Source organism: Bacillus sp. FSL W8-0519, from assembly GCF_038005585.1.
GTDB lineage: Bacteria > Bacillota > Bacilli > Bacillales > Bacillaceae_G > Bacillus_A > Bacillus_A paranthracis.
In genome coordinates this window covers 32,501-82,500 of sequence record NZ_JBBOTL010000001.1, presented here as the reverse complement: position 1 = coordinate 82,500, position 50,000 = coordinate 32,501, and the positions used below count along the sequence as shown (strand labels likewise).

At 36.7% G+C, this 50,000-nt stretch carries 50 protein-coding genes, 2 tRNA genes and 3 rRNA genes (2 of these 55 running past the window's edge); 1 reads left to right on the top strand and 54 read right to left on the bottom strand.

Features of this window, described 5'->3' with window-relative positions:
* From NST14_RS00435 to metG, 43 genes are all read right to left on the bottom strand, one after another.
* Positions 1–444, bottom strand: a 16S ribosomal RNA gene (locus NST14_RS00435) (it extends 1,107 nt beyond the left edge of the window).
* 404 nt (positions 445–848) lie between these two features.
* The gene (gene lysS, locus NST14_RS00430; RefSeq protein WP_000369678.1) at positions 849–2,348 is read right to left on the bottom strand and encodes a lysine--tRNA ligase; all 1,500 of its coding nucleotides are present in this window, start codon (positions 2,346–2,348) and stop codon (positions 849–851) included.
* A 159-nt stretch (positions 2,349–2,507) separates the two neighbouring features.
* Positions 2,508–3,506: a tRNA dihydrouridine synthase DusB gene (gene dusB / locus NST14_RS00425; RefSeq protein WP_000912268.1), complete on the bottom strand. Its 999-nt coding sequence runs from the start codon at positions 3,504–3,506 to the stop codon at positions 2,508–2,510.
* Between the two features lie 23 nt (positions 3,507–3,529).
* Positions 3,530–3,733: a helix-turn-helix domain-containing protein gene (locus tag NST14_RS00420; RefSeq protein ID WP_000387027.1), complete on the bottom strand. Its 204-nt coding sequence runs from the start codon at positions 3,731–3,733 to the stop codon at positions 3,530–3,532.
* Complete coding sequence (folK, locus tag NST14_RS00415; protein ID WP_001059445.1) at positions 3,685–4,200, bottom strand: 2-amino-4-hydroxy-6-hydroxymethyldihydropteridine diphosphokinase; 516 nt, start codon at positions 4,198–4,200, stop codon at positions 3,685–3,687. Before folK ends, NST14_RS00420 begins: the two co-directional genes overlap by 49 nt.
* Positions 4,197–4,559, bottom strand: a complete 363-nt coding sequence (gene folB / locus NST14_RS00410; protein ID WP_000358059.1) for a dihydroneopterin aldolase — start codon at positions 4,557–4,559, stop codon at positions 4,197–4,199. The genes folK and folB overlap by 4 nt, the downstream gene beginning before the upstream one ends.
* The gene (folP, locus tag NST14_RS00405) at positions 4,560–5,420 is read right to left on the bottom strand and encodes a dihydropteroate synthase (RefSeq protein ID WP_025991707.1); all 861 of its coding nucleotides are present in this window, start codon (positions 5,418–5,420) and stop codon (positions 4,560–4,562) included. It abuts the gene before it with no gap.
* Positions 5,395–6,267, bottom strand: a complete 873-nt coding sequence (gene pabC, locus NST14_RS00400; RefSeq protein WP_000909890.1) for an aminodeoxychorismate lyase — start codon at positions 6,265–6,267, stop codon at positions 5,395–5,397. The genes folP and pabC overlap by 26 nt, the downstream gene beginning before the upstream one ends.
* Positions 6,261–6,848, bottom strand: a complete 588-nt coding sequence (gene pabA, locus NST14_RS00395; RefSeq protein WP_000602276.1) for an aminodeoxychorismate/anthranilate synthase component II — start codon at positions 6,846–6,848, stop codon at positions 6,261–6,263. The genes pabC and pabA overlap by 7 nt, the downstream gene beginning before the upstream one ends.
* Positions 6,849–6,853: 5 nt before the next feature.
* Positions 6,854–8,251 (bottom strand): aminodeoxychorismate synthase component I, encoded by a 1,398-nt coding sequence (gene pabB, locus NST14_RS00390; RefSeq protein WP_171484847.1) that lies wholly within the window; start codon positions 8,249–8,251, stop codon positions 6,854–6,856.
* Between the two features lie 220 nt (positions 8,252–8,471).
* Positions 8,472–9,395, bottom strand: coding sequence for a cysteine synthase A (gene cysK, locus NST14_RS00385; protein ID WP_001261709.1), 924 nt, complete (start codon positions 9,393–9,395; stop codon positions 8,472–8,474).
* Between the two features lie 104 nt (positions 9,396–9,499).
* A complete protein-coding gene (gene hslO, locus NST14_RS00380; protein ID WP_000656366.1) occupies positions 9,500–10,375 on the bottom strand; it encodes a redox-regulated molecular chaperone HslO in 876 nt (291 codons plus the stop codon).
* A gap of 6 nt (positions 10,376–10,381) precedes the next feature.
* On the bottom strand, positions 10,382–11,170 hold the full coding sequence (locus NST14_RS00375) for a type III pantothenate kinase (protein ID WP_000578367.1): 789 nt from the start codon (positions 11,168–11,170) through the stop codon (positions 10,382–10,384).
* Positions 11,171–11,397: 227 nt separating this feature from the next.
* On the bottom strand, positions 11,398–13,299 hold the full coding sequence (gene ftsH, locus NST14_RS00370; protein WP_001079660.1) for an ATP-dependent zinc metalloprotease FtsH: 1,902 nt from the start codon (positions 13,297–13,299) through the stop codon (positions 11,398–11,400).
* Positions 13,300–13,384: 85 nt separating this feature from the next.
* Positions 13,385–13,927, bottom strand: coding sequence for a hypoxanthine phosphoribosyltransferase (gene hpt / locus NST14_RS00365; RefSeq protein WP_000981838.1), 543 nt, complete (start codon positions 13,925–13,927; stop codon positions 13,385–13,387).
* Complete coding sequence (gene tilS / locus NST14_RS00360; protein WP_229143705.1) at positions 13,924–15,354, bottom strand: tRNA lysidine(34) synthetase TilS; 1,431 nt, start codon at positions 15,352–15,354, stop codon at positions 13,924–13,926. The genes hpt and tilS overlap by 4 nt, the downstream gene beginning before the upstream one ends.
* 225 nt (positions 15,355–15,579) lie before the next feature.
* Entirely contained in the window at positions 15,580–18,051 is a 2,472-nt protein-coding gene (gene spoIIE / locus NST14_RS00355; RefSeq protein WP_001123528.1) for a stage II sporulation protein E, read from the bottom strand.
* A gap of 259 nt (positions 18,052–18,310) precedes the next feature.
* Positions 18,311–18,382: transfer RNA gene (locus tag NST14_RS00350), tRNA-Glu, on the bottom strand.
* A gap of 13 nt (positions 18,383–18,395) precedes the next feature.
* Positions 18,396–18,469: transfer RNA gene (locus NST14_RS00345), tRNA-Met, on the bottom strand.
* Between the two features lie 160 nt (positions 18,470–18,629).
* Positions 18,630–19,112: a S1 domain-containing RNA-binding protein gene (locus NST14_RS00340; RefSeq protein ID WP_000021452.1), complete on the bottom strand. Its 483-nt coding sequence runs from the start codon at positions 19,110–19,112 to the stop codon at positions 18,630–18,632.
* Between the two features lie 87 nt (positions 19,113–19,199).
* A complete protein-coding gene (gene divIC, locus NST14_RS00335) occupies positions 19,200–19,559 on the bottom strand; it encodes a cell division protein DivIC (protein WP_001208736.1) in 360 nt (119 codons plus the stop codon).
* Positions 19,556–20,209 carry a spore cortex biosynthesis protein YabQ gene (gene yabQ, locus NST14_RS00330; protein WP_000059762.1) on the bottom strand — a complete coding sequence of 218 codons (654 nt, stop codon included), beginning with the start codon at positions 20,207–20,209 and terminating at the stop codon, positions 19,556–19,558. Before yabQ ends, divIC begins: the two co-directional genes overlap by 4 nt.
* Positions 20,206–20,514 (bottom strand): sporulation protein YabP, encoded by a 309-nt coding sequence (gene yabP / locus NST14_RS00325; RefSeq protein WP_001059101.1) that lies wholly within the window; start codon positions 20,512–20,514, stop codon positions 20,206–20,208. The genes yabQ and yabP overlap by 4 nt, the downstream gene beginning before the upstream one ends.
* 58 nt (positions 20,515–20,572) lie before the next feature.
* Complete coding sequence (locus tag NST14_RS00320) at positions 20,573–20,848, bottom strand: RNA-binding S4 domain-containing protein (RefSeq protein WP_001234876.1); 276 nt, start codon at positions 20,846–20,848, stop codon at positions 20,573–20,575.
* A gap of 14 nt (positions 20,849–20,862) precedes the next feature.
* The gene (gene mazG / locus NST14_RS00315) at positions 20,863–22,323 is read right to left on the bottom strand and encodes a nucleoside triphosphate pyrophosphohydrolase (RefSeq protein WP_000014266.1); all 1,461 of its coding nucleotides are present in this window, start codon (positions 22,321–22,323) and stop codon (positions 20,863–20,865) included.
* Positions 22,324–22,335: 12 nt separating this feature from the next.
* A complete protein-coding gene (locus NST14_RS00310) occupies positions 22,336–23,937 on the bottom strand; it encodes a putative polysaccharide biosynthesis protein (RefSeq protein ID WP_000444157.1) in 1,602 nt (533 codons plus the stop codon).
* A 230-nt stretch (positions 23,938–24,167) separates the two neighbouring features.
* Complete coding sequence (gene spoVT, locus NST14_RS00305) at positions 24,168–24,704, bottom strand: stage V sporulation protein T (RefSeq protein WP_000648302.1); 537 nt, start codon at positions 24,702–24,704, stop codon at positions 24,168–24,170.
* A gap of 136 nt (positions 24,705–24,840) precedes the next feature.
* Positions 24,841–28,371, bottom strand: a complete 3,531-nt coding sequence (mfd, locus tag NST14_RS00300; RefSeq protein ID WP_229143713.1) for a transcription-repair coupling factor — start codon at positions 28,369–28,371, stop codon at positions 24,841–24,843.
* A gap of 105 nt (positions 28,372–28,476) precedes the next feature.
* Entirely contained in the window at positions 28,477–28,701 is a 225-nt protein-coding gene (locus NST14_RS00295; RefSeq protein ID WP_000399440.1) for an anti-sigma-F factor Fin, read from the bottom strand.
* 70 nt (positions 28,702–28,771) lie between these two features.
* Positions 28,772–29,332 carry an aminoacyl-tRNA hydrolase gene (gene pth, locus NST14_RS00290; RefSeq protein WP_001979768.1) on the bottom strand — a complete coding sequence of 187 codons (561 nt, stop codon included), beginning with the start codon at positions 29,330–29,332 and terminating at the stop codon, positions 28,772–28,774.
* A gap of 72 nt (positions 29,333–29,404) precedes the next feature.
* A complete protein-coding gene (locus tag NST14_RS00285; RefSeq protein ID WP_000107420.1) occupies positions 29,405–30,358 on the bottom strand; it encodes a ribose-phosphate diphosphokinase in 954 nt (317 codons plus the stop codon).
* A gap of 18 nt (positions 30,359–30,376) precedes the next feature.
* A complete protein-coding gene (gene glmU / locus NST14_RS00280) occupies positions 30,377–31,756 on the bottom strand; it encodes a bifunctional UDP-N-acetylglucosamine diphosphorylase/glucosamine-1-phosphate N-acetyltransferase GlmU (protein WP_000071036.1) in 1,380 nt (459 codons plus the stop codon).
* 322 nt (positions 31,757–32,078) lie between these two features.
* A complete protein-coding gene (spoVG, locus tag NST14_RS00275; RefSeq protein ID WP_000454041.1) occupies positions 32,079–32,372 on the bottom strand; it encodes a septation regulator SpoVG in 294 nt (97 codons plus the stop codon).
* A 152-nt stretch (positions 32,373–32,524) separates the two neighbouring features.
* Positions 32,525–32,899: a RidA family protein gene (locus NST14_RS00270; protein ID WP_000869808.1), complete on the bottom strand. Its 375-nt coding sequence runs from the start codon at positions 32,897–32,899 to the stop codon at positions 32,525–32,527.
* A gap of 122 nt (positions 32,900–33,021) precedes the next feature.
* Positions 33,022–33,870: a pur operon repressor gene (gene purR, locus NST14_RS00265; RefSeq protein WP_000702473.1), complete on the bottom strand. Its 849-nt coding sequence runs from the start codon at positions 33,868–33,870 to the stop codon at positions 33,022–33,024.
* Positions 33,871–33,924: 54 nt separating this feature from the next.
* A complete protein-coding gene (gene ispE / locus NST14_RS00260; RefSeq protein WP_000772094.1) occupies positions 33,925–34,794 on the bottom strand; it encodes a 4-(cytidine 5'-diphospho)-2-C-methyl-D-erythritol kinase in 870 nt (289 codons plus the stop codon).
* A 196-nt stretch (positions 34,795–34,990) separates the two neighbouring features.
* A complete protein-coding gene (sspF, locus tag NST14_RS00255; RefSeq protein WP_001985066.1) occupies positions 34,991–35,170 on the bottom strand; it encodes an acid-soluble spore protein SspF in 180 nt (59 codons plus the stop codon).
* Positions 35,171–35,261: 91 nt separating this feature from the next.
* Positions 35,262–35,522, bottom strand: a complete 261-nt coding sequence (veg, locus tag NST14_RS00250; RefSeq protein WP_000044349.1) for a biofilm formation stimulator Veg — start codon at positions 35,520–35,522, stop codon at positions 35,262–35,264.
* 238 nt (positions 35,523–35,760) lie between these two features.
* Positions 35,761–36,624, bottom strand: a complete 864-nt coding sequence (gene yabG, locus NST14_RS00245; protein ID WP_001173738.1) for a sporulation peptidase YabG — start codon at positions 36,622–36,624, stop codon at positions 35,761–35,763.
* A gap of 110 nt (positions 36,625–36,734) precedes the next feature.
* Positions 36,735–37,613: a 16S rRNA (adenine(1518)-N(6)/adenine(1519)-N(6))-dimethyltransferase RsmA gene (rsmA, locus tag NST14_RS00240; protein ID WP_074606815.1), complete on the bottom strand. Its 879-nt coding sequence runs from the start codon at positions 37,611–37,613 to the stop codon at positions 36,735–36,737.
* Complete coding sequence (gene rnmV / locus NST14_RS00235) at positions 37,610–38,167, bottom strand: ribonuclease M5 (RefSeq protein WP_341118052.1); 558 nt, start codon at positions 38,165–38,167, stop codon at positions 37,610–37,612. Before rnmV ends, rsmA begins: the two co-directional genes overlap by 4 nt.
* A 216-nt stretch (positions 38,168–38,383) precedes the next feature.
* Positions 38,384–39,151, bottom strand: a complete 768-nt coding sequence (locus NST14_RS00230; protein ID WP_000895831.1) for a TatD family hydrolase — start codon at positions 39,149–39,151, stop codon at positions 38,384–38,386.
* 166 nt (positions 39,152–39,317) lie between these two features.
* Positions 39,318–41,300 carry a methionine--tRNA ligase gene (gene metG / locus NST14_RS00225; RefSeq protein WP_000159679.1) on the bottom strand — a complete coding sequence of 661 codons (1,983 nt, stop codon included), beginning with the start codon at positions 41,298–41,300 and terminating at the stop codon, positions 39,318–39,320.
* Between the two features lie 517 nt (positions 41,301–41,817).
* On the opposite strand from metG, the gene NST14_RS00220 reads away from it, so the two are divergent.
* Positions 41,818–42,102 carry an AbrB/MazE/SpoVT family DNA-binding domain-containing protein gene (locus NST14_RS00220; protein ID WP_000843036.1) on the top strand — a complete coding sequence of 95 codons (285 nt, stop codon included), beginning with the start codon at positions 41,818–41,820 and terminating at the stop codon, positions 42,100–42,102.
* Between the two features lie 20 nt (positions 42,103–42,122).
* Here the strand turns inward: NST14_RS00220 and rsmI are convergent, their stop codons facing one another.
* The 11 genes from rsmI to NST14_RS00165 form a co-directional block, all read right to left on the bottom strand.
* Positions 42,123–42,998 carry a 16S rRNA (cytidine(1402)-2'-O)-methyltransferase gene (rsmI, locus tag NST14_RS00215; protein ID WP_000267828.1) on the bottom strand — a complete coding sequence of 292 codons (876 nt, stop codon included), beginning with the start codon at positions 42,996–42,998 and terminating at the stop codon, positions 42,123–42,125.
* Positions 42,967–43,257 carry a GIY-YIG nuclease family protein gene (locus NST14_RS00210; protein WP_000414340.1) on the bottom strand — a complete coding sequence of 97 codons (291 nt, stop codon included), beginning with the start codon at positions 43,255–43,257 and terminating at the stop codon, positions 42,967–42,969. Before NST14_RS00210 ends, rsmI begins: the two co-directional genes overlap by 32 nt.
* Complete coding sequence (locus tag NST14_RS00205) at positions 43,244–43,984, bottom strand: tRNA1(Val) (adenine(37)-N6)-methyltransferase (RefSeq protein WP_001055351.1); 741 nt, start codon at positions 43,982–43,984, stop codon at positions 43,244–43,246. Before NST14_RS00205 ends, NST14_RS00210 begins: the two co-directional genes overlap by 14 nt.
* A gap of 120 nt (positions 43,985–44,104) precedes the next feature.
* Entirely contained in the window at positions 44,105–44,455 is a 351-nt protein-coding gene (gene yabA, locus NST14_RS00200) for a DNA replication initiation control protein YabA (RefSeq protein WP_000412054.1), read from the bottom strand.
* 14 nt (positions 44,456–44,469) lie between these two features.
* On the bottom strand, positions 44,470–45,297 hold the full coding sequence (locus NST14_RS00195; protein WP_000272429.1) for a PSP1 domain-containing protein: 828 nt from the start codon (positions 45,295–45,297) through the stop codon (positions 44,470–44,472).
* A gap of 5 nt (positions 45,298–45,302) precedes the next feature.
* Positions 45,303–46,286, bottom strand: a complete 984-nt coding sequence (gene holB, locus NST14_RS00190) for a DNA polymerase III subunit delta' (RefSeq protein WP_000978582.1) — start codon at positions 46,284–46,286, stop codon at positions 45,303–45,305.
* Positions 46,287–46,321: 35 nt separating this feature from the next.
* Positions 46,322–46,948 (bottom strand): dTMP kinase, encoded by a 627-nt coding sequence (gene tmk, locus NST14_RS00185; RefSeq protein WP_000677229.1) that lies wholly within the window; start codon positions 46,946–46,948, stop codon positions 46,322–46,324.
* Position 46,949: 1 nt separating this feature from the next.
* Positions 46,950–48,371: an aminotransferase class I/II-fold pyridoxal phosphate-dependent enzyme gene (locus NST14_RS00180; protein ID WP_001075268.1), complete on the bottom strand. Its 1,422-nt coding sequence runs from the start codon at positions 48,369–48,371 to the stop codon at positions 46,950–46,952.
* Between the two features lie 72 nt (positions 48,372–48,443).
* Positions 48,444–48,623: a sigma factor G inhibitor Gin gene (locus tag NST14_RS00175; RefSeq protein WP_000842028.1), complete on the bottom strand. Its 180-nt coding sequence runs from the start codon at positions 48,621–48,623 to the stop codon at positions 48,444–48,446.
* A 190-nt stretch (positions 48,624–48,813) separates the two neighbouring features.
* A 5S ribosomal RNA gene (gene rrf, locus NST14_RS00170) occupies positions 48,814–48,929 on the bottom strand.
* Positions 48,930–48,977: 48 nt separating this feature from the next.
* Positions 48,978–50,000 (bottom strand): 23S ribosomal RNA (locus tag NST14_RS00165); it runs 1,900 nt beyond the window's last position.

Sequence of the window (50,000 nt, the reverse complement as noted above, 5' to 3'; positions counted from 1 at the left end):
GAGTTTTACGACCCGAAAGCCTTCATCACTCACGCGGCGTTGCTCCGTCAGACTTTCGTCCATTGCGGAAGATTCCCTACTGCTGCCTCCCGTAGGAGTCTGGGCCGTGTCTCAGTCCCAGTGTGGCCGATCACCCTCTCAGGTCGGCTACGCATCGTTGCCTTGGTGAGCCGTTACCTCACCAACTAGCTAATGCGACGCGGGTCCATCCATAAGTGACAGCCGAAGCCGCCTTTCAATTTCGAACCATGCAGTTCAAAATGTTATCCGGTATTAGCCCCGGTTTCCCGGAGTTATCCCAGTCTTATGGGCAGGTTACCCACGTGTTACTCACCCGTCCGCCGCTAACTTCATAAGAGCAAGCTCTTAATCCATTCGCTCGACTTGCATGTATTAGGCACGCCGCCAGCGTTCATCCTGAGCCAGGATCAAACTCTCCAATAAAGTTAGTTTGTCTAGCATCATAAAATAAAAATTGACGTTTCACGTTGTTTGTTTCGTTCAGTTTTCAAAGAACTACTTCGTCGCTCAGAAGCGACTTTATTAATATAACATTTTGTTATATTTTCGTCAACAACTTTTTTCAAAAAGTTGTTTTTCGTTTGTTTTGCTTGTTACCTTTCGTGGCAACGAATATAAATATACCAGTTTGATTATTAAAATGCAATAGTTTTTCTAATAAAATTTTTAACTTAGTAAAAAAGTATAAAAACAGCACTTTTCTTCTATATAAATATAATTTCTTCCAACATCAACATCTAATCTCCACACTCATACTCAAATAAAGTGAAACTTTAATCAAGCCTCACCAATCGCGATAAAAAAAGCTTTGGAGAAATCTCCAAAGCTTAGTCTTGTTTATGACGCATAGCAGGGAATAATAGTACGTCACGAATAGATGGTGCATTCGTTAATAACATAACAAGACGATCAATACCAATTCCTAGTCCACCTGTAGGAGGCATACCATACTCAAGAGCTTCGATATAATCATCATCCATCATGTGAGCTTCATCATTACCTTGTTCGCGTTCTTTTAATTGCGCTTCAAAACGTTCTTTCTGATCGATTGGATCATTTAATTCAGTGAATGCATTTGCATGTTCACGTGCAACGATAAATAATTCGAAACGATCTGTGAATCGTGGATCTTCGTCATTCTTTTTCGCAAGTGGCGAAATTTCTACCGGATGACCGTAAATAAATGTTGGTTGGATTAATTTATCTTCTACTTTTTGCTCGAAGAATTCATTAATAATATGACCAACTTCCATTGTATCCTTAATTTCTACATTATGTTCTTTTGCAAGTTCACGCGCTTCTTCTACACTCATCGGATTCCAGAAATCTGCTCCAGAATGTTCTTTAATTGCATCTACCATATGAAGACGTGTCCATTCTGGTTCTAGATTAATTTCATAATCACCATACTGGATTGTTGTTGTACCTAGTACTTGCTTCGCGATATGAGCAACCATATTTTCTGTTAGTTTCATAATATCTTTATAATCAGCATACGCTTCATATAATTCAATCATCGTAAACTCGGGATTATGACGAGTTGATACACCCTCGTTACGGAATACACGGCCGATTTCATAAACTTTTTCTAATCCACCCACAATAAGGCGTTTTAAATGAAGTTCAATTGCGATACGCATATATAACTCCATATCTAACGCATTATGGTGCGTGATAAAAGGACGCGCAGAAGCTCCACCTGCAATTGCGTGCATCATAGGTGTTTCCACTTCAAGATAACCATTGTCATCTAAGTATCTTCTCATTTCACGAATGATTTTACTGCGAGTAACAAATGTTTCACGGCTTTCCATACTTGTAATTAAGTCTAAGTAACGTTGACGGTAGCGTTGTTCAACATCTTTTAATCCATGATATTTATCCGGTAATGGACGAAGAGATTTCGTTAATAGCGTAAAGCCCGTTGCTTTCACCGAAAGTTCTCCAACGTTCGTTTTGAAAACTTTACCTTCAATACCTACTAAGTCACCTAAATCTGCTGTTTTAAATAATTCGTACTCTTCATCTCCAACAGCATCTTTACGAACGTAAATTTGAACTTGTCCATGTAAATCTTGAATATGTGCAAATCCAGCTTTTCCTTTACCGCGTTTTGTCATAATACGACCAGCGATAGAAACAGAGATTTCTTTCTCCTCTAATTCTTCTTTAGAGAACTCTCCATATAGGCTTAATAATTCATTTGTTGCATTTGTACGTTCAAAACGTTTACCGAACGGATCGATCCCTTGCTCACGTAAGTTATGTAGCTTTTCACGACGAACAAGCAATTGGTCGTTTAATTCTTCGTGGTTCATGTTATCCATGGTATTGATATCACTCCAGCTCTATTAATTTTTACAATATATACAGTATAGCATTTTCTACTCAACTAGAAAAACTGCCAGCAACTAACTGGCAGTTCTTCTTTCTTTCACGTAATTATAGGAAGTGTATAGAAGAATGTCAATCTTCCCTTCCTATTATTAACCAACGTGAATTGTTTGTTGTTTCGCTTCTACTTCTTCTACAAATGTACCTAATACATTTGCAAGGTCTTCACGCGTATTACAAGCATTGATACCATTACGTACAGTTGCATTACCACGAATGCCTTTTAAATACCAAGCTGCGTGCTTTCTCATCTCTCTTACAGCGACATTTTCATTCTTTAAATCGATCAGACGATCTAGATGCAACATACATACGTCAATTTTCTCACGTACTGTCGGTTCCGGCATTAATTCACCAGTCTCTAAATACTTTACCGTACGATAAATCATCCATGGATCTCCAAGGGCAGCGCGGCCAATCATAACACCATCTACACCAATTTCATCAAGCATACGCTTTGCATCTTGCGGCGTTGCGACATCACCATTTCCGATAACCGGGATATTTACAGCTTGCTTTACTTGTTTAATAATATCCCAATCCGCTTTTCCTTCATACATTTGTACTCGTGTGCGCCCATGAACTGCTACCGCTTGTCCACCAGCACGCTCAACAGCTTTCGCATTCTCGATTGCGAAAATATGATCCTCATCCCAACCGATACGCATTTTTACTGTAACTGGTTTTTTTACAGCATCTACAACTGCCGCTACCATTTCATATATTTTATTTGGGTCTAAAAGCCACTTTGCTCCTGCATCACACTTAACGATTTTTGGTACTGGGCACCCCATATTAATATCAATGATGTCTGCTGTCGTATATTGATCTACGTATTTCGCAGCATCTACAAGAGTTTCTTTCTCGCCACCAAAAATTTGTAAACTTAATGGCTTTTCTCTCTCATCAATATATAACATATCTAATGTTCTTTTATTGTTCAGTAGTATCGCCTTATCACTTACCATTTCAGCACAAACTAGGCCTGCACCGAATTCTTTTACTGTCAAACGGAATGCAGAGTTACACACTCCCGCCATCGGTGCTAATACAACCGGATTTTTCATCTCAATATTTGCGATTTTTAACACTCGATTTACTCCTTCCTTCATGGTCACTTTGGCATTAGCTCATCTATCGAGACCTTTAATGCTTTAGCAACTTCCACTACAAAGTCTTGGGAAGGCGATCGATTTCCTCGCTCAACTTCACCTAAAACAGATACAGATACCCCTAATTCTTTTGCAAAACCTTCTTGCGTATAACCTTTTAGTTTTCGAAAAGCACGAATGCGTCTTCCCCATTTTTCTGCTTCCATACCGTTACTCCCTCTCGCCTTTTCATTTCTTCTACTTGTGAACGTGAAATGTTTTGTTTTATATCTTGATTAATCTCTAACAACGGAACGATAACAAAAGCTCTTTCGAACATCCGCGGATGCGGAACAATAAGATTCTCTGCTTCAATATTTTCTTGATTATATAGTAAAATGTCAAGGTCGATAGTCCTAGGTCCCCACCTAATTTCCCTTTTTCTTCCTAGATCATTTTCTACTTTTTGCGTTACTTTCAATAATTCTTGCGGTGATAAATTGGTAGAAATTTTTATAACTAAATTTAAAAAGCAACTTTGGTCAGTATAGCCAACCGGTTCCGTCTCATATACAGACGAAACATCCTCAACTTTGATATAAGGATTTTTATTCAGAAACTGAATCGCTTCAGTTAAATACGTATAACGTTCTCCAATATTTGAACCTAATGCAATGTAAGCTATATTATTCATGGACGTTCTCTCGTAATTTCTACCGCTACAGCACGATAATGTCCTGGTATCGGCGGATCTGGTTTAATTACCTTTATCGTACATCTTGAAATACTCTCATATTGTTTCAATATATCTGTAGCAATATTTTCAGCAATACTCTCTACAAGCTTATATGTTCTATCTTCTACAACTTTCCTACATAATTCGAAAAGCTCTCCATAATTAACAGAATGCTCTAAGTCATCACTTTCTCCTGCTTGTTTCAAATCCAATTCCACCGTTAAGTCCACTTTAAATCTCTGGCCTAATTTATTTTCCTCTGGGAATACACCATGATAACCGTAAAACTCCATATCATGAATATAAATTTTATCCAATTACTTTACCCCCTTACCAATCATCGCATCCATCATCTTAGCCATACGTGCCATTTCCTTCACATCATGAACACGAACAAACTCACAACCCTTTTCAATACCAAGACAAACGGTAGCTCCCGTCCCCTCAAGACGTTCTTCTACCGGCAAATCTAGCACATGCCCAATAAAGGACTTTCTTGAAGTACCTAAGAGAACTGGATAACCTAGTACGTTTAACTGTTCTAAATTACGCATCGCTTCTAAATTTTGTTCAGGTGTTTTAGCAAAACCGATGCCCGGGTCTAAAATGATATTCTCATCTCGTACACCAGCATCTTTAGCAATTTTAATACTGTCATATAAATCAGCAACCATATCAGCCATTAAATTACGATAATTCATGTTATCGCGATTATGCATTAAGATAATAGGTACATCGTAATGAGCCGCAACTTCAGCGATTTTCGGTTCCGCCTTCGCTCCCCAAACATCATTAATAATATGAGCACCAGCTTCGATTGCTTGTTTTGCAACTTCCGCTTTATATGTGTCGATAGAAATAGGCAATTTCACCTCTTTTGAAACAGCCTGAATCATTGGAACAACTCGTTTTATTTCTTCTTCCACTGACACTTTAGCAAAGCCCGGACGAGTAGATTCGCCACCAATATCAATAATATGAGCACCTTCATCTCGCATTTCTTTCGCATGGCGCACTGCAGTATCTACCTCGTTGTAACTCCCACCATCAGAAAACGAATCTGGTGTTACATTTAAAATCCCCATAATTAACGTTTTTTCATTTAAGTTCAATGTATATTCGCCGCAGCGCAAATCATAATCCCACTTCAAACTACACATCTCCTCTTCGTAATTCATTTCTGCTCCACAATTTCTCTCTCTGCATTTCATAAAGGTTCATAAATCTTTTTGTAACCATACCTACTTTACCCGGGAAATCTCGTCCCTCTATACGATTAAGCGGAACAATTTCTTGAATCGAGTTTGTTACGAAGACTTCATCGGCTGAAAGTAATTCATCTTTTGTAAAGAAACCTTCTTTTACTTCTATACCAATCTCTTCAGCAACCTTTATAATAAACGCACGAGTGATACCATTTAAAATCCCTGTTTCAAGCGAAGGTGTATATAAAATATCACCTTTCACAAAAAAGAGATTCGAAACAATACCCTCTGCAACATAACCTACTTCAGTCAGGAAAATCCCTTCTTTATTCACACCATTTCCAATTTCACGTTTCCCCAAAATGTTATTTAAATAATGGTGAGACTTCAAGCGAGATGCACCTTCTGGGGTATTTCTCACTTGATTTAAGACAACCCCTTCTTTTTCCACTACATCTCCCGGGGCCGCTAAAGGTTTTATAAAAACAATAATAGACGGCTCTTCATACATTTCTGTTTGCAATCCAATTTCATCTATACCCGCCGATACATTAAAACGGACATACGCATGCTCTAATTTATTCTTAACGATTAAATTCTTCAAAATAAGCATTACTTCATCTTTCGTCATTGTCCATTTTATTTGCAATGTATCCAGCGCATCTATTAAACGGTCATAATGATCATCCAATAAGAAAGGATGACCATTATAAATACGAAAAGTCTCAAAAACTCCAAGACCATATAAATAACCATGATCATAAGGAGAAATTCTCGCTTCACTCGATTCTACATACTGACCATTTACGTAAATTAACATGATGTCACACTTGGACTATATTTACGAATGAAATTCTGCAACAACTCTTTCCCGTGAGAAGTCATAATAGATTCCGGGTGGAACTGCACACCTTCAATCGGTAATGTTGTATGGCGGAGCGCCATAATTTCCCCTTCTTCTGTCCAAGACGTTACCTCTAAACAATCAGGTAACGTCTCTTTCTTAACAATAAGGGAATGATAGCGTGTCGCGGTAAACGGATTAGGGATATCCGAAAAAATCGTCTTCTCGTCATGATGCATAAGCGATGTTTTCCCATGCATTAATCGCTCTGCACGAACAACCTCTCCACCAAACACTTGCGCAATAGATTGATGACCAAGACAAACCCCAAAAATCGGAATCTTTCCAGCAAAGTATCGAATAACCTCCATACTAATTCCTGCCTCATTCGGACTACATGGACCTGGCGAAATCATTAAAAAGTCTGGTTTCATATTCTCAATATCTGAAATAGTCACTTCATCGTTACGTTTAACAACAAGATCTTGTCCAAGTTCTCCAAGAAACTGCACTAAATTAAATGTAAAAGAATCATAATTATCAATCATTAATATCATTTCTCTCACCTAACCGTTTCTTCACTACGTTCTTTTGCACGCCATAAAGCAATCGCCTTTTTTAACGACTCTTTATATTCATTTTCCGGATTTGAATCAATTACAATTCCCGCCCCTGCTTGTACATGCGCTTTTCCGTCTTTAGCAAGAAGTGTCCTAATTACAATATTCAATTCTGTATCTCCAGAATAACCGATCCAACCGATTGAACCTGTATAAATCCCTCGGCGAACAGGTTCTAATTCTTCAATAATTTCCATCGTACGTATTTTCGGAGCACCCGTAATTGTTCCTCCAGGGAATACAGCCTTCACTAAATCGAAAGCATCTTTATCTTCTTCCACCTCACCACGCACATTAGAAACAATATGCATAACATGTGAGTATTTCTCAATTACCATAAACTCGTCTACTTCTACAGTGCCATATTTACAAACACGTCCTAAATCATTTCGCTCTAAATCCACAAGCATGACGTGCTCTGCTCTTTCTTTTTCATTCTCAATTAATTCCCTTGCCAATTCTTCATCCTCTTGCTCATTTGCCCCTCTAGATCTCGTTCCAGCAATTGGTCTTGTACTTACTTCAGTTCCCTGTTTCTTAATTAGCAACTCTGGCGATCCACTTACAATTTGAAAATCCCCGAGCTCCAAGTAACCCATATATGGAGATGGATTAATTTCACGAAGACTTGTATATATTTCTAGTGGGTGTGTTTGTAACGTTCTTTCTTGTCTTGTCGACAAGTTTACTTGGAACACATCACCAGCACCAATATATTCTTGAATACATTCAACCGCCTTCATAAAGCTTTCTTCAGTAAAAGCAACTGCTTCACTTTTCTTTTCAGGGCACGCAAACGGCATAGTCACTTCTGGCGCTTCTGTCGTCCAAAGAACCTTCCATTCATTTAATCGTTCTTTTGCCTCTTCATGCTTATCTGCATAATGTGTAATAATCCATAATACTTTTTCCTCTTGATCATACACAAACACATCATCAAATAATAAAAAGAATATATCAGGTATATTAATATCATCCTCGGCAAGAGAAGGAAGTTTTTCAATATAACGGATGCAATCATAACTAAAGTAGCCAATTGCACCACCTTGAAAAGGCGGGTATTCCGGATTATAATCCGTTTTCCATTGCTCCATATATTCCTGCATTAAACCTAATGGGTTTCCTTGCTTTATTGTTTCCTTACCACTTTCACTTATATGTAACGTTTCACCCTTCCCTCGGATTACCGCTACCGGGTTTAACCCCACAATGTTATAACGACCGCCACGCCCACTCTCTAACAAAATATGTTGCGGTTTATCCTTAGAAAGAAATTTATATTGCTTAAAGAAATCTAACTGATATGGAATAGAAAGCGCTAAAGATTTTCTTCGTTGCATATCAACACCCCGTCTTCTTTTATCCCACCCTCTTATATTAACCACTTCAAACTACATTCGTTATGTATATAGAAGAGTTATACTCGAAGGCTAGTGAAAATAAATTAATGATACTACCTCTTATTTTACATGAAGTTTTCTAGTCATTCACTCTTTTCCTATTTCCAATCCAAAAAGAAAAAGCATCCTTTTTCAAGGATGCTTTTTCAATCACATGTAATTAAGACTCAAATTGATAAAGTGGTGTACTTAAATAACGTTCACCATTACTTGGGATAATAACAAGTACCTTTTTCCCTTTACCTAACTTTTTCGCAACTTCTGTCGCTGCATAAATAACTGCTCCTGAAGAAATACCAACTAAAATACCTTCCTCTTTAGCCACTCTTCTTGCGTATTCGAACGCTTGCTCTGTTTTCACTTGAATGATTTCATCATATACTTCTACATCCAATGTTTCTGGAACAAATCCAGCCCCAATTCCTTGGATTTTATGTGGACCTGGTTTTCCACCAGATAACACTGGTGAATCCGCAGGTTCTACTGCATAAATTTTAATATCTTTATATGCTTCCTTCAGCACTTCACCAGCACCAGTAATCGTTCCACCTGTACCAATACCTGCAATAAATGCATCTAATTGATCACCCATTTGCTCAACAATTTCTGGACCTGTTGTTAAACGATGAATTTCTGGATTTGATTGATTTTTGAACTGTTGCGGTATAAAGTAGCCATGTTCTTTTGCTAATTCAGTCGCTTGACGAATTGCTCCGCCCATTCCTTCAGGCCCTGGAGTCAATACTAATTCAGCGCCATAAGCACGTAATAAATTGCGACGCTCAACGCTCATTGTTTCTGGCATTACTAAAATTGCCTTATATCCTTTAGCAGCTGCTACCATCGCTAAACCAATTCCTGTGTTACCACTTGTCGGCTCAATGATTGTATCGCCTTCTTTTAATAATCCTTTTTTCTCAGCATCTTCAATCATAGCTAATGCGATACGATCTTTAACGCTGCTCCCCGGATTCATAAATTCTAATTTTAAGTATATATCTGCGCTGTCTGATTCTACGATGCGGTTCAACTTAACGATCGGCGTTTTCCCGATTAATTCTGAAACTGATTGTGCCACTCGCATTCCTGTCACTCCTAACACCGAGTATTTTTATTGGTTTTGTATATATTTAGATTTTGTCAGAAAATTCCCTGTTTGTCAATGTATTTAGAGGGTAAATTCCCTTATTACAAATTCTCAATTAAATTTGTAATATCTTCTTTAGAGAACTTGTATCGCTCATTACAGAAATGACAATGAACTTCTGTTTCTTCTTCTTCTTCACGAACTTGCTCTAACTCCGTTTTACCTAAACTAATTAACACACTCTCGATACGTTCGCGTGAGCATGTGCAATTAAATTGAACATCCATCGTTTCTAATACTTTTACCTTATCTTCTCCAAGGACTGCATACAGTAACTCTTCTGGAGAAAGCCCTTGTTCGATCAATGTTGATACAGGAGGAATCTTCTGCAAACGCTCTTCAATGAATGAAATTGTCTCTTCCTGTGCACCCGGCATAATTTGAAGGATAAATCCACCTGCCGCTAATATGCTATCGTCTCCATTTACAAGGACACCAACACCTACAGAAGAAGGCGTCTGCTCAGAAACTGCAAAATAATACGTGAAGTCTTCTCCTAATTCTCCTGAAACAATTGGAGATTGACCAATAAACGGCTCACGCATACCAATATCTTTAATTACCGTTACAAATCCTTCAGTACCTACCGCTTGATATACACGTAATTTCCCTTGTTCTGTTCCTTCAAAGTCAACATGTGGATTCGTTACATAACCACGTACATCTCCATTTGCATGAGCATCTACTAAGATAGGACCAATCGGACCATTTCCTTCTACCTTAATTGTTAGCTTTTGGTCACCTTTTAACATTGCCCCCATCATTGTACCTGCAGTTAAAGAACGACCAAGTGCCGCTGAAGCTGTTCTCCATGTATCATGACGTCTTTGCGCCTCGCTTACCGTGTTTGTAGTACGTACACTATACGCACGCACTTCCCCATCAAATGCTAACGCTTTTACTAAATAATCTTTCATACTTATTTATTCACCTTTCTCATGCTGTAAATTTGCATTACGCTCGTATAACATATACAAACCTTTTAATGTTAAGAATGGATCTACAACATCAATTACATTCGATTCTTCTGAAATTAATTTCGCTAATCCACCTGTTGCAATAACTTTCGGTTCTTGTTTAGCTTCCTCTTTCATGCGCTTAACAATACCTTCCACTTGTCCAACATAACCATAAAGAATACCGGATTGCATCGCACTTACCGTATTCTTCCCAACTACACTGCTTGGTTTTGTAATTTCAATACGAGGAAGTTTTGCCGCTCTACTATATAAAGCCTCTGCTGAAATCATAATTCCTGGTGTAATAACTCCACCCATATAATGCTTTTCTTCGTTAATATAACAATATGTAGTAGCCGTACCAAAATCGACAATAATAAGCGGACTTCCATATAAGTGGATTCCTGCTACTGCATTTACGATTCGATCCGCACCTACTTCTCGTGGATTTTCATATTTAATATTTAGCCCCGTTTTTATTCCAGGACCTACTACAAGCGGCTTAATTTTAAAATACTTTTCACACATGCGCTCTAAAGCAAACATAATTGGTGGTACGACTGAAGACACGATAATACCTTTCACATCTTCAAACGAAAGACCCTCATGCTCAAGCAACTGTTTTACAAGCATTCCATATTCATCTTCTGTCTTATGACGATCCGTTTCCATGCGCCAATGTTGACGAAGTTCCCCCTCTTCAAACACGCCCAGTACAGCATTTGTGTTCCCTACATCCAATACAAAAATCATATTCTCACCACTTATCTTATTTAATCTATATTTGTGCAGTATGTATAAAACTTATAAAAACATCATATCACACATACTTATATAATCAGCTTTTCTATCCTCATCATTTTACAAAAAGATTACTCCCTATTTCAATTTTTAGTACCAGATTTATTTAAATTCTTTTTCTACTTAGTTCCCTTCTACAAATAAAAAAGGAGTGACTATCGTCACTCCTTCATCTCTTCTTACTTATCTTCTGATTCTTCATCGTCCTTCTTCATGTTGATGTTTACTTTCACATCAGCTGAAGATGTTGAACGTTCTGGCAATCTGCCATAGTCACATAAATGATTGATTTGCTCCGCATCTAACGTTTCTACTTCAAGTAACGTTTTCGCAATAAGATCTAGTTTATCACGATTGTCAGTAAGAATTTGTTTTGCACGAGCATAACATTCTTTCATAATCGTTTGCATTTCCATATCGATTTCGTGTGCAATCGCATCACTATAGTTTTGTTCTGAATGGAAGTCTCTTCCTAAGAACACTTGACCACCTTGTGAGCTACCAAATTGCATTGGTCCAAGCTTATCACTCATACCAAATTCCGTTACCATACGTCTTGCAATACCAGTCGCACGTTGGAAGTCATTATGAGCACCTGTACTTACTTCACCAAATACAATCTCTTCAGCTACTCGACCACCAAGTAAACCAGTGATTTTATCAAGTAACTCTGGTTTTGTCATGAAGTAACGATCTTCTTTTGGAAGCATTACTGCATATCCACCAGCTTGACCACGAGGGACAATTGTTACTTTATGAACGACATCAGCTTCATCAAGGACAACACCAATTACAGTGTGGCCCGCTTCATGGAAAGCAACGATATTACGTTCTTTTTCAGAGATAACACGACTTTTCTTAGCCGGACCTGCAATAACACGATCCGTCGCTTCATCAATGTCACTCATATCAATTTTCTTCTTATCTTGACGCGCAGCTACTAAAGCAGCTTCGTTTAATAAGTTTTCAAGATCGGCACCAGAGAATCCTGGTGTACGAGTTGCAATTGCTCTTAAGTTGATATTCTCATCAAGCGGTTTATTACGAGCATGCACTTTCAGTACAGCTTCACGGCCATTTACATCTGGACGATCTACTGTAATTTGACGGTCAAAACGACCTGGACGTAATAATGCTGGGTCAAGAATATCAGGACGGTTTGTCGCAGCGATGATAATAATACCTTCGTTGGCACCGAATCCATCCATTTCAACAAGCAATTGGTTTAACGTTTGTTCACGCTCATCATGGCCACCACCAAGACCAGCGCCACGTTGACGTCCTACCGCATCAATTTCATCAATGAAAATGATGCAAGGAGCATTTTTCTTTGCGTTTTCGAATAAATCACGTACACGTGATGCACCGACACCGACGAACATCTCTACGAAATCAGAACCACTGATAGAGAAGAACGGAACGCCTGCCTCACCCGCAACGGCACGTGCTAGTAAAGTTTTACCTGTACCTGGAGGTCCCACTAATAGAACACCCTTCGGAATACGGGCACCAACTTCAGCAAACTTACGAGGATCTTTCAAGAATTCAACTACCTCAACAAGCTCTTGTTTCTCTTCATCTGCTCCAGCAACATCTCTGAAACGAACTTTTTTCTTTTCGTCATTATATAACTTCGCCTTACTTTTCCCGAAGTTCATAACACGGCTACCGCCGCCCTGAGCTTGGTTTAATAAGAAGAAGAATAAAATGAAGATAATGACAAACGGGATGATAGAAGTAAAGAAGGTTACCCAAGCACTTGTTTCTTCTGCTGGTTGATACTTAACTTCAGCACCTTGCGCTTTATCATTAATTTTCTTTTGTAATTCCTCAGTATTTGGTGCATAAGTAACAAATTGTTCTCCCTGGCTAGAGTTATTAAATTGTCCTTTTACTTCAAACACACCATTTTTCGGTTGAAGCTGCACATTACGCACTTCACCTTTTTCTAGTTTAGTAATGAATTTATCGTAGCTAACTGATGTCGTTTTTTGTGTCGAACCATTAAAATAGCTCACGATTCCAATTACTACTAGGAATATCAGTAAATAAAAGATGGTATTACGGAAGATACGATTCATTCCTAACCTCCTCTCACGGCATAAACACTATAGTAAATCGTAACATAGAAAAACTTTCCTATACAATTGTGACGCCTGTATTTAATTAATTTGAGTAAACGCTTGGTTTTAATACTCCTACATAAGGAAGATTACGGTATTGCTCTTTATAATCTAATCCATATCCTACAACAAATTCATGCGGTACAGTAAACCCAACATAATCCGCTTTCAAATCTACCTTACGGCCTGTTGGTTTATCTAATAACGTAACGATTTTTACAGACTTCGCTTTACGATATTTAAATAGGTCTACTAAGTAACTTAGCGTAAGACCGCTATCAATAATATCTTCAACGATTAAAATATCGCGACCTTCTACAGAAGTATCAAGGTCTTTTAAAATTTTCACTTCGCCTGTTGAAACAGTTGAGTGACCGTAACTAGATACAGCCATAAAATCCATTTCAAGATATGTATCTGTTCTCTTTAATAAATCTGCCATGAATGGCATTGCACCCTTTAGTACACCAATCGCAAGAGGTACTGTGTTTTTATAATCCTCTGCAATAATTGCGCCTAATTCGAGCACCTTTTCTTGTATTTGCTCTTCAGAAATTAATACTTTTTCGATATCTTGATTCATCATTTCATTATCCTCCCGGAAGACTCCTTGCTTTTGTAGTGAATAATCATATATTTATCCTTCTTTGCTGTCTCTTTCGAGATAGCAAATGCAGATCGCTTCAACAAGGGTAACCAAATAACATTCCCACTTGCATCACAAACGACCGGCCATTCTTCTCTTTTTTCTCTTGGTACTTTTGCTTCGATAAAAATAGCTTTTATCTTTTTAGTGCCATTCATACCTTGTATTGACATGCGATCTCCATTTTCTCTAGACCGAATACGAAGTGGATATGATATATCATTATACTTAGCAACAAATACTGTTTCATTCATGTCACTTGGTATATCTTCGCTCACCTCTGTTACAAGTTTATCCCCGTTCGATAGCGTAATTGTTCCGGGAACTGATAAATCTTGTAAGAAAGGAGAAACAATTTCTTGTTTAAATCCAAAGCTACACTCCTCATATGCGCGAACAATTTTCAAATCACCTGGGAAATCAAGTGAACCCGAAGGTTGTGTCCGCTTAAAAAAATCAATCACTTTGTCAATATGTATAGAGGAAAGAGAAGATGGAATCTTATATTCATAAAGATAGTTTAATATTAGTTGAATCCCTCTTCTTTGTAAAGGCATAGACATGGATTCAAAGGCAGGAATTGATAAGCTAATTTGTTTATCACTTTTTTTTGTAATTACTTTATTCATTTTCTCAAAAGCTAATTCCTGCAAATACGCCTCATCCTCTTGCATCTGCATGCTAAATTTTTGGAATTTCTCATGCACTTGTGGGTTTTCTTCTTTCAAATGAGGAAGAACATATTTACGTAATCGATTCCTTGTATATACTTCCTTTTTATTACTTGGATCTATACGAGGAATTATTTTCAGCTTATTACAGTAATCAACAATTTCTTCCTTTGTTACTCCAAGTAACGGCCTAATTAAATATCCATTATGAAAAGGACGCTTCACTGCAATTCCTGCATATCCTTTCGGAGTACTCCCTCGTACAAGACGCATTAAAATCGTCTCTACTTGGTCATCACCATGATGTCCAAGGGCTACATATCTCGCATCATATTTCTTCATTATTCTTTCCAAAAATGCATATCTGCATTCTCTAGCAGCAACCTGTGCATTCATCCCGTATTGCTGTTGATATTGCGACACATTAATTCTTATCGTTTCGCAAATAACTCCCAGTCCTTTACAAAGGTCCTGCACAAACTGTAGGTCCTCATGAGATTCATCACCTCTAAACATGTGATCCACATGCGCCACTACAATTTCAAACTGTTTTGCCGCTCTTTTTTCTAACAAATAATATAGAAGAGCCAAAGAGTCAGGACCACCAGAAACCCCTACAACAATTGTTGAGCGTTCCTTTAATACATCATGCTGCTTTACAAAGTCATCTACCTTTTCAACAAATGTATCTTTCAACTTCGTAATCACCTTTCATTAAACAAGAACAGCAACGTTAGTTACCTTGTTTATAATGGTACAACTTTTACAAACATTGTGCAAAAAAAAGATATACAAAAATTACATTTTTATCTTACATCATCCGTATATATTCACAAAAATAATAACATTATCTTTTAAAGCAAAAAAACCTAGGTATTCACCTAGGTTTTTAGAAAGAAACATTACACTTCAAGTTTCACTTTATTGCGCTTGCATTCCTACAATTGGAATGGTAGCCCACTTCGGCATATTTTTCTTCACTTTCGCTACTACAATAGTCATATCATCATTTATATAACCATCGCCAGATCGAATCACCTCTTCCATAATGATATCAGCAATTTCTTGCGGATCTTCAGTTTGTAACTCTTTAATTTTCCGCTTCATCCATAACTCATGATTCTCCACATGCTGCGCGCCCTCAAAAATCCCATCACTCATCATAATAAGAATATCACCTGTTTTTAATTGCTCACCCACTACATCAACTTCAACATCCTCGATAATTCCCATTGGTAAATTACTTGCTTCAATTTTCAAAATATTATTTGCGCGTTTAACAAAACTCGGCGTCGATCCAATCTTTAAAAACTTCGCACTCGCATCCCGTAAATCTACCATAGCTAAGTCTAATGTTGTAAACATCTCTTCTGTTGTTCTTAAAGAAAGAATAGAGTTAATAGACTTAATCGCTATTTCTTCATCAATACCTGATTGAAGTATTTTTTGTAATAATTTCACCGTTTCTTTACTCTCCATATGAGCTCTTTGCCCATTTCCCATACCATCACTAATTGCAAGGGCATATTTCCCAACACTTAAATCCATCATCGCATAAGAATCACCCGAAACAAACCCACCGCCTTTCGCGGCTGTGGCCAAGCCGGTATCAAGGGAATACGTTTTTGCTGAACCAAATGATATTAAACTGTGCCCATTCGGATAAGAAGATTTTTCTTCATGTTTCACAACTATGTTTTCCTTCAGGATATCAGAAAGCATTGGTGCAACTAATTTTTCACACTCTCCATGTTCATTAGATGCAACTGGAATCAACATTTCAATATCAATACTTCCTCTATCTAAACAATAAATATCAACATGCTCTATTTCTACACCAAAATCACGAAACGCTTGCAGAATCTGTTCTTCCTGTACTTGATGATTTTCCCTTTCTCTTTGTATCTCCTTAGCAAAATCCTCCATAACTTTTGATACACCTAACAATTGCTCCGCTACTATTCTACGATTTTCTTTCATTTGTTTTCGTAATTTTTGTCCCTCATAGAAGTGATCTAATTCACCCGCTACTAAATCCGTCACTTTCTTGCCTCTTACGCAATGCTTGTCCCATTCACGAACTAACTTCCGATTATGCTGCAGAGTTCCTTCTTCCGTTTCACTCATTATTTGTTTCATATAATCATACGTTTTATCGAAATTAACTACCCAGCATTGGTCCTTTTTAAAGCATGTTTGACATGTTTTTGCAGTAATTGTACTTAAGAACAAATCTGCCTCCGTCTCTTTATCTTCCTCCTCCACATATCCATATACAGAAAAGCTATTAGATAAAGCAGCAAATACATTGGCAAATTGATTGATTTTATTCGCTGTAACATCACGCATTCTTCTTAAATACTGTTGTTGATCTTGCGAATGCTCCTGTGTGCCTGGCATAAATTTAGCAATACGATCCATAACAAGTTTCGGTGTTAATAAAAAGAAAGCAATCGCCACACCAGATTCAATTAAAGTTGTCACAATGTTTGTTTGCTTGTCTACATATAGCGTAATCAAGCTTGTCCCAATTAATAAACCTAAACTAACACCTAAGCGTTTCCCTTCTTTTAACAAACCACCAAGCAATCCAGAAAAGGCAAGCAGACTAAGTTGGGACAAACTAGAGACATTTGCTAAGCTTAATATTAACCCAGTGACGACCCCTACTGTAGATCCTGTAGCCGCTCCTGCGATAAACGCAAACACAAGCACTAAATACCTAGTAAAAATATGTTGAATAGAAGCGTCATATATGAACCAATCTGTTGTACCAGTTAAAACAGATGCTAGTAATATAATTAAACAAACAATTTCTTCTGTCTCTAACGCTTGTTGTTTCCCTTTTCTTTCTACTAAAAGCGGGACACTTTGTAAAAATATCATAGTTAATACGAAGCTAAGCCCTGCCTCAATCGTACTAACGAGTAAATCGTACATGGTAACAGTTTGTTGTGCAAAATATACGACAACTAAATGTGCAGTTAATGCGGAGATAAATACTTGGAATGGTACAAGTCCAACAGTTTTACGTGTAAACCGACTAAAGAAGATATTATAAATGAAGAAAGTAAAAATAGATGCAAAGGTAAAGAATAAATTATCTATCGAAACTGAAAGTGCGCCCCCCATTAGGGCCAAGAATGCGAGCGGCATTTTATCCCGCTTCATAACATAAACAGCAGCAAAAAACGGTAATGCAAACGGTAAAATGTTTGTTAATATATATGCTCGTCCCAAAAGAAAACCAATAACAACAATAATGAATCCCCATCTAAAGAAAACTTGCTCAAACTTCATTCGCAACTTACTCGTCCACTTTACTCCTCCAAGCTGACCTTCATTCATTGCCAATGCACTTGTATTCATAGTATTCCTTCCTGCTTTAGGCATATTTTTAACACCACCTGCATAGTTTAATTACTGTCATTATAAAAGATGATTATTGGGATTTTTGTCAAAACAACAGTTTTCACTTTTATAATCGTTCGACTTTTTATTCGAAATAACTCTACATATATACACAGTATGTATTTTATTTTTAATATTTTAATCGAACATTCAGAAAATATAGGGTGATTTTGTAGAAGTGTTGTATGTCTTAATTTATTTAACAAAAAAAGATCATGCGCATTTGCATGATCTTTTTAGATGACCCGTACGGGATTCGAACCCGTGTTACCGCCGTGAAAGGGCGGTGTCTTAACCACTTGACCAACGGGCCGTTAAATTAAATATAGCGGCGGAGGGGATCGAACCCCCGACCTCACGGGTATGAACCGTACGCTCTAGCCAGCTGAGCTACACCGCCATGTCGTCTTATTTAACGGACAATTAGTATCTTACCTCAGATATAATTTAAAGTCAACATATCTTGAAAACTTTTTTAAAAATATATTTTCCCATATAAAAAAGCACCCTGAGCAATCGCCCTGGGCACCTCTCTATATTCTAAGAATTAAACGTTCTTATTATCCGCGACGTGCGCCACGGCCACCACGTTTAGATTCAGTGTTACGCTTTAAAGAAGTTAAACGATCTTCGCTATCCTTTAAGAAACGTGCCATCTTTTGCTCGAATGTTTCTTTTGGAGCACGGTCGTTACCGCCACCACGGTTATCTCTGTTGAAAGAACGATTACGTTGTGGACGTCCAGAACGTTGTTGATCACCACCGCGTTGGTATTCACCACGTGGACGATCTCCTTCTGTTTTTTCACGCTCTTTCGCTTTTTTAATAGATAGACCAATCTTACCATCTTTTTCAACGTTAATAACTTTTACTTCTACTTGGTCGCCCACTTTTAAGTGATCGTTAATATCTTTCACATAATTATCAGCAACTTCACTAATATGAACAAGACCCGTTAAGCCTTCTGGCAGCTCCACAAAAGCCCCAAAATTTGTAATACCTGTTACTTTACCCTGTAACTTGCTGCCTACCTCGATTGACATAAAAAAAATGCTCCTCCTTAGTGGTTAAAAAGTCAAATTTTACTTTATTATATATAATCCTAAAATATAGTGTCAATAAGACATACTCTACTTAGAAACAGGAAAAATTATCTCCCCTTTTCCAGAGAAGAAATAATCCCTTCTAGCAATCTTTAATACGTACTCTTCATCATTTAACTTTTGAACTTCGTCTTTTAGACTCTTTTCTTTGTTCGTTAATGAATCCAGTTCTTTTTTCATGTCCTTAACTTTTGCTTCTTTTGCTTTAATGGAACTGTTTTGTTGATAAAACGTTACACTAATACTCGCAATAATTGTAAAAGCAAAGACAAGAAAAACCGCTAAACGGCGATAAAGTCGCTTCCTGTTCTCATCCGTTTGTATTATATGCTCTTTAACAGGATTTGGACTCTGTTTTTCGATTGTTCTTTGTCTCAGTTCCCTCATTTCCGAGGTCCCCCTAACTTCTTTTTTATACGCTCCCATAATTGGAAGATATGTCCCTTCAATTTTGCTATATATTGCAGGAACCCTACATGCTTCATTATAAAAAGTTTAACACGATTAGGGAGAAGTTTCCATATGAGCGAAGCAATAAATCGAACAGGCCAGAAAAAAACTTTCCATATGAAAAGTAATATCCAAATCACCATTTTCCATAACACATGTCCAATTGAAAGCAGTATACGAAATAAGAATAATATAAATGCAATAAATAGCTGCGCTATAATAATAACAGGTTTTATCATGAGTAGCTGTATAATTTGAACAAAAAAGTGTGTTGTTTGCACAAAAATATAGATGAGAAAATTTAACAGTCTCATGTATATTGCTTTCAACATGCTTTGATATGCCGCAAAACCACATAATAATGCTAAAAATACATATATACGTAGTTCAGCTTCATTTACAAGAAGTAATACGTAAAAAACGAATAATGCTTGGACAATCCAAAATAGTATATCATGTATAAATACAATCCAACGCTTACGTTCTTGACGTTTTAAAAATCGTTGGTATGTATCTAAAGACGCTCCAATCCAAGCACCCATTCCGATCATTGAGAGCATCGTATACAACTGAATTGTTAGACTCATTTAAACAACTTACTAAAGAAGCCTTTAGTTTTCTCCCCTTGATTCTCATCAATATACAGCATCTCATGAACTTTCCCTTTAATCGATACAACACCTTTTTCTACATCTAAATTTTTCATTTGCAAATTTTGACCGCGAATTGTTAAAAAGCCCATTACGGTCTCAAGTAAAAACTCTTCGCTATCAAAACTCTCTACCTGCTTTACACCGGTAATATCAATTACACGTCTGCCACGCATAATAATATCATGCTCTACAGAAACATTTTGTTGATTAGAAGACATAGGTGAGTAACCATTATTCACGTAAATCCCCCCATACATTTATACTAGCTAATAGTAATGTATGAAGGGATAATCAATTTTAGAACAAGCCTTCTTCGGCCTTTACTTTTTCTTCACGAACTAAGCTATACATATTTGCTGCATCTTCTTTTTTAGTCGTTTCTTTCAATTCATTTATTTTTACAGTTACTATTTTTTGACCAAAACGAATTGTTAATTCATCAGCTACTTTTACATCTGAACTTGCTTTTGCCACTTGACCATTAATGGATATTCTTCCTTGATCAGCTACTTCTTTCGCCAATGTTCTTCTTTTAATTAAACGTGATACTTTTAAAAACTTATCTAGACGCATATTAAATCCCCCTATTAACGCTCTGTTTGTTTTGCCTCTTCCCAGAAAATATCTAACTGCTCTAATGATAAATCTTGCATCTCTTTCTTCATTTCAGCTACCTTTGCTTCCATGTATAAAAAACGACTGACGAATTTCTCATTTGTTGAACGTAACGCTTCTTCTGGATCTATTTTATAATGACGAGCTATATTAACAAACGCAAATAGTAAATCGCCAAATTCACTTAACATCTTCGCCTCATCCATGTTTGTAACTTCTTGTTGGAACTCTTGCCATTCTTCTAAGGCTTTCTCTATCATCGGCTGTACATCAACCCAATCGAAACCAACCTTACCAGCTTTTTTCTGGATTTCATAAGCGCGTAGTAACTGCGGCAAACTTTTTGGAACCCCATTTAAAACAGATTCTTTTACAAACCCTTTTTCTTGTTTTTTAATTTCTTCCCAATTGGCAATTACTTCATCGGCATTATTTACATCCGTATTCCCAAATACATGCGGATGACGACGAACCATTTTCTCAGATAAAGTTCGAATAATATCATCTATAGAGAACCAACCTTCGTCCTCTCCGATTTGGGCATGAAGCATAACTTGTAATAATACATCACCCAGTTCTTCTACTAAGTGATCATCATCCTCTTCATCAATTGCTTCTAATACTTCATAAGCTTCCTCAATTAAATATTTCTTTAAAGATTGATGTGTTTGCTTTTTATCCCATGGACAGCCATTCGGGCCACGAAGATCTGCAATAATTTCTCTAAGCACATCAAACTGTTGATACAAGGATGCACGTTCCTGAACTGGTGGTATGTACACACTCGTTAAATTATTCAACTCCGTTTCATGATCTAACATGTACAACGGCACCTTTTTCACTTGCTCAAATGAAGTCCCTGCAGCTGTTACGATATACACTTCATAATCATCTGGCAGCATCTCCATTAATGTTAATTTCACATCTGATGCAACGAATGCGTCATATACCTGGCAAAAGATTAAGTGTTGACGTAATTCTAATTGTCCTCTTTCAAATGATGTAGCGTCAATTAATTGGAATCCTTCAATCGGATCAATCTTAAGACTTGCAAACATAGGATCAAGGAAACTTTGCCCACCTTCAATTCGCACTTCAATATTCGCTACTTCACTTTTTTCCAATAGTAGCTGAACCGTTCTTTCCGCTACAAGTGGATGCCCTGGAACAGCATAGATGATTTCTGCACCTTCAGCTTGTTTTAGCAATGTATTCGCAATTGTTTCATATACAATTTCAAATGTATCATGTGCTTCATATACATTGTCAAAAGCAGTATATCGTATACCTTCTTTCTCTAACTCTTCTATAACGGGATGTTCCTTCGTTCTAACAAACATGTGATCTGCTTCTTTTATTTTTCTATATACACCCATTGTTAACTGATCTAATTCACCAGCACCTAATCCTAAAATAGTAATGATTCCACTCACAACCTGTCACCTCTATCCACTCTTCTTCAATGAACCTTCTTTTTTCTCTTTTTTCATAACAGTTCCTATTTCTGTTTTTGTAAATACACGTAATTTTAAAATGAAAAACATATATGCCAATCCGCCGATGGCTACACCTAACAACGCCTCAAGTGTTGCAACACCTCTATGACTTGTATCCATTACTAATCCAGACATTTGCAATACACGCATAAACATTATTAGTACAAATCCCATACCGATACCACTAATAACTATACCTAACATATTCCGTTTGTCGATAAGCGATTCGGATACAGCTCGCATAAGTAATACACTATTTAGTATAGAAATTACAATTAACGCAACTAGCGTCGCAATTGCAGCTCCCTTCACACTAAAATATGGCATTAATATATAATTTAAAGCTAACTTTAAACAACCGCCAAATATAACGAATATTGCTGGTTTTAATGTTTGTCCTAACCCTTGCAAAATAGAAGCAGTTGTAATCGACAATGAACTAAATAAAATAGATAAAGATAAAATAGATAAAACATCTGACCCATCACTATTTTCAAACAACATAATATTCGTAGGTTGGATAATACAAGTTAATCCAATGGCTGCTGCAAATCCGATAACAAATGTTATTTTCATCGCTAACCTTACCTTTTCTCGAATAAAGGTAAGATCCCCTCTTTCCTTCGCTGCTGTAATAATTGGAATAAGCGACAACGAGAAGGAAGTTGTCACGACAGTACCCAATTGCATAAGCGGGATACTTCTGTCATAAACACCTTTTAACACCTTTGCACTTTCAACTGGCTCTCCCGCTCCAATAAGTAGAGAATAGAAAGAAATAGAATCAGCCATTTGTATAAAAATAAGCACTAAGTTACTAACACAAATCGCTAACCCCTGCCAAAACAGGATTTTTATAATCTTCTTTTTCCCTTTAATCCTCTTTACACTTTTGAAGAATATAGAACGAAAGTCATGACGCATATAAAGTATAAGTACGATAATCCCAATCAATCCACCTGCGATTGAACCGAGCATAGCACCTGCACCAACTGTATATAAATCAAATTCGTGAGCAATTAGGAATAGAGATAAAAATACAATAATAGAAACACGAATCGTTTGTTCTATCACTTGCGAAACAGCTGTTGGCATCATATTATTGAATCCCTGGAAATATCCTCTTGCTACAGATAAAAACGGCATCAATATGAATGAAAAGGAAATAACGCGTAATAGCTTATCTAAGTGTATATCGCCCATAGCTATCGCAATTGCTTCGGCACCAAAGAACAATGTAAAAAATCCTATGAAACCAATCCCTAATAAAAACCAAAAAGATACACAAATAATTTCCTCTGCTTCTTGTTTTTTCCCTCGCTCTAATCGTTCCGCAACCATTTTTGAAATTATAATAGGGAACCCATAAGTAGCTAAAATTAAACAAAATCCATAAAATGGATAAATTTGTTGGTAAATATAAAAACCAACGTCACCCGCTATATTTTGATATGGAATACGGTAAAAGGCGCTTAATACCTTTGTAACAAAACTTGCGATTGTTAATATAATAGCCCCACGCCAAAAGGCTTGATACTTCTTCGATTCCATGCAAGAAAACTCCTTTTTCTATTCTCACCCCTCGTATTATATCATAAAGAAAAGGACAAGCTTCCTTACCTACACAAGTAAGAATACGTTCGTGCAACGTTAGAAATATTCAATGAAAAAAGGTAGCAAAGCGCTACCTTCATTCAATATACATATATCTCCAAATAATTGATTTCTCAAGAAGAAATATCATAATTAGGAAAGATTGCTACTTCTAAAATCATACACCTTTACTGTTCCATTTGTTTCGCTAAGAAACTGGCAGCAGTATTGACCGCCTTGTGCTCTATTTCGCTTATAATCGCTTCTTTTGAAAAAATAATGACAGCCCCAATTGGGTCTCCATTTGCAACAATCGGCCCAACTGTATAAGAATGAACCTTTTCTGTTACACCATCAATAATGGAAATATCACTTTCGTCCGTCATAATAACAGACTTTCTTTCTTCCATCGTTTTTTCAATTAGATCGCCAACGCTTTTATTTAAGTATTCTTTTTTTGATACACCTGATACTGCGATAATAGAATCTCGATCACATACAAGCACATTATGTCCTAAGCTATCATATAAAGCATCTGCATATTCTTTTGCAAAATCACCTAGCTCGCTAATTGGAGAATATTTCTTTAAAATTACTTCTCCATCGCGATCTACAAATATTTCTAGTGGGTCCCCTTCTCGAATACGTAAAGTTCTACGAATTTCCTTCGGGATTACTACCCTACCTAAATCATCAATTCGACGTACGATTCCAGTTGCTTTCATTCTAATGCTGCCTCACTTTCTACTGATGATGAAAGTGGTGAATTTACCTGTTCATGTAAAAATCACCAACTGTTAGACATAGTATTTTACACATTAGTTCTTCTATGCACGTCGAATTGCATTTTTTTATCTAATATTAGGCATTTATGACTTCTTTTTTTACATCTGGCAAGCCTTTTAATAAATTTTCAGCAATTGTTAACCACTTCGATGTCTCTAAGCCATTTGTTTTCATGACGATTTTCAATTGTGATCCTTCCATTCCTAGACCGATCATTCGTCCAAAACTATTTCCAAGCATGAATAATTTTCCGCCATCAATGTTTTGACTCGCTTGTTCTGAGAACAGAATTGTTACTTCAAATTTATTTTGCTTAATTAATTCAATTTGTTCTTTCATTGCTAATACTTTAATATTTGCGATTTGCAATAAGTAACCAACTTCTTGCGGGTAATCACCAAATCTATCTATCATCTCTTCCTGCAACTCTTCAATATCCTCAATTGCAGAAACACCTCTAAACTGTTTATACATCATAATTTTTTGTTTACTATCAGAAATATAAGCATCCGGTAAATATGCATCTACTTCTAAATCAATTTCAACATTAACTGTATTTTCAACTCCGTCTGTTCCTCTACGCTGTTCAATTGCATCTTTTAACATTTGAGAATATAAATCAAATCCGACAGAATCAATAAATCCATGTTGTTCGGCTCCTAACAAGTTACCAGCACCACGAATTGATAAATCTCGCATCGCAATTTTGAAACCAGATCCAAGCTCTGTGAACTCCTTAATGGCTTGCAGGCGCTTCTCCGCAACTTCCGATAACACTTTATCCCGTTTGTATGCAAAGTAAGCATATGCAACACGATTAGAACGTCCAACACGCCCACGAAGCTGATACAACTGTGATAATCCCATACGATCTGCATCAAATACAATTAATGTATTTACATTTGGAATATCTACACCCGTCTCAATAATCGTTGTACTTACAAGAACATCATGCTGTCCTTCTAAAAACGATAGCATAACAGACTCTAATTCACTCTCGTTCATTTTCCCATGTGCATAAGTTACACGCGCATCTGGAACTAACATCGAAATTTCATCTGCTTTTCGTTCGATATCCTCTACACGATTATATAGGAAGTAAACTTGACCACCTCTTGCAAGCTCCCGTTCTATCGCTTCTCGCATTAATGCTGGATTATACTCTACTACATATGTTTGAACCGGGAAACGATTTTCCGGCGGCGTCTCAATAACAGATAAATCACGCACACCAAGCATAGACATATGGAGCGTACGCGGAATCGGAGTTGCCGTTAATGTTAATACGTCAACATTTGCTTTTAATTGTTTAATTTTTTCTTTATGCGTTACGCCAAATCTTTGTTCTTCATCAATAATGAGAAGACCTAAATCTTTATAAGTAACATCTTTAGATAAAATACGATGCGTTCCGATTACAATATCTACCGTGCCATCTTTTAAACCTTTAATGGTTTCATTTTGCTGCTTTCTCGTACGGAATCTACTTAATAACCCTATATTGATTGGATAATCTTGAAAACGCTCTCGAATTGTTTCATAGTGTTGTTGTGCAAGGATCGTTGTCGGCACTAAAATTGCAACTTGTTTTTCATCCATAATTGCTTTAAACGCCGCACGAATAGCTACTTCCGTCTTTCCATATCCTACATCACCACAAAGAAGCCTATCCATTGGACGTCCGCGTTCCATATCCTTTTTAATCTCTTCAATAGAACGCAATTGATCCTCTGTCTCTTGATACGGGAAAGACGACTCAAATTCTTGCTGTTCTGCTGTATCTGGTGTAAATGCATAACCCTTTGAAGCTTCGCGCTCAGCATATAGTTTAATTAGGTCATCCGCAATGTCTTGTACAGATTTTTCAACTTTCGTTTTGACCTTCTTCCAATCATTTCCACCCAGTTTATAAACTTTCGGATCCTTACCTTCAGATCCTACATATTTTTGCACTTGGTCAATTTGTTCAATTGGAACGTATAACTTATCATTACCTTGATATTTAATGTTTAGATAATCTTTATGAACACCGTTAATCTCTAATGTCTCAATACCTAAGAATTTACCTATACCATGATTTACATGAACTACATAATCCCCAACTTTTAATTCCGAATAACTTTTAATACGTTCAGCATTCGATAACTTTTGCTTACGTTGTGATTTTTTAACTTTCTTATGAAAAAGCTCTTTTTCAGTAATGACAACAAGCTTTTGCATCGGCATTTCAAATCCTGCATGCAAATCACCTACAGCAATTTGTAACCTTCCAGGCAACAATATATCTGTGCCCTCTACAATATCTGCCTCAATATCATAATCACTTAAAATATGTTGTAGTTTTTTCACACGTTCATCATCTGTACCTAGCACAACAGTCGTAAAATGCCCTTCGTTCCATCTATCAATTTCAGTTTTCAACAACTGCATCTGCCCATGGAAATCTTGCATTGTTTTACATGTCACATTCACAATGTTTTGTGGATGTGTATGTGCTATATGACGTAAGAATAACGTTAAATATACAAAGCTTCTTTTTTTATGATGAAGAAATTCTTCAAACGAATGAGAGAAAGTTAAATCTTGAATAATTGTTCCCTCACCAAGAAGGGATATATACCATTCCGCCTCTTCTGTTTCAAGATGTGATGCTGTTTCTTGAATACGTGAAATCTCATCTAAAATCACAACACCATCTTCTGGTAAATAATCTATCAGACTAGCAGGTTCGTTATAGAAAATAGATAAATATTTAAACATCTGTTCTATACTTTGCCCGTTTTTTAACATCTCAATTTCATGACTTACCGTCTCAAGCACTGTAGTCTTCAACTTATCATCGGAAAGTTTTTGCATCGTCTTAGTCAGGCCTTCTTCAAGATGCTTAATTCCCGATTTCAATTCTTCCTGCGAAAATAAAAACTCTGTTGCTGGACCAAATCTAACACTTTCTTTTTTATCTTGAGAGCGCTGTTCATCCACATCAAATAATCGAATAGAATCAACTTCTGTATCGAAAAATTCAATACGAAATGGTAGCTCTTCAGTTAGTGGATAAATATCTAATATTCCCCCGCGTAAACTAAATTCTCCAGGAGCTTCTACCATAGACTTACGCTCATAGCCGATATGATGTAAAGTATGCAAGAATGTATCTAAATCAATCTCTTGCCCTAGATTGATTTCGATTTGCCTTTGCTTCCACAACTCTTTCATTGGTAAAAATCTGCGTAGTCCTGCAACTGGTGCTACAATAATCCCATGTTCTCCTGCAGCTAAGCGATTTAACACTTCAATACGTTGCGCCTTCAATTCTGGGCTTGCAACACCAAGTTCTGATGCTATCAATTCATTTACTGGATATAGCCATACATCCTTTTCACCAAGTAACGCCACTAAATCTTCATGTACTTTTTGTGCTTGATATAAATTATGCGTCACAATAAGTTGTGATTTTTTTGTTTTTTTATATAAGGCCGCCATTAATAACGAACGAGAAGAGGTTGCCATACCTGATACAAGTTGCTCTTTTAAACCATCTTCTAATCCATTAATGACCGATTGGATCTCTTCATTTTTATAAAATTGCTCTAATAAACCTATCATTTTCAAAACCCCTCTCAACATAAAGAGCAAGCCACTATATTTTATGCAAATATTTTGGAAAAAGAAAACAGAAAAATGCTTTGGACATGCCAAAGCGACAACATTTTATTGCAGAAATTTTTCATATTCATAATACTCAGGATAAGATGCGAGCGTTTCTTGACACAATTCACAAATCGTTTTTATATATATATTTCCATTCTCATGAAAATGAATCATCTCTACTACTTCTTGCTCTGTTAGTTGAAATAAAACGTCGCTATATACTTTTTCTGCGGTAACGGAGCCTACATTACTCCCGCAATGTCTGCAATAATAATACCCTTCCATACTAGCCTCCTAAAAATCCAATTACTGCTAGTATGGGTAAAAACAAAATAAAATATTCCCAATTGTACCCTTAACTATTGAAAGTATTCATAATTTGAAGAAAAGGTTTATTTAACCACTCTTCACATGCATCTGCTGCTTTTTCAATAGAATGATTTACATCAGGAATTTCTTCCGATGTAAAACGTCCTAATACGTAATCTACTACCTTCATTCCATTTTTCGGACGATCGATTCCCATGCGGATACGTTGAAACTCTTGTGTTCCTAAATGTGAAATTGTTGATTTCACACCATTATGTCCACCAGCACTGCCTTTCATACGAAGACGTAATTTACCTACAGGAATGTCTAAATCATCGTACAGAACAACGAAGTCCTCTACATCAATTTTATAGTAATCCATTAGCGGACGAATACTTTCCCCAGATAAATTCATATATGTAAGTGGCTTTAATAAGATTACTTTTTCTCCATTAACAAATCCTGCACCAAATACTCCTTTAAACTTTTGTTCGTTCAAAGAAATATTCCAACGCTTTGCAAGTTCATCAATCGCCATAAATCCAATATTATGCCTTGTTAATTCATATTCTCTACCCGGGTTCCCAAGTCCTACTATCAATTTCATTCTTGTACCACTACTTTCTTTTTTCGATACGAAAAGACGTAACCAATCTTGGTTACGTCTCATTCTATCCAATTAATTGAATAATACACTTACAGATTCTTCTTCGTATACACGAATGATTGCTTCTCCGATTAGTGGAGCAACTGAAAGTTCATGTACTTTGTCGATTTTCTTCTCTTCTGGTAATACGATAGAGTTCGTTACAACTAACTCTTTAATATTTGAGTTTTGGATACGCTCAATTGCTGGACCAGATAATACTGGGTGTGTACAGCAAGCATATACTTCAGAAGCACCGTTCTCAACAAGAGCGTTTGCTGCTAATGTAATTGTACCAGCTGTATCAATGATGTCATCAATTAAAATTGCTGTTTTACCTTCAATATTACCGATAATGTTCATTACCTCAGATACGTTTGGACGAGGACGACGCTTATCAATAATAGCGATTGGTGCTTTTAGGCGATCTGCCATTTTTCTAGCACGAGTTACTCCACCGTGGTCAGGTGACACGATTACGATATCTTTAAGACCTTTTGTTTCAAAGTAATCTGAAAGAATCGGTACACCCATTAGGTGGTCGATTGGGATATCAAAGAACCCTTGAATTTGTGGAGCATGTAAATCTAGAGTGATTACACGAGTTGCACCTGCTGTTTCAAGCAAGTTTGCTACAAGTTTCGATGTAATTGGTTCACGAGAACGCGCTTTACGGTCTTGACGCGCATAACCATAGTAAGGAATAACAATATTAATTGTTTTTGCAGATGCACGCTTTAATGCATCGATCATAATAAGTAATTCCATGATATGTTCGTTTACTGGGAAGCTTGTAGATTGAATAATGAATACATCGCAACCACGGATACTTTCTTCAATGTTAATTTGAACTTCTCCATCACTAAAACGATCAACAGAACATTTTCCTAGTCCTACTCCAATATGCTTTGCAATTTGCTCAGCAAGTTCCTTATTAGAGTTTAAAGAGAATACTTTCAAATTAGAATTTAGATATTGAGTCGACATCTAGATTAACCCTCCACATTATGATTTTTTCTTATTCAGCAATTGATCAACATAGTCTTCTTTGTTAACTTGACGTGCACGTGCTACAGATAATGCTTTTGATGGAACATTCTCTGTAATTGTAGAGCCTGCTGCCACATAAGCACCATCTTCAACTGTTACAGGAGCAACAAGGTTTGAATTACATCCAATAAATACCCCGTTACCAATCACAGTTTTAAATTTATTCTTACCGTCATAGTTCACCGTAATTGAACCACAACCAAGATTCACGTCTTCTCCAACTTGTGCATCCCCGATATAACTTAAGTGTGAAGCTTTACTTCTATTACCAAAAACAGTTTTTTTGATTTCCACGAAGTTTCCAACGCGTACTTCATCTCCAATAACTGAATCTGGGCGAATATGTGCAAATGGGCCAACCGATACTTCTGTACCAAGCTTACTATCATGTACAGTAGATTGACGAATTGTCGTACGATCTCCAATTTCACTATCGCGAATTACTGTATGCGGTCCAATCTCACAATCAGAACCAATTACAGTGTTCCCCTCAATAATTGTTCCTGGATGAAGAACTGTATCACTACCGATAATTGCATCAGCAGAAATATACGTGTTACTTGGATCAATAATAGTAACACCATTTACCATGTTCTTTCGGTTGATACGGTTTTTCATAATAATTTCCGCTTGCGATAGAGCGACTCTGTCGTTAACACCTAACGTTTCATCGAAGTGCTCTGTTTGATAAGCTGATACAATATGACCTTCATTTTTTAAAATTTCAATAACATCTGGCAGGTAATATTCACCTTGTACGTTATCATTTGAAACTTTAGAAAGTGAAGCGAATAAAGCTTTATTATCAAAACAATACGTACCTGTATTGATTTCTTTAATAGCTAATTCTTTCTCATTTGCATCCTTATGCTCAACAATCTTTTCAACATGACCATTCTCATTACGAACGATACGACCATATCCAGCAGGTTCTTCTATGTAAGCTGTTAATACCGTTGCCATTGCCCCTGCTTCTTTATGTTGCTGAAGTAATGCTTCCATCGTTTCAGCAGTTATTAGCGGTGTATCACCACAAATAACTAAAGTTGTTCCTTCTTCGTTTGCAAGTACACTTGCAGCTTGATCTACAGCATGCGCTGTACCAAGTTGTTCTGCTTGTAATGCAAACTCACTTACGTTTCCTAGCTGTTCTTGTACCATTTCAGCACCATGTCCTACGACTGTTACAAGTTTCTGCAATCCTAATTGAGATACTTGATCGACAACATGTTGTACCATAGGTTTTCCACATACAGGATGAAGCACCTTGTATAGCTTAGACTTCATACGTGTGCCTTTACCTGCCGCTAGAATCACTGCAAATCTGTTTGACATATAGACCCTCCATCGCAACCTATTTATCCATTAACGATATTATCCTAAATCATCATATATTTCAAGAAACACATTTTAACTATTAAATTTTACCATAATTCTTATAAGATGTTTTACTCTTTAGTATCTTTTTTAAGAAATAAGCTATACTATTTAAAATGATTTTGAAAAAATTAGAAGTTCCCCTCTTTATTTTATTTAATTCGGAATTTTCTAAACGAGATATATGTATAAACACAAAAAAACAAACCCCTGTAAATGCTTACAGGAGTTTGTTGCAAAATTATAGGGCTTCCTTTAAAAAGCCCTTTTCATTCGAATTTTACGAAGCGCCCGCTTCTTCAAACTCAACCTCTTCTAACTCGCCTAAACGATGATACTCTGTTAAAACCGCATCTTGAATTTTAGAGCGTGTACCAGAATTAATTGGATGTGCAATGTCACGGAATTCTCCATCTGGAGTACGTTTACTTGGCATTGCTACAAATAATCCATTATTACCATCAATTACACGAATATCATGAACAACAAATTCATGGTCTAGAGTAATAGAGGCAATTGCTCTCATGCGGCCTTCTGTGTTTACGCGGCGTAATCTTACGTCAGTCACTTCCATCTTGTGTTCACCACCCTTTTCTAAATAAGCGATATATTTGTATAAATTCCACAAAATTTCTATTTTCCCTTTAATTTTTTAAAAATTTTTAAGATAAAAATTTTTAGTGTAATTGAATATAGAGATTAGTGGAGGTTATCGCTTACAAAGAATTACTTAACTAGGGCAATTACTTCAATTTCAACTGAAACATCTTTCGGTAATTTTGCTACTTGTACGCAAGAACGAGCTGGCTTATGAGCAGAGAAATAAGATCCATATACTTCATTAACAGCATTAAAATCATCCATGTCTTTTAAGAATACTGTTGTTTTTACTACCGTATCAAATGAAGCACCTGCTTCTTCTAATACTGCTTGTAAATTTTGAAATACTTGCTCTGTTTGTACTGTTACGTCTCCTGCTACAAGCTCTCCACTTGCAGTCAACGGAATTTGTCCTGAACTGTAAAACATATTATTTACAATAATCCCTTGTGAATATGGTCCAATCGCTTGTGGTGCATTGTTTGTTTGAACAACTTTCATACTTTTCACCCTTTTATTATTTATTTTTACTCTTTAAAAATAGTGCACGAAAAGCAGTTTGTCCATCTATTTTATAACTTATAAATAGAATAAAAAAAGATAAAGCTATTTGCTTTACCTTTTTACTCAGCCTCTACAAGCCCTTCATCAAATGGTGCCAGTGAATAATTTCCCTTTTCCACTTGAATCGCTTTTTCTTTCACATCAACTTCCGATAGACGAATTAATGATACAAAATTATTAATTAGTCTTTCTTCAATATCCGTAGACTCTACTAATACACCAATACCAACAACATTAGCTTTAAACTCTTCTAACATACTCATCATACCTTGAATGGTTCCGCCAGCTTTCATGAAGTCATCAATAATTAAAACATTGGATCCTTCTGGAAGGCTACGCTTCGCTAACGTCATTGTTTGAATTCGCTTAGAAGAACCTGATACATAGTTAATACTAACAGTGGGGCCTTCTGTTACCTTATTATCTTTTCTTGCAATCACTACCGGTACATCTAAGTAGTTCGCCACTGCATATGCAAGTGGGATCCCCTTCGTTGCCACCGTCATAACTGCATCAATTGGTTGCCTAGCAAAAACAGAAGCAAACAAACGACCTGCGCCATTAATATGACGAGGATTACTTAAAAGATCTGTCATATATAAGTAACCACCAGGCAAAATACGATCTGGATTTTCAAATAAGCTACACAGCTCACCAATAATTAGATCTGCCTCTTCTTCACTTATATATGGTATATATTTCACTCCTCCTGCTGCTCCTGGTATCGTTTGCAATGTGCCGACCCCTTGTTGTTCAAACGTTTGCTTAATAATAACTAAATCTTCACTAATAGAAGACTTAGCTGATTGATACCTTTCAGCAAAAAAAGTGAGAGAAACTAGCTGACGAGGGTTTTGTAACAAGTAATAAGTCATATCAACCAATCTTGTACTTCGTCTAATTTTCATACTCTCACCTCAAATCACGAATATTCTAAACAAATCATAACGTATTATACGTCTTTATTCAAGCGTTTCTCGCTCTCCTAATAAACGTACTGCGTATACTTGTTCACAAAATCCTTTTAATCCGTTATATATACGATGCATTCGCGAATCATGGTGCACAAGACCGAATACAGTTGGACCACTACCACTCATTAATACGGCATCTGCTCCAAATCGCTTCATCTGTGCCTTAATACGTGCAACTTCAGGATGCATCGCAAACGTTACATCTTCTAAAACGTTACCGACAGTATCACAAATCCCTTTGTAGTCTCCAGCATTTATGACATCCACCATTTTATCTACATTTGGATGTGTAACTCGATTTAACTTTAAATTTCCATACACATCAGCAGTAGATACACCAATATGGGGTTTTGCTAAAATAACCCAACAAGAAGGTGGAGTTTTTATGTGCTCAATCTGCTCCCCTCTTCCAGTGGCAATTGCTGTCCCACCATATACGCAAAACGATACGTCTGACCCAATTTCTGCGCCAAGCTCTGCTAACTGATCAATTGTAAGCCCTAAATTCCATAATTTATTAAGGCCACGTAATGTCGCTGCTGCATCACTACTTCCACCCGCTAATCCAGCTGCTACTGGAATCGTTTTTTCAATAGTAATAGATACACCTTTTTTCACATTAAACTTCTCTTTTAATAATTTCGCTGCTTGATAAGCCAGATTTCTTTGGTCGTCTGGGACATACCGATTATGGGATAAAATTTCAATACGGTCTTCTGCTAATTCCATTAGTTCTAAACGATCCGCTAAATCAATTGTTGTCATAATCATTTTCACTTCATGATATCCGTCTTGTCTTTTTCCCAGTACATCTAACGACAGATTAATCTTTGCTGGTGCTTTCACTAGTAGCTTCAATCTATTCACCCACTCTATGTACTCAATCTTTTATCGTTTATTTTACCATAAATTTATAGTAAGACGATGACACTTCCCTAATTATAACGAAAAGCATTCAGAATGAAACTACTTATGTAAAATGATGGCACCTTTTATAGTACAAAAAGCCGAGGAATCACTCCTCGGCTACCGTAGCATAGAAAGTATCTTACAACTACTGGTTTTGTTTCATTAATTGCTGTTCTGCAATTTCTATAGCACGTTTCACCATGTTACCAGCATCTTTCGCACGAATTCCGCCCCATCCTTCTTTCTGAACAACATCATAAAAGCCCAACTCTTTTGCAAGCTCTTCTTTAAATTGATTCGACATGACACCTCTTCGTCTACTCAATGCAGAGTCCCTCCTTATTTTGCTACGGTATCATTAGTATGCAAAATAATATAGCTTTTCATTTGTGGGAATATATGTAACGATACATGAATTATAAAATCACTTCATTATGAGGTTCACCATAAAATGTTAACTCTACTGTCTCTGTTAAAACATCCGCATAACTATACGATACACGTTGTAACGCATCTTCTTGTTGATCCAGTTGTACAACAAAAACAGAACGGTACGTTTCTGCAAGTACACCCGATTGTTCTACAGTTTTTCTTCTCCCACTGTTCGCCTTTAACATCAGTCTCTGTCCAAGATGGTGATCTAATTCGCTTTTAATTTCATCTAAACGTTTTGACATATACTTCGTTACACCTCGCTGTAATTTAGATTGAACACTTAAAACACGATATATCTATCCCAATTATTAACCGCAACTCACAGACAATATCATTATAAAAGCATCATGCGTTCGAATAGATAGAAGAAATACTATATTGTAAAAGTATCATTATGTAGTCTGTGCGTTCTTGTCTCTTTTTATCCAAACTGATTTAAATCCTCTCCAAATAAAAAAGCAAGATACATATGTACCTTGCTTATTCTTCATAATGTTGAAAAGGTAATCCAGTTCGTAAAATCCCCCTCGTCTCAATCCCGCCAAGCCCCTTTTCACCAGTAATCGTATTACGTACAACATCCCATACATTAACCCTTTCCATAAATGACGTAAAACTAATTTTACCAACCACATATACAGGATCTAGTGCGTGAATATTAATTCTAGATGGGGAACTAGCAAAATTAGCGCCTGCTCGAATTAATGCTTCAAAGTGTGATTGACATGCCCCAGCAAAAATAACGAGTTGATCCAATGATGGATATTTTTTTCTCACTTCTCGAACAGCCTGTACAAAATGCCTTGAATGCCTATAGGCTGCTAAATCTCCCTTTACGCCTTTTGATTTTGTATACGCATCGTGCCCTGTAATAACTAAAATGTCCGGACGAAAATGATCTATTAAATCTACTACCTTTTCATGCATCTCTGTTTCTTTACAATGAATACCTTGTACAGGAACACCAATTTTATTATATAAATCTAGGCACTTGCGCAAATATAACGGGTCTCCATCTATATGCAAGACACGCCCTGGCATTTGAAAATAATTCACTTCACTTGTATATCCACCAGTTGAAGTGTGTTCATGCCTTTGTTTCATTAATACGTAATCTTGTTGAAACAAACGATACGTCCGCTCCATTGTTTCTTTCTCACGCTTCGCTCTCTTTTTATGTTCTCGTTGATCTATACTAATTAAATCTTCAAGTGGCGCATCTGCCACTAATCTAATTTCCTCTCCAAACAATATAGCTATCTCGCCTTTTATTTCTATAATACGAAAAAGGATATCCCTATTATGAGAATATCGTTCCACTAATTCTCCAACATGTAAAGCCATTCTCCTACCTCCAAACTCGTTAGGCCATCTTACCTGTTTTTAAAGTATGAATTTAGGAGGAGAAAGGTGACAAAAGGGACAGTTCAAATTGAACTGTCCCTTTTGTACCCTTATGATAACTTATGCAGAACTAATGCATTACTTAATGTCGCAAACTCTTCGATAGATAGTGTTTCGCCTCTTCGTTTTGGATCAATTCCTACTTCTGTTAAAATCCGATTCAACAGCTCTTTATCTTTCGGGAAACCATTTAAATTATTTGATAAATTATTCATTAAAGTTTTACGACGCTGTGCAAAACTTGCTCGTACTACTTCAAAGAAGAATGTCTCATCTGTTACTTCTACCACTGGTTTAGGACGCTTTAGGAGGCGAATAATTGCAGAATCAACATTCGGTTGTGGCACAAACACTGTACGCGGTACAGTCATAACTGTTTCTACCTCTGTATAATACTGAATAGCAATGGATAAAGAGCCATACTCTTTCGTTCCAGGCTTAGCCGCTAAACGATCCCCAACTTCTTTTTGCATCATAACAACGAAACCACGAACCGGTAATTTCTCTTCCAGCAATTTAAATAAAATTGGCGTCGTAATATAGTATGGTAAGTTAGCTACTACCATTACATCTTGCCCTTCTTCAAATTGCTCACTAAACACCTCATGTACATCTGCCTTTAGTACATCTTTATTGATAACAGTAACGTTGCCATATGGAGCTAACGTCTCATCTAAAATCGGTAATAACCTTTGATCAATTTCAAAAGCCACTACTTTTTTAGCACGCTTCGCTAATTGTTCTGTTAATGCACCGATACCTGGTCCAATTTCAATTGCACCACTTTCTGAACCAATTTCAGCGTGATCAACGATACGATTTAATACATTCGTATCAATTAAAAAATTTTGTCCTAAACTTTTTTTGAATGAAAATCCATACTTTTCAACAATATCTTTCGTACGATTTGGCGTTGCGATATCCTTCATTTTCTTTCCTCCTGTATGACTTGCTTATAAGCTTCTGCAAATGATTCTTTTGAAACTTGAAACATTTGTAAACGTTTATGTAACTGTTTTGCGTTTGTATAACCAATCTTTAATAGCTTACCTATTCTTTCTCTGCGACTCTTTGCCATTTCTCCGCCCACTAAACCTGCATCGACTAAATCGCTCCAACTGATTTCACTTGTGTAAGCTTCCATTTCTTCATGTATATTCTCTAAAGCACGGCGAATTGATTCATCAGAAGCATGTTCAATCCCGACACCTTTTTTCCTCTTAGCAAGTGCTTCTTCCTTCGGTAAAAAAGCATGTTTACATCCAGGCACCTTATCAGAAATAATTTTTCGAATACGCTCTCCAGGATAATCCGGATCTGTGAAAATAATAACGCCTCGTTTTTGCAGCGCTAATTTAACTTGTTCAATAACATGATCACCGATTGCTGAACCGTTCGTTTCAATTGTATCCGCATCAACAGCACGCTTAATCGCGACTGTATCATCTTTACCTTCTACAACGATAATCTCTTTAATTTTCATGCTTGCCTCCACACTCGTTTCGTCTCTACTTAGTAAAACAAAAAAATGACGACTTTTCCATTATTATTTTCCCCATTGTTACATTTTAAAAAATAGAATGTCCAAAACTTTGTTCTTTCTCCTTATTGTAACACTTACTCATTCACCCTCGTTTTCTCTACCACTTCTACTATTCTGTTTCTCAAAAAATAAAAAGAATGGGCTCCCCCATTCTTTTTATTCGACACCAAATAAAGCTTTTGCATTCTTAGTTGTTACTTCCGCTACCTCTTCATAAGAAATTCCTTTTAAGTTCGCAATTTCTTCTGCTACGAGTTTTACATAACTTGGTTCATTTCGTTTCCCGCGAAATGGATGCGGTGTTAAATACGGACAATCCGTCTCTATTAATAATTTCTCTAATGGAATCTCCGTAGCAACTTCTTTCGGTTTCTTAGCGTTTTTAAATGTAACTGGTCCACCTAACGAAATTAAAAAGTTCATATCAACACATCGCTCTGCTACCTCTACGCTACCGCTAAAGCAATGCATAATACCCCCTACTTCAGCTGCATTCTCTTCTTCTAGAATATCAACAATATCTTGAGTTGCATCGCGGTTATGTATAATAATCGGTAATTTTACTTTTTTCGCTAATGCAATTTGTTTACGGAATACTTCTTTCTGTATTTCTTTTGGAGACTTATCCCAGTGATAATCTAAGCCCATTTCTCCAAGTGCAACGACTTTAGGATGAGAAGCAAGTTCTTCTAACCAAGCTAAATGCTCTTCTGTCATGTCGATTGCATCAACTGGATGCCATCCAACCGCGGCATAAATAAAATCATAGGCTTCAGCTAATTCAATCGCCTTTTTTATCGTTACTTCATCAAAACCAACAACAACTGTATAAGTAACCCCCGCTTCTTTCATTCGGGCAATAACTTCTTGTAAGTCTTCTTCAAATTGCTCTGCATTCAAATGTGAATGTGTATCAAACAACATAATACATAACTCCTTTTATATTGAAATCAAATTTATTCTACGTAAATAAGCTCTTTTATAACTTAACGATAACAATACTACAATCTTAATGCAAAAATTGAGAGTGTAAAAAGAAAAAAGACGCTTCACACATGTTACACGTGAAACATCTCTTTTCTTGTCTTAATTACTTAATTTTTGTACCATTTGGTAGATTTTGGTCAATCGATGCTAATGACAATACGCCATTCTCTTCACCCGCTAAAATCATACCTTGCGATAATTCACCGCGTAATTTTACAGGTTTTAAATTTGTTACACAAATAACCTTTTTACCTTTTAGGTCTTCTGGCGAATAGAATTTTGCAATTCCAGAAACAACTTGACGCTTTTCTGTACCTAAGTCTAGTTGAATTTTTAACAACTTGTCTGCTTTTTTCACAGGTTCCGCAGATAGAACTTCAGCTACACGCAATTCTACTTTAAAGAAATCATCAATTGTAATTTCTTCTGCCTTCGGTTCTTCTTCTTTTTTCTCTTCTACTTTAGGAGCAGAGGCTTTCATTTGTTCTTTAATGTACGCCACTTCCACGTCCATTTCTAAACGAGGGAAAATTGGTTGTCCTTTTTCTACTTTTGTTCCAGCTGGAATACAGCCGATTGTAGATAGGCTTCCCCAAGATATATGTGCTTCATCAGTAAGGCCAAGCTGAGCAAACATTTTGCTTGGTGCTACTGTTAAGAATGGCATAAGCATAATACCCGTTTGACGAAGTACTTCTGCTAAGTGAGCCATTACAGAGGCTAACTTTTCGCGATCATTCTCATCTTTCGCTAATACCCACGGTTGTGTTTCGTCAATATATTTATTCGTACGGCTAACCAATTGCCAAATTGAGCTTAGAGCTACAGAGAATTCCATATTCTCCATTGCTTCTTCCACTTTTTTCAATGTATCTTTCGCAAATGTTACTAACGTTTCATCAAATTCCGTTACATTTTCTTTAAATGCAGGGATTTCTCCGTTAAAGTACTTATCAATCATAGCTACTGTACGATTTAATAAGTTACCTAAGTCATTTGCTAAATCGAAATTAATACGCTCCACAAATCCTTCTGGTGTGAATACGCCATCAGATCCAAATGGAACTTCACGAAGTAAGTAATAACGTAATGCATCTAATCCGTAACGATCAATTAATGTAACTGGATCTACTACATTTCCTTTTGACTTACTCATCTTTCCATCCTTCATTAAAATCCAACCGTGAGCAAAGACTTTTTTCGGAAGAGGTAAATCTAATGCCATTAAAATGATTGGCCAATAAATCGTATGGAAACGAACGATTTCTTTTCCAACTAAATGCACATCTGCTGGCCAGAACTTCTTATACATCTCTTCATTTTCTGTTCCATAACCTAATGCTGTAATGTAGTTAGATAATGCGTCAACCCATACGTAAATAACGTGTTTCGGATTACCTGGAACACGAACTCCCCAGTCAAATGAAGTACGGGAAACTGCTAAATCTTCCAATCCTGGTTTAATAAAGTTATTAATCATTTCATTCTTACGAGACTCTGGCTGAATGAAATGTGGATTCTCTTCATAGAACTTTAATAGTCTGTCAACATATTTACCCATTCTAAAGAAATATGATTCTTCACGAACAAGTTCTACATCATGACCACTGTCCGGACTTTTTCCCCCAACTACTTTGTCACCTTCCATAATTGGATCTACTAATTGATGCTCTGTATAGAATGTCTCATCTTGTACAGAATACCAACCTTCATATTCATCAAGATAAATATCACCTTGATCTACTAGTTGCTTGAAGATTTTTTCGACAACATCTTTATGACGATCTTCCGTTGTACGGATAAAGTCATCATAGGAGATATCCATCTTCTCCCAAAGTTCTTTAATTCCTGCAACGATGTTATCCACATATGCTTGTGGTGTAACATTTAATTCTTCTGCTTTCTTTTGGATCTTCTGTCCATGCTCATCAGTTCCTGTTAAATAATGAACATTATATCCTTGCATACGCTTATATCGTGCCATCGCATCTCCTGCTACTGTTGTATAAGCATGTCCAATGTGTAATTTTCCACTTGGATAATAAATTGGGGTAGTAATATAAAAGGATTTGTTTTCCTTTGTCATTGTTTTGGACCTCCCGGATAACCTCATATGTATTTATAAATAGTATATCAAAAACTTATATATAAAGTGAAACTTTAATCTGTGAGGGTCTTGTTCATTCCCACGGATTATCAACCCACACCAATCGGACTTTTACGAGCAATCCGACTTCCACTTAACTTCTTTGGCCCAGCCGAATTTAAAATTTAGAATCTTACTACTCGTTAATGCAGGATAAAAACAAGTTCATATTTTTATATTTATCATCTATTACTCATATTTCAAGAAAATATACAGTCATTACCTATAATTTCTTGATTTTTCCGAAAATAAAGTGAAATAATAGTAGAAATTACTCAAACTCTATTATATATAAGAAGTAAGAAATCTATAAATCTTTTTAAAAAATATAGAATTAAAGAATTGACGGAAATGTAAATGATTGGTATCATATGTCCATAGGGTATTTTGTCGAAAAATGACGAATCTAAAAATAGACTCGAAACTTATAAACTATTTCTTTAGGAGGAAAAGAATTATGAAATCTACTGGTATCGTTCGTAAAGTTGATGAATTAGGTCGTGTAGTAATTCCGATCGAATTACGCCGTACTTTAGGTATTGCAGAAAAGGATGCTCTTGAAATCTATGTTGATGACGAGAAAATCATCTTAAAAAAATATAAGCCAAACATGACTTGCCAAGTAACTGGTGAAGTATCTGATGGTAACCTATCTTTAGCTGAAGGTAAAATTATCTTAAGCAAAGAAGGCGCTGAGCAAATCTTAAACGAGCTTCAAGATTATATCGAAACAGCAAAATAAGCTTCTCAATTATGAGAAGCTTATTTTTTATCGACATGATAGATTTGATATACATCGCGTTTCGACAAATCTCGATCTTTAGCGACTGTTTTTATCGCCTCTTTTGAATTCATACCTTTTTCGTTTATATAATGTTCAATATGATTATATACTGAAATAGATTCCCACCATTGTTCTTCTGGAGCAGGTTCTTCCGTTGAACCAGCTACTAAAATACAAAACTCACCACGAACTTCATTTTGTTTCGTCCACTCAATTGCTTCTTCAACTGTTCCTCGAATAAATTCCTCGAATTTTTTCGTTAACTCTCGGCATAATACGATTTCTCTATTTCCCAATACTTCTTGCATCGAGATTAAAGTATCATCCAGGCGGTGAGGCGCTTCATAAAACATCATTGTAGTTTGTATGTAACGAAGCTTCTCTAACTCCATTTTTCTTTCTTTTTTATTTCTTTGTAAAAACCCATAGAAATAAAACTGTTTTGTTTCAAGTCCTGATGCAATTAATGCTGTAAGGGCTGCATTTGCCCCAGGAAGCGGGATTACATGATATTGCTCAGCTACTGCCTCGACAACAATATCATAGCCTGGATCGGAAATACACGGCATACCAGCGTCACTAACAAGTGCTATAGTCTTTCCTTCATCTAACTTCTCTAATATTTTCTTTCCACTTACTTCTTTATTATGCTCGTGGTAACTCATAACAGGCGTTTCAATTTCAAAATAATTACAAAGTTTTTTCGTTTGTCTCGTATCTTCAGCAGCAATTAAATCCGCTTCTTTTAAAATTCGGATTGCACGAAATGTCATATCTTCTAAATTTCCAATAGGAGTTGGTACTAAATATAAAACTCCCTTTTCACTTTGTTGAAAGCTTTTTTGTTGCCACATAGCGTTCTCCTTTTTGCATATATTCTTCTTTTTGTTTTCTATTTAATTGCTTAAAATAATACTCTGCTTGCATAGCTGTACGCTTATCTTCATGAAATTCTACGTACTTTAAAGCAACAGGAAGTCTAGCACGCGTATACTTAGCCCCTTTTCCGCTATTATGGGTCTCAATCCGCTTCTCTATATGATTTGTATATCCAGCATAGTAACTTCCATCAGAGCACTCCACTACATAAAAACAATGCTTATTCTTCTCCATATAAAATAGAACGAATCTCCTTTGTATATTCATTATTTTCTTCATATACAAAAAGAGGTGGCAATATTTTCAAATCTGCGTTTCCGTCCTTAATTCCTTCAATTAACAATGTATTCGCTTCTTTCCCTGCCTTAGGATAAACAAATCGTACACGCTTCGGTTCAATTTTGTATTTACGCATTAATGTAACAATATCTAATAAACGACCTGGACGATGTACAAATGCTACTTTCCCGCCTTGCTTTACTAGCTGACTACTTGCAGATACAACATCCTCTAGTGTACACATAATTTCATGACGAGCTATCGCTAAATGTTCATTCATATTTTTTTCAGAAGTTGCAGGTGTTTGGAAATAAGGCGGATTACATGTGACAACATCATATTGATGACGCCCAAGTTTCTCCGGCATATCTTTCAAATCCCCGTGTATTAAGTGAATTCTTTCTTCCAACTTATTGTATTGGACACTTCTTATTCCCATATCATATAAGCGTTCTTGAATTTCTACACCAGTAATATTCCCTTTCGTCCTTGTACTTAATAGAAGGGGCACAACTGCATTACCTGTACACAAATCAAGTAAATTACCTTTTTGAATTGGCACCCAAGCAAAGTCTGCAAGTAAAACAGCATCTAACGAGAAATTAAATACTGATGGGCTTTGTATAATCTTCAAATCTTGTGCTAATAAGTAATCTAAACGTTCATCTTCATATAAATTCATATGTTGCTCCTTTTCTTACACTTAACCTACCCTATTTCATCTTCTACTAATAAAAAACATATTCGATTCTACTCTCATGTATAAAAAATTACCTTTCCAATTATTATTGGAAAGGTAATTTCACTTTTTATTTAAAAATGACAGGCAGAATAAACAATCTCCCTCTTTACGTACACTTCCATAATGCAGATTACAAATATGAAAACCTTCTTGATATAGTCTTGCTAAATTATCGTAGCCTTCACCAATATCTGTCTTCGGCTTCACTTCTTTACGTTTTTGAGCTTTTTGTTTTTCTTTAATCTGTACTTCTTCAAAGCGGTGTCGCAAATTTTCATTTTCCATTTTTATATGTTGGTTTTCTTCCAGTAACTCTGCAAGATGTTGTTTTAATTCTCCCAACTGTTTGTATAAATGTCCAATTTGCTCTTCCATACTAGAAACCGATGCAAAAATATCTTTTTTCTCCACAAGCACCCACCTCATTAATCTGTGGTTTGACTCGAAACGACCCCTTTATTCACTAACTCATCTAACGTATATTCTACTATCCGTTCCTTGTCTACTAGTTCCACTTGAATTAATCTTTCTAAAATATTTAATCCGATAACACGGCCAGTACCATGCGGGGTTTGTATACGTTGATCTAAATCAGGAAGTTGTTCCTTTGCTGCCTCATATTCATCGTTCTCATATTTTAAGCAACACATTAAGCGACCACATAAACCAGAGATTTTTGCAGGATTTAATGATAAATTTTGATCCTTTGCCATCTTAATGGATACAGGTTCAAAATCCCCTAAAAAAGTAGAACAACAAAGCATACGACCACATGGACCAATACCACCAAGCATTTTCGCTTCATCACGAACACCGATTTGTCTTAGTTCAATTCTTGTCCTAAAAATTGCTGCTAAGTCCTTCACTAGTTCGCGAAAATCAATCCGACCATCCGCAGTAAAGTAGAAAATAATTTTATTGCGATCGAACGTATACTCTACATCTACAAGTTTCATATCAAGATTATGTTCTACTACCTTTTGCTGACAAACTTGATATGCTTCTTTTGCAGCATGTTTGTTCTCTTCAACAATGGTACGATCGTTTTCATTTGCAATGCGAATAACCTTTTTTAGTGGTAATACAACGTCGTTTTCATCAACTTGCTTTTTGGTAATAACTACTTTTCCGTATTCAATACCTCTTACCGTTTCTACAATTACAAACTCATTTTCAGAGATATCGAACTGATTCGGATCAAAGTAATACACCTTTCCGGCCTTCTTAAAGCGAACACCTACTACATCATACAAAACGGTCATCCCTCCTGCAACCGCAACACTAACTGTTCGAACACAAGCTGCGCATTTACATTAGCGTTGATTCTATTTTTTGCCTCTAATATATTAAAGAGAGCTGATACAATGCGCTTCTGAGCGTAGGAGAAAGATTCAAACATCTCTTTCTGCTCATGAAAAACAAGACGATCTTCTTCTCCAAGTTGAACATATAATAAATCCTTATAAATAAGGAGTAACATATCTAAACCTTGCTGTAATTGCTCTTTCTCTCTAAAGTGTTTTCCCCATTTTTCTTGTACAAAAAAAATAGAGGCTTTATCTTTTTCGAGCGCTTCACATAATTTTATCACTAAAGCTCGTGCTTGTGCAAACCATTCATCACTACATAAAGCTAAAGCTTCATCAAAACTATTCGTAAGTTGTGCAGCAAGTGTTGATAAAGATGCCGTAATACCTTCATCCTGTAATCTTCTAATTAAAGATTCCGTAGGTAACGGTCTAAATGTAACAACTTGACAGCGAGATAAAATCGTATTTAAAATTTGATGACTTTGTTCAGTAAGTAGAATAGCTGTTGTATCACTACTTGGTTCTTCTAAAAATTTCAACAGTGTATTCGCTGCGTTTGCCGTCATACGGTCTGCGTGCTCAATAACATATACTTTTTTATTTGCTTCTAATCCTGTTTTGGAAAACTCTTCTTGTAAATCATGAATTTGCTGCTTCTTAATAGATAATCCGTCTGGTTTTACAATATGTAAGTTTGGGTGGTTACCTGAATCAATTCGCTTACAATTTGTACATACATGACAAGGTTCTACCCCATTCCGCTGAGAACAGAGGAAACTCTTTGCCATTTGAATTGCTGTCGCAAACTTTCCCGTCCCTTTCCCTCCCTCTAACAAGTAAGCGTGGGATATACGCTCTTTTGCGATGCTATTCATCAACATTTTTACACCGATGGGTTGTATAGCAGAAAGCTGCTCCCACGTCTTCATCATAATGCATACCTCACTTATTTCATTCTTTCCTTCTATTATAACAATTTATCTTCTATAACCTGAATAACTTCTTCTATAAGTTTTTCCATTGGTTGATCAGCATTTACCAATACAATACGATCCGAGAAACGTTCTACAACTTGTAAATACCCTTCACGCACACGTTTATGGAAAGAGATATCTTCCATATCTAACCGATTCACTTCACGTCCTGCATCTTTTGCAATTCGAGCTAAGCCAACCTCTGGCTCAATATCTAAGTAAATTGTTAAACTAGGCATACAGTCCTCTGTTGCGAAACGATTTATTTCAAATACTTTATCCATACCTAATCCTCTTGCATATCCTTGATATGCTAAAGAGCTATCTATAAAACGATCACATAATACAAGGTAATCCTCATTAAGTGCCGGCATAACTTTTTCTACTAAATGCTGTCTACGTGCAGCAGCATATAACAACGCCTCTGTACGTGCTTCCATCATCGTATATTCTTGTTTATGCAAAATCGTTCTAATATCCTCAGAAATTGCAATACCACCTGGTTCTCTCGTCGCCATTACCTTTTGTTCCTTTTGTTCAAAGTATGGCAATAAACCTTGAATTAGCGTTGTTTTACCCGAACCTTCTGGACCTTCAATTGTTACAAATAATCCCTTCATTCTAAAACCTACTTTCTATATCATACACTTTCATATATTTCGTGCTGCCTTGAAAACGAGCGCCAGCTTTCTCTAAATGCATAATTTGCTCTTTATGTTCTGAAGTAATTCTTTCCCCATACATAATCAATGGAATACCAGGTGGATACGGAATTACCATTTCTGCTGCTACCATCCCAACTGCTTCTTCTACAGATACTACTTTTGTTTCGTATTCTTCCAATTGTTTATATGTATACGGTAAAGGAGAAATTTCCCCTTTATAAGTATAACGAATAGATTCCGTCTTGTCTTTCACCTCATAATATTGCAATGCCACTCGGATCATCTCTATAGCCTTCATATATGTCTTATTTACTTGCAAAGGCAAAATAAATAAGACATTATATGGATCTGCCATTTCTGTATATATACCAACCTTTTCAAATAAAGACTGTAATTCGTATCCTGATAATTGACAACGCGTCTGTACGGTAACTTTTAGCTCGTCTTGTAATGGATATTGTAAAATAGCTATTTGTGGAATAGCACTCAATTCTTCTTTAAATTCCCGTAAAAACTCGACAATTTCATCATGTCCCTTTTCTTTTATACGCGCTATCGTAAAGCGTGCAATATCAAGAGAAGTCATAATTGGATACGATGGACTACTAGATTGTAGCATACTTAAATAAGTAGAAACTTTTTCTTCTTTCACTAAGCGACTATTTATATGTAAATAGGATCCCATCGTCATTGCGGGTAATGTTTTATGCGCAGAATGAACTACAATGTCTGCACCATATGCTAACGCTGACTTTGGAAATGCCCCGCCTAAACAAAAATGAGCTCCATGTGCTTCATCTACTAACACAGGAATTTTATGTGCATGTGCATAAGCGATGCTTGCCTCTAAATCCATACCCATACCATAATAATTAGGATGCGTTAAAATGAGTGCTTTCGCATTCGGATATTTTTCAATTGCTTCCTTAATAATCTCATCATGAATTCCCACTGGTACGTTATAAGCCTCATCAATCCATGGATCTAAAAAAATAGGATTTGCTCCCGCTAACTTTAAACCATTAATAATGGATTTATGACAATTTCTTTGTACAAGAACAATATCATGTTCCCCACAACAAGACAAAATCATTGCTAGATTCCCGACTGTTGAGCCATTAATTAAAAAATAACTTTTGTTCACTCCATATACATCAGCTAATAATTGTTGTGCCTCATCTATACATTCAAACGGACTATGTAAATCATCTAATCCTGACAACTCAGTTACATCGATAGATAGTATATCTTTAAACTCTCCTACCGCCTCCTGAGGGAAGTTTAAACCATTTTTATGACCTGGGACATGAAAGGATAACGGCCTTCTTTCTTTAAACTCTATTAATGCTTCATATAAAGGTATGCGATTTTGATTCATCTATATCTCTTCCTTATTATTTCATTCTTTATCTATTATACAGAACAAAAAAAATAATAGGCATATGCCTATTTAAAAATATGATACTTCTAATTTCCGAAGCTGTTTTAAATAATATATATACTTCGGATCATTTGTTTCCGTATTCACCATGTCCTTTTCACATTCATAACATATTAAATTATTATAAACATATATCCCTTCTTTTCTTTCTGTCTCACAAACAATACAAACTTCGTTTTGTGATTTCATATCTTTCCCTCCCTATTTAAATGGACATATTTTATACTTCTATTCCTTAACAATTTACAGAAAAATATACATCAATCTCTTATATAATATGATTCATCCTTGGGCAACGTGTTTGTATTACCATTACTTCTTTTTGCATACTGTTTGAAAACACAAAAAAACACAAGTCTTTTGACTTGTGTTTTTAGTTGCTTGGCGACGTCCTACTCTCACAGGGACAAGGTCCCAACTACCATCGGCGCTAGAGAGCTTAACTTCCGTGTTCGGTATGGGAACGGGTGTGACCTCTCTGCCATCATCACCAAACTATGAAGGCATATTCCTTCAAAACTAGATAACATTGCTACATATTATATGGTTAAGTCCTCGATCTATTAGTATTCGTCAGCTCCACATGTCACCATGCTTCCACCTCGAACCTATCAACCTGATCATCTTTCAGGGATCTTACTAGCTTACGCTATGGGAAATCTCATCTTGAGGGGGGCTTCATGCTTAGATGCTTTCAGCACTTATCCCTTCCGCACATAGCTACCCAGCTATGCCCTTGGCAGAACAACTGGTACACCAGCGGTGCGTCCATCCCGGTCCTCTCGTACTAAGGACAGCTCCTCTCAAATTTCCTACGCCCACGACGGATAGGGACCGAACTGTCTCACGACGTTCTGAACCCAGCTCGCGTACCGCTTTAATGGGCGAACAGCCCAACCCTTGGGACCGACTACAGCCCCAGGATGCGATGAGCCGACATCGAGGTGCCAAACCTCCCCGTCGATGTGGACTCTTGGGGGAGATAAGCCTGTTATCCCCGGGGTAGCTTTTATCCGTTGAGCGATGGCCCTTCCATGCGGAACCACCGGATCACTAAGCCCGACTTTCGTCCCTGCTCGACTTGTAGGTCTCGCAGTCAAGCTCCCTTATGCCTTTGCACTCTACGAATGATTTCCAACCATTCTGAGGGAACCTTTGGGCGCCTCCGTTACACTTTAGGAGGCGACCGCCCCAGTCAAACTGCCCACCTGACACTGTCTCCCGGGTCGATAAGACCCGTAGGTTAGAATTTCAATACAGTCAGGGCGGTATCCCACCAGCGCCTCCACCGAAGCTAGCGCTCCGGTTTCAAAGGCTCCCGCCTATCCTGTACAAACTGTACCAAAATTCAATATCAGGCTACAGTAAAGCTCCACGGGGTCTTTCCGTCCTGTCGCGGGTAACCTGCATCTTCACAGGTACTATAATTTCACCGAGTCTCTGGTTGAGACAGTGCCCAAATCGTTACACCTTTCGTGCGGGTCGGAACTTACCCGACAAGGAATTTCGCTACCTTAGGACCGTTATAGTTACGGCCGCCGTTTACTGGGGCTTCAGTTCAGAGCT

Coding starts and splice junctions, on each gene's coding strand:
- pabA (WP_000602276.1), bottom strand. CDS start 6,848: ATGATATTAATGATTGATAATTATGATTCTTTTACATTTAATTTAGTG.
- hslO (WP_000656366.1), bottom strand. CDS start 10,375: ATGAAAGATTATTTAGTAAAAGCGTTAGCATTTGATGGGGAAGTGCGT.
- NST14_RS00375 (WP_000578367.1), bottom strand. CDS start 11,170: ATGATTTTTGTATTGGATGTAGGGAACACAAATGCTGTACTGGGCGTG.
- NST14_RS00420 (WP_000387027.1), bottom strand. CDS start 3,733: ATGGAAGCAGAAAAATGGGGAAGACGCATTCGTGCTTTTCGAAAACTA.
- NST14_RS00175 (WP_000842028.1), bottom strand. CDS start 48,623: ATGAAATCACAAAACGAAGTTTGTATTGTTTGTGAGACAGAAAGAAAA.
- rnmV (WP_341118052.1), bottom strand. CDS start 38,167: ATGAAAATTAAAGAGATTATCGTTGTAGAAGGTAAAGATGATACAGTC.
- NST14_RS00220 (WP_000843036.1), top strand. CDS start 41,818: ATGAAATCTACTGGTATCGTTCGTAAAGTTGATGAATTAGGTCGTGTA.
- rsmI (WP_000267828.1), bottom strand. CDS start 42,998: ATGTGGCAACAAAAAAGCTTTCAACAAAGTGAAAAGGGAGTTTTATAT.
- metG (WP_000159679.1), bottom strand. CDS start 41,300: ATGACAAAGGAAAACAAATCCTTTTATATTACTACCCCAATTTATTAT.
- holB (WP_000978582.1), bottom strand. CDS start 46,286: ATGATGAAGACGTGGGAGCAGCTTTCTGCTATACAACCCATCGGTGTA.
- divIC (WP_001208736.1), bottom strand. CDS start 19,559: ATGAGGGAACTGAGACAAAGAACAATCGAAAAACAGAGTCCAAATCCT.
- NST14_RS00285 (WP_000107420.1), bottom strand. CDS start 30,358: ATGTCGACTCAATATCTAAATTCTAATTTGAAAGTATTCTCTTTAAAC.
- NST14_RS00270 (WP_000869808.1), bottom strand. CDS start 32,899: ATGAAAGTTGTTCAAACAAACAATGCACCACAAGCGATTGGACCATAT.
- lysS (WP_000369678.1), bottom strand. CDS start 2,348: ATGGATAACATGAACCACGAAGAATTAAACGACCAATTGCTTGTTCGT.
- yabG (WP_001173738.1), bottom strand. CDS start 36,624: ATGGCTTTACATGTTGGAGAATTAGTGGAACGATATTCTCATAATAGG.
- NST14_RS00310 (WP_000444157.1), bottom strand. CDS start 23,937: ATGGAATCGAAGAAGTATCAAGCCTTTTGGCGTGGGGCTATTATATTA.
- ftsH (WP_001079660.1), bottom strand. CDS start 13,299: ATGAATCGTATCTTCCGTAATACCATCTTTTATTTACTGATATTCCTA.
- cysK (WP_001261709.1), bottom strand. CDS start 9,395: ATGCGAGTGGCACAATCAGTTTCAGAATTAATCGGGAAAACGCCGATC.
- spoVT (WP_000648302.1), bottom strand. CDS start 24,704: ATGAAAGCAACTGGAATCGTACGTCGAATTGATGATTTAGGTAGGGTA.
- NST14_RS00210 (WP_000414340.1), bottom strand. CDS start 43,257: ATGGAGAAGAATAAGCATTGTTTTTATGTAGTGGAGTGCTCTGATGGA.
- folP (WP_025991707.1), bottom strand. CDS start 5,420: ATGAATTACGAAGAGGAGATGTGTAGTTTGAAGTGGGATTATGATTTG.
- yabQ (WP_000059762.1), bottom strand. CDS start 20,209: ATGAGTCTAACAATTCAGTTGTATACGATGCTCTCAATGATCGGAATG.
- pth (WP_001979768.1), bottom strand. CDS start 29,332: ATGAAATTGATAGTAGGACTTGGGAACCCGGGTAGAGAATATGAATTA.
- folK (WP_001059445.1), bottom strand. CDS start 4,200: ATGAATAATATAGCTTACATTGCATTAGGTTCAAATATTGGAGAACGT.
- NST14_RS00230 (WP_000895831.1), bottom strand. CDS start 39,151: ATGTTGTTTGATACACATTCACATTTGAATGCAGAGCAATTTGAAGAA.
- purR (WP_000702473.1), bottom strand. CDS start 33,870: ATGAAAATTAGACGAAGTACAAGATTGGTTGATATGACTTATTACTTG.
- NST14_RS00295 (WP_000399440.1), bottom strand. CDS start 28,701: ATGGAAGGGTATTATTATTGCAGACATTGCGGGAGTAATGTAGGCTCC.
- tmk (WP_000677229.1), bottom strand. CDS start 46,948: ATGAAGGGATTATTTGTAACAATTGAAGGTCCAGAAGGTTCGGGTAAA.
- mfd (WP_229143713.1), bottom strand. CDS start 28,371: ATGATAGGTTTATTAGAGCAATTTTATAAAAATGAAGAGATCCAATCG.
- hpt (WP_000981838.1), bottom strand. CDS start 13,927: ATGATGAATCAAGATATCGAAAAAGTATTAATTTCTGAAGAGCAAATA.
- veg (WP_000044349.1), bottom strand. CDS start 35,522: ATGTCAAAACGTTTAGATGAAATTAAAAGCGAATTAGATCACCATCTT.
- spoVG (WP_000454041.1), bottom strand. CDS start 32,372: ATGGAAGTGACTGACGTAAGATTACGCCGCGTAAACACAGAAGGCCGC.
- spoIIE (WP_001123528.1), bottom strand. CDS start 18,051: ATGCCTAAAGCAGGAAGGAATACTATGAATACAAGTGCATTGGCAATG.
- NST14_RS00320 (WP_001234876.1), bottom strand. CDS start 20,848: ATGCGTCTAGATAAGTTTTTAAAAGTATCACGTTTAATTAAAAGAAGA.
- NST14_RS00205 (WP_001055351.1), bottom strand. CDS start 43,984: ATGAATTTATATGAAGATGAACGTTTAGATTACTTATTAGCACAAGAT.
- NST14_RS00340 (WP_000021452.1), bottom strand. CDS start 19,112: ATGTCAATCGAGGTAGGCAGCAAGTTACAGGGTAAAGTAACAGGTATT.
- rsmA (WP_074606815.1), bottom strand. CDS start 37,613: ATGAAGGATATCGCAACGCCAAATCGTACGAAAGATATTGTTGAAAAG.
- pabC (WP_000909890.1), bottom strand. CDS start 6,267: ATGTTAATTTACGTAAATGGTCAGTATGTAGAATCGAGTGAAGCGAGA.
- NST14_RS00180 (WP_001075268.1), bottom strand. CDS start 48,371: ATGAATCAAAATCGCATACCTTTATATGAAGCATTAATAGAGTTTAAA.
- pabB (WP_171484847.1), bottom strand. CDS start 8,251: ATGCAACGAAGAAAATCTTTAGCGCTTTCTATTCCATATCAGTTAGAT.
- glmU (WP_000071036.1), bottom strand. CDS start 31,756: ATGTCAAACAGATTTGCAGTGATTCTAGCGGCAGGTAAAGGCACACGT.